Origin of the sequence: Pseudomonas sp. CFBP 13719 (assembly GCF_014842095.1) — a bacterium.
GTDB lineage: Bacteria > Pseudomonadota > Gammaproteobacteria > Pseudomonadales > Pseudomonadaceae > Aquipseudomonas.
Genome location: NZ_JACYVB010000008.1, coordinates 1 through 56,946 on the forward strand (window position 1 = coordinate 1; position 56,946 = coordinate 56,946).

A 56,946-nucleotide genomic window follows, 5' to 3' on the forward strand; every position below is an offset into this window, starting at 1 on the left:
ATTACGTCTAAGGTGGGCGTCGCGTTTTGCCTCCTCTCTCAGCTAAGGATAAGCGTATGTTCGCGGCGGCCAATGCTGCACATTTCACGTTACTGATCCCCTCTGTTCGCAACGATTTCAAAGTGCTGGCCTTCAAGGGCACCGAAACCATCAGCAGCTTGTATGTGATTCAGGTTGAACTCGTCAGTGAATCCCCAGATTTCGATCTGGAAAGCCTGCTCAGTCAGCCGGCTTTTCTCCAGTTCGGCCTGAATGGCGAAGGTATACATGGCCGCATCGAAGATGTGTTCGTCGGCGAGGCCGGTAAACGGCTGACCCGGTATCACCTGACTTTGGTGCCTGCTCTGCACTATTTGCAGTTCAGCCACAACCAGCGGATCTTTCAGCACCTGACGGTGCCGCAAATCGTCGCCCAGGTACTCAACAAACATGGCATCCAGGCCGATGCGTTTACCTTTAATGTCAGCACCAGCCCAGCGCGCGAATACTGCACTCAATACGGTGAAAACGACTTCGAGTTTATCCAGAGGGTGTGCAGTGAAGATGGAATTTCGTGGCACCACCAACACAGCCAGGATGGCCATCTGTTGGTATTCACTGATGATCAGACCTATTTCCCCAAGCTGGGTGAAACGCCGTATCAGCAAGGTTCTGGCCTGGCTGCGGATCACCCGGTCGTCAGCCAGTTCTCCATGCGCTTCAGCACCCGAACCAGCACAACCACCCGCCGGGGCTATGATTTAAAACGCCCAAGCCAGTTGCTGGAAAGCCAATTCACTGCCGAGTTCACCCCTGCTCTCGAAGACTACCGTTACCCGACGCTGATCGAAAATGAAAAGCTCGGCAAACAGATTGCCCGGCAGGCCCTGGAGCGGCACCGTACCGACTACCAGTTGGCCGAGGGTAAGAGCGACCAGCCAACCTTGCGCAGTGGCCACTTCTTCGACCTGATTGAACACCCGCGTCAGCCGTGCAACGAATTGTGGCTGCTGCTCCGTGTAACGCACGAGGGTAAGCAGCCTCAGTCACTGGAGGAAGCGATCACCAGCGACGTCAAGCCGCAAGACGGTTTCACTCAAGGTTACCGCAACAGCTTCAGCGCGATCCCCTGGGACGTGTTCTACCGCCCCCCATTGGTCACGCGTAAGTCGGTATTGGTCAGTCAGACTGCCCGAGTCACCGGTCCTGCAGGGGAAGAAATCTTCTGCGATGAGTACGGGCGGGTGAAAGTCGAGTTCCATTGGGATCGCGCCGAACTGGGTAGCGACAAGAGCAGTTGCTGGCTACGGGTGTCATCCAGTTGGGCGGGAGACAGTTTTGGTGCGGTGACCATCCCGCGCATCGGGATGGAAGTGGTGGTGACCTACCTGGAAGGTAATCCCGACAATCCGTTGATTACCGGTTGCGTGCCCAACAAAGTCACGCCTGTGCCCTACCCGTTGCCCGCGAACAAAACCAAAACAGTCCTGCGTAGCCAAAGCTCGCCCGCCAGCGGTGGCTACAACGAGTTATCAATTGAAGACCGCAGTGGCCAGGAGTTGATTTACCTACGTGCTCAGCGCGACATGGAGCAGGTGATCCTCAACGACAGCGACACCAAGATCGGTAACGACCGTAGCGAGCAAATTACTCGCAACAGTCACAGCCTGATCAGGAATGACCGCTTTGAGCAAGTGGACAACAACAGTTCCAGCTTGATCAAGGGTGACGAACTGCACACCACCCAAGGTCTGCGTAACACGGTGATCGGTGGTAACGAACTGATCAGCATCACCGGTAACAGCAGCACTACGGCAGACGGTACGCTGGTGATTCAGGCCGGTACACAGGCCCATGTCTCCGCCGCCAACGTGGTGATCAATGCCGGAATGAGCTTGACGCTGCAGGCCGGTGGCCAGCACATCCTCATCACCGCAGGAGGGATTTTCAGTAGCGTGCCCATCGTCCAGGGAGGTGCGCCCGTAGCAGGTATTCCTTCGCTTCAAGCCGCACAGGCGCTGACCGGCGCACCACAGGCGATTATCGCTAATCCACTGTCCCCCTTGATCGCCGCCAAGCAGCAAGCAGCCGACTACTGCCCGCTCTGCGAGGCCTGTCACGACGGCCTATGCAGCATTGGAGAAAGTGCATGAATACCCTTGAACAATGGCTACAGGGGCAAACCAAGCAGGGACGACACCTTTACTTGGTACTGGACTCTGATGGCCAACTCGAGGAACGCAATACGCTGGTCAGTGAACTTGGAGTTGACCGGTACCGCAACTTGTATATGGGTACACCTGCTGACTCATTGGCGAACGTTGCACCCTACCTATTTCACTTAGCCGCACCAGAACATCCGGTCCTTCGGGCCCTGCTCAATACCCCAGACCGTCACTGGGGTTGGCTTGCGAGCGCTGCAAGCTCCGACCTCGATGCGTTGACCACGCATTGGCAGAACCGTCTGGTGACGGGTGAGCGCCCGAATCAAGCGCTTTATCGCTTTCACGACAACCGCGTACTGGGGCGTGCACTGGCCTATCTGCAACCCGAGCAGCGTGCGGACTACCTCGGCCTCATGACCAGCGTGTGTTACTGGCAGGCTGAGCATTGGACGGTCACCGATAACCCTAATCCTGGTGTTCATGCCCTGCCGACAGACCCCGCCTGGAGTCATACCCCTACGCCAGAAGCCACATTCAAGAGCATTCAGTTCGACAATACGCGCCGTTACCTGGTCCGCGAACACACCGATAAGTTGCTCGATCTGGCCCAGCAGCAAGACATTGATACCTGGTTACGCGGCCAGCTCGACCTGGCGCACTCCTGGGGCTGGCAAGAACCCGACAGCATTCATTTTTTGATGACGCAAAGCTTGCAGGCGTCGGGTTACACCCCACCCAAGACCTGGCTACCCCAGCCAAACGAAACTCCAACGATGCACTTTGACCGGGTTTATCAGGAAACGCTGTATTGGCAGGGAGATGCCCCCGTATGACACGCGTCATTCACAGTTTGATTATCGGCAGTTGCCTTGCCCTAATTGTTGGCTGCTCAGCCGTCGGAAAGTCCAACACCTTTACCTTTACCGCCGACTTGCCTCCGGGCTTTGCTTATATGGCATTAGCGACCTACGTTCCCGCACCCGGGCAGTCCTGCAAACTAGACAAACGTGACAACCTGAAGTCTCAGTTCAACCGGGAGTGGTGGACTGAATACAAGCCTGATGCGCAGATTGAAATAAGCCGCACCCGTAAAGGGTGCGAGTTGGTGTTGCACAGTATCGACCTTGAAATCAACGGGGTGTACGGAAAACACTTCGGGGACTCTGGCGGTGATTCCGGGTTTATCGCAGTACGGGATTATCTCGACGCTCACGACAAGGGCACCTTCGATGCTACTGGTGAAAGTCAGTTTTCCGGGCAGTGTCAGTGGTTTTTCCGCACGATTGGCCCCAAGCGCTACATAACCAAAATCCTCTACTGCAAAAACACCGATGCTCAGGGCAACGTTACGCGAGGCAAGCCGTTTGCCGCCTACACCCCTGATCAGCTACCAGGCAAAACCATCAAACTCAAGATCAAGCTGGCTGATGAGGAAAAGCCCGCTATCGGCGACACCTGGGTCAAGGTGCCTGGAGGCTGGAAGCGTTGTATGGGCGACAACTTTGAAGATCAATATGCCTTTTGCTATGGCAATTACAAAGACTTCAGCACTTTCAAAATGGTGGATGAACGCGTCTGCACCATTTATCCCGGCTGCACCGAAAACAAAGAGGTGACTCCATGAGCCTTGCAACCTTGAAAGGCAGCGGTTTGTTGCTGATGCATAGCTTACAGGCATCGGATTACGCCTCACCAAAATCTTGGCTATCCCAGCCACAGGAAACCCCGGCGATACACTTTGATCGGGTTTATCAGGAAACGCGGTATTGGCAGGGAGATACCCCGGTATGAAACGCGTCTTTCACAGTTTGATTATTGGCAGTTGCCTTGCCCTAATTGTTGGCTGCTCAGCCGTTGGAAAGTCCAACACCTTTACCTTTACCGCCGACTTGCCTCCGGGCTTTGCTTATATGGCATTAGCGACCTACGTTCCCGCACCCGGGCAGTCCTGCAAACTAGACAAACGTGACAACCTAAAATCACAGTTCAACCGGGAGTGGAGAACTGAATACAAACCCGATGCACAGATAGAAATACACCGCACCCGTAAAGGTTGCGAGTTGATGCTGTACAGCATAGAGCTTCAGATCAACGCGTCCTACGGGAAAGACCGAGGCGACTTCAGCCGTGATTCCGGGTTTATCGCGGTGCGGGATTATCTCGACGCTCACGACAAGGGCACCTTCAATGCTACTGGTGAAAGTCAGTTTTCCGGGCAGTGTCAGTGGTTTTTCCGGACCTCGGGTAAAACTCGAATCCTAAGAAAAATCCTCTACTGCAAAAACACCGACGCCCAGGGCAACGTTACGCGAGGCAAGCCGTTTGCCGCCTACACCCTTGATCAGCTACCAGGCAAAACCATCAAACTCAAGATCAAGCTGGCTGATGAGGAAAAGCCCGCTATCGGCGACACCTGGGTCAAGGTGCCTGGAGGCTGGAAGCGTTGTATGGGCGACAACTTTGAAGATCAATATGCCTTTTGCTATGGCAATTACAAAGACTTCAGCACTTTCAAAATGGTGGATGAACGCGTCTGCACCATTTATCCCGGCTGCACCGAAAACAAGGAGGTGACTCCATGAGCCTTGCAACCTTGAAAGGCAGTGGTTTTTTGCTGATGCATAGCTTACAGGCGTCGGATTACGCCCCACCAAAATCTTGGCTATCCCAGCCACACGAAACCCCGGCGATACACTTTGATCGGGTTTATCAGGAAACGTTGTATTGGCAGGGAGATGCCCCCGTATGACACGCGTCATTCACAGTTTGATTCTTGGCAGTTGCCTGGCCCTGACCGTCGGCTGCTCAGCCGTTGGAAAGTCCAACACCTTTACCTTTACCGCCGACTTGCCTCCGGGCTTTGCTTATATGGCATTAGCGACCTACGTTCCAGCACCCGGGCAGTCCTGCAAACTAGACAAACGTGACAACCGAAAGTCTCAGTTCAACCGGGAGTGGAGAACTGAATACAAACCCGATGCACAGATAGAAATACACCGCACCCGTAAAGGTTGCGAGTTGATGCTGTACAGCATAGAGCTTCAGATCAACGCGTCCTACGGGAAAGACCGAGGCGACTTCAGCCGTGATTCCGGGTTTATCGCGGTGCGGGATTATCTCGACGCTCACGACAAGGGCACGTTCGATGCTGCTGGCGAAAGTCAGTTTTCCGGGCAGTGTCAGTGGTTTTTCCGCACGATTGGCCCCAAGCGCTACATAACCAAAATTCTCTACTGCAAAAACACCGATGCCCAGGGCAACGTTACGCGAGGCAAGCCATTTGCCGCCTACACCCTTGATCAGTTACCAGGCAAAACGGTGAAGCTGAAGATCAAGCTGGCTGATGAGGAGAAACCCTACATGGGCGATACCTGGGTAAAGGTGCCTGGAGGCTGGAAACGTTGTATGGGCGAAAGTTTTGAAGACCAGGACGCATTTTGTTTTGGTAATCACACTGATTTCAGCACCTTCAAAATGGTGGATGAACGCGTCTGCACCATCTATCCCGGCTGCACCGAAAACAAGGAGGTGAATCCATGAGCCTTGCTTCCCTAAAAGAGAGCGACAAACCGTCTTTTGATGGTCGTATCCATACCTGCCCGCTGCGCGGGCACTCGACCAGCTTTCAGTTGGTGGATGAACTGGGTGACGGCAAGTCCTATGCCGGCTTGGCGTATGTGGTCACCGACTACGAAAATATGGTCTACACCGGCAAGCTGGACGACACCGGCTCCGGCAAGGTGGACAATCATTATTGTGGCCCTGTAGTGCTAAAACTGAATCAGCCCTATGAAGGACAAGATAAGACATATGTGCGTTTAAAAGAACGAGAGCATTACCCGCTGCCGATCACTGAGCTGCAGGTGCGCGCCGAAAAAACCCGTTTTTTCAATAAGTCTGGCGCCCGTACAGATACCAATCCGGCAAAGAACGAAGCCAATACCTTTTACCAGGTCGAAGTGCGTGAACTGGTAGACCATGTGGCGCATCTGCCGCCTATAGTGGAGCGTCGGTTTCCACCTAACATCTATGTATTTTCGTTATTTCGGCCGGAGTCGCAGGCAAAAAGCTCTAAGGTCCAGCAGACCGGCTGTTTAGAGGGTGGGAAGGACACTGGCGTCCCGCCAGAAAGTTTGGCCGTGGCGGAGCTGGGGTTTGCACCGTCTGCACGCACACCACGAGGTGTCGCCCTGATGCCGAACCGGCACACCGTGCTGGAGGTACGCCCGCTGCGCGCCCTGCGCCCAATGCTCTCGCCAAGCAATGATTTCTGCGCGCTCAACCTCTACCAACTCGCGCTGATGTCGACGCTGAGCTATAGCGACTTTGCTCAGCAACCCCCCTTTCATCCGGTAGAAACCGACACAGTTAGCTTTCCCTTGCAGCCGAGCATCGGTAATTGGTTTGGTGATGCTCTGTCAAAATTTGACGAGCTTTGGCAGGTCGACGCGGCCCAGGCGGGGGGAAAGGCGTATTACCCGTTGTATGAGGAGGTGCCGTACTCCAAGCGCCTGGAAGTGGTGCCCTTCGACCCAGAGCTGTACTCGGAGGTTAATAGCCCCAGCCTGGGTGAAAAACAGGAGAATCCGGCCAGCATTCACGCTTTTGACGACAGCGCATCTGGAGAGCGTACTGATACCCAAGCCTTCATCACTCACCACGAGACGCTGATTTTGATCTCGATACGGGGCACCGCCAGTGGGGCGGATGCGCTGCGAGACATGGATGCGACTCAAGTGCCTTTTGAGCAAGGGCCTGGCAAGGTGCATAACGGATTTTATGGTGCGGCCAAGGTAGCCTATGATTTTGCAGTCAGCTATCTGGACAGATTTTACAGCGGACAAAAGCTGGTCATCACCGGGCACAGCCTGGGCGGGGCGATTGCCTTGATAATGTCTGAAATGCTACGACGTAACAAACGGTATGCAGCAGACATTCTGCTTTACACCTACGGCGCTCCACGGGCCGGTGACAAAGCCTTCGCTGAGGGCGCTGAGCCCCTGATACACCACCGCATCGTCAACCACAACGACCCTGTGCCAAGCGTTCCATCGACATGGATGAATACGTCCACCAAGCGAGAGTACATCGCACAGGGTGTCGTTACGGTACTGAACCCGGCTATCGGGGTCTCATCGTTTGTGTTGGGCATGATAAACATCTTCGGCGAGCCCTACACTCACCACGGCAAACTGCGACACTTTATGCCCGTCTACTTTGATGCAGGCGTGAAGTCCTCGATCCTCTGGAAGCCAGGTTGCAGCACCATCAACGACCACGGCTGTGCCAAAGCGCTAAAGGCAACCGCCGGCCTGCCGGACCGCGGCTCATTCTTGCGACAAGTAATTGATAATGCCAACCACAAGATGGTCGTCAGCTACATTCCAAACTGTTGGGCCAGCCTACGCCGCTGGCAGGAGGCTTTGGATTCCAATTGCTCCCTGGTGACTGATGATGAGTTTGAACAGGTGGATGAGGCATTAAAGGACGCCAAGCGGCAATTGCTCACCTTTGAGAGCCGCCTGGCAGCAAGCTCTGAAAGATTTAAAGGTACGAAAGCAGCGGAGAAGGCCGCTCTTCAAAAAGAATACGACAACATAGAAACCACGCGGACGCGACTGAGCATATTACGCAATGACCGTATTCGTGAGTCTGATGTGTATGGTTTATTCGCGGGATTACCCGAACTGATTGAAGACGATTTGTCTCGTTGGAGAGCTCATGCGGAGAACAGAAGGCAGGAGCAGCTGGCGATGGCCCCGCCAACAGCAAACGACGATGAGCGGGCGATAGCAGCCATTACGGGAGGCCATACCGTAGGAGCGCCCTACCAATTGGATATAGATTCGATTGCCTAGCTTTGCCCACAGAACACGTGGCCTTCATACTGCTGCAGTAAAAGAAGGCCCCTCATGTTTCACGCCACGCGAGACTGCTGTTTCACGCAGCGCACGCCTACATCTCCACCTGGCTAAAGGTGACCGATGTCACCTTTAGCACTCGATCTTGAGTTCGCCTGGTTTGACGACAAAAAAGAAGGCGCTCGGCGCTGTCAGTGCGCATGGGAATGGGTTGAACAGATGGGGGAACAAAAACAGCCAGACACAAAAAAGCCCCGCAAAACGGAGCTTTTCAGTAGAAAGTGGCGGTGAAGAAGGGATTCGAACCCTTGATACAGTTTCCTGTATACACACTTTCCAGGCGTGCTCCTTCAGCCACTCGGACACTTCACCGTTTCTCGGCGCACCTGTTCGGTGTGTCGAGGCGCGCTAATGTAGTCGATAGCGTTCGTGATGGCAAAGCTTTTTTGCAAGTTTTTCATGCGCTTAAGCCCAGCGCCGAATTCCCTCGGGCCTGTCAGCGTGACCGGCCAGTCAGTCACGGCGCTTTACCCGGCCGGCAAGGCTGGGTAACGTCGGCGCCACAACACGACAAGGAATACCGGTATGAGTGAGCTGATCGATTACCAACTCGAGGGCGGCATCGTCACCCTGACCCTGAACAACGGCAAGGTGAACGCCATCTCGCCTGCCGTCATCGCGGCGTTCAACGAGGCTCTGGATCAGGCCGTAGAGGCGCGCGCCGTGGTGGTCATCACCGGTCAACCCGGCATTCTTTCCGCAGGTTACGACCTCAAGGTCATGACCTCGAGCCCGGAGAATGCGATCAGTCTGGTTACCCAAGGCTCTACCCTCGCCCGCCGGCTGTTGAGCCATCCGTTCCCGGTCATCGTGGCCTGCCCGGGACACGCCGTGGCCAAGGGTGCGTTCCTGCTGCTGTCGGCCGATTACCGGATCGGCGTGGAAGGCCCGTTCCATATCGGTTTGAACGAGGTGCAGATCGGCATGACCATGCACCACGCCGGCATCGAGCTGGCCAGGGATCGCCTGCGCCGTTCAGCCTTCCAGCGCTCGGTGATCGGTGCGGAAATGTTCGATCCTGCCGGGGCGTTGCAGGCCGGTTTTCTCGATGAGGTGGTGCCGCCCGAGCAGTTGCAGGCCGCTGCCCTCGCTGCGGCGCAACGCCTGCAGAAGCTCAACATGAAGGCCCATGCCAGGACCAAGCTGAAGGCACGCAAAGCGTTCCTGGAGACCTTGGACGAAGCCATCCGGACTGACCAAGAGCAAGGCTTCTAAGAAGCGTCAGTACAAGCGGTAGGGAACATTGCCCACACGTTGGGTCTTCGTGGCGGGCGTGAGCAGCCCGCTGTGCAGTGCAATGCGCGATCGATGAACTGAACCGCGAACTGCGCCGCGCCGGAACACTCCTATCCACAGCAGGCCCATACCGGGTCGCCCTGCCAATCGAAGAAGTGAGCATCATGGGCCGAGTGGTCGCCGCCGCGGTATACAGCGCGGGCAAGAAGATTACCGACATCAGCCTCGACGACGGCGCGCAATGGGCGCGGCGTCCGGGGCATTTCGTATGGATCGGCCTGGAACAGCCCGACGCCGAACAGATGAGCCAACTGCAGAAACAGTTCGACCTGCATGAGCTGGCCATCGAAGACGCCCTCGAGGTGCACAGTCGACCCAAACTCGAAACCTTCGGCGATGCACTGTTCATCGTGACCTATTCGCCGATCCGTCGAGACGGCAAAGTCGAGTTCGTCGAGACCCATATCTTCGCCGGACGCGGCTACATCATCACTTGCCGTAACGGTCACTCGGCCTCCTACGCCTCGGTGCGCAAGCGTTGCGAAGCGCGACCATTGCTGCTCGATCACGGCGAAGATTTCGTGCTCTACGCTCTGCTCGATTTCGTCACCGAGAATTACCAACCGGTCAGTGAGACCATTCACTGCGAAATCGAATCGCTGGAGCGCCGCGTGCTCGGTGGCTCACTCAACGAAGCCGATATCCAGCACCTGCACGGGCTGCGCCGCGAACTGCTGCGCATGCGCCGCTACGTGGCGCCCATGGTCGAGATCAGCGAAGAGCTGCAGCGGCTGGATTTCCCCTTCATCGACAAGAACATGCGCCCCTATTTCCGCGACGTGCAGATTCATGTGAACCGGCAGATGGAGGACCTGGCAACCATGAGCGACATCGCCACGCAGACCATCGAGATCGGCCTGCTGCTGGAGTCGTCGCGGCAAAGCCTGACCCAGCGCAAGTTTGCCGCCTGGGCGGCGATCCTGGCGTTTCCCACGGCCGTCGCCGGTATCTACGGGATGAACTTCGAAAACATGCCGGAGCTGACCTGGCACTACGGCTACTACATCGTGCTGGGGGTCATCGCGTCCGGCTGCAGCGGCCTGTTCGCCGGCTTCAAGCGCGCTGGCTGGCTGTAGCCGCGCGCTGTCCGACCCTGCCCCACGGCACGGCCGTCACGCCGCGGGCGGGGTGCCTTGCGCGACGAAACGCATCATCCACTCAGCCACGGTGATGCCGTGGTGATCACGGTCCAGGCTGGCAATGGCTTTCTGATACACCGGCTCGCCCAGGTGCTGCTGACGAATGTCGAGCAGCGCTCTGGAATAGTCGTGGATGAATTCCGGATGCCCCTGGAAACACAGGACCTGATCACCGATCTGATAGGCCGCGAACGGGCAGAATTCGCTCGACGCCACGACCGATGCGTTCTGCGGCAGCGACGTCACCTGGTCTTGATGGCTGATCAGCAGGGTCAACGTTTCGACTTCCGGACTCATCCAGGACGCACGGCTGGCCAGGCTGTATTCATGGGTGCCCACGCCCCAGCCTTGCGTCGCGCGCTCTGCCCTGCCGCCCAGCAGCAGCGCCAGCAACTGATGGCCAAAGCAGATGCCGAGCAGCTTGTCGCCGCGCTGGTAGCGCTCCAGCAGAAACGTCTTGAGCGTTTCGATCCACGGGTCGGTGGCAAAGGAGTCAGCCTTGCTACCGGTGACCAGATACGCGTCGTAGTGGGCATCGGCCGGTGGGTATTCACCGTTCATTACGTTGAACACGGTGAACTTGGCAGGAATGGGCTGGCTGGCGAACAGCGTTTCGAACATGCGGCCGTAGCCATGGTATTGCTCGACCAGTTCGGGCCGCAGGACGTCGGTTTCCAGGATGCAGATGTTGAGGGTCATAGGTCACTCGATGGAGAGGGATCGCAGGTAGCAAGCCTGCCCGTTATCGGCGCTGGCTGGCAAGTGAAGCTGCGCCGGATTTGCCCGATGAACGGTAATTCACACCGCCGAGCTTGCATTTGCCTTCTTGGGCGTCTAGCACGGCATGTTCAAAATCGGCAAAAGAGTTCCTTAGTCGAGTTTGATCGAGACGACCCCGTTTACCGTGGCAAAGCGTTCTAAGCCCCGTCAATCAAGGGTTCTAAGGTAAAAGCATGACTATTGATGCGGCCGTATGGGCACATCGAGTCGTGGGGGGGTGCACCTTTTCGCCAAGCTCAACCAAGGTTGCAGCATGGGTTGGCGCCAGGAAGAACATAACTCATAGGCAGTCTGCCATGTTCAAACATCCAAAGATCCGCCAGGCCGGACTCATCGTGTTCACCATGACGCTGGTGCTGATCCTGCCCAATCTGGGCAGGCTGTTCAGTTGAGGCTTTGCGGCCAGCCTGCAGACCGCTCTCGGATCTAGCCCTGGGTCTGGCTCTGGGACTGCGGCGAAGTAGCCACGCTGACCACAGGTGCGCTCGGTGCGACCAGTACCTTGGCGTGCATCTGCTCGAAACCGCCACCGCGACGCATGCCGCGCACCGGGCAGGCATCCAGGTAGTCCAGGCCTATCGCCAGTTTCAAGTGGCGTTCCGGACGCGCCAACTGGTTGGTCACATCGAAGCTGTACCAGGCATCGTCGAGCCAGGCTTCAGCCCAGGCGTGGCTGGCCATGTGCTCGGTGTCCTCGGTAAACAGGTAGCCGGACGCATAGCGCGCTGGCACGCCCAGGCTGCGGGCACAGGCAAGAAAGGCATGGGTGTGGTCCTGACAGACCCCGGCGCCGCTGGCGAAGGCTTGCGCGGCACAGGTGTCCACGGCCGTCGCACCGCTGGTGTAGGTGATGTGCTGGTGCAGGCCCTGCATCAGGTCGATCAGGCCATTGCGGTCGCGCCGCGTGTGGCACTGCTCGGCGGCAAAGGCACGCAAGGCGTCGTCGGCCTCGGTCAGCCGGGTAAAACGCAGGAACGGCAACGGAGACTGTGTCTCGTGTTCGGCCTCGCGGGTCTCGTCGATCTCGACCTGACCGCGCGCGCCGATGATGATCGCGTCGTGCGGGTCGTCCAGGGTCAGCACATGCAGGATGTTGCCGAACGGATCGAGCTGAGCGCGCACCGGGCGCGGCAGGTCGAGCTGCCAGCTGAGAATGCGCTGGCGTTCGCTGTCATGCGGCGTAAGGCGCAGGTACTGGATGCTGGCGCGCACCTCGTCATCGTAGTGATAGGCGGTTTCGTGACTGATGTTAAGCCTCATACAGCCTCCAGATAGGCGCTGTGGATCGCATTGCCCAACTGGCGCACCAGCGGGATCTGTTCGTTCAACCACTCGTGCAGGCCCTCGTCGAGGATCTCGTCGATGCCGGTATAGCGCAGGCGCGCATCCAGTTCGGCAGCCAGGCGCTGGGCCGGGCGACCGTTGGCGCCGGGCAGGTCGGCGAGAATCTGGTTGATCTCCTCGGTACATGCGCGCAGCGAGCGCGGCACGTCGGCGCGCAGCAGCAACAGTTCGGCCACCGGCTTGGCGGCCGGGGCATCGCGATAGATTTCGGTGTAGGCCTCGAAGCTCGACAGCGCGCGCAGCAGCGCACTCCACTGGTAGTAACCACGGGCCGAGCTGTCGTCGACCGAATAGGCATCGTCGCCGAGCATCTCATAACGCGCGTCGAGCAGGCGCAGGGTGTTGTCGGCGCGCTCGATGAAGGTGCCCAGGCGAATGAAGCGGAACGCATCGTTGCGCATCAGGGTGCCGTAGGTAGCCCCGCGGAACAGGTGGGCGCGCTCCTTGACCCAATCACAGAAGCGGCTCATGCCGTAGCGGCCCACACCCTGCTCGGCTATCCCGCGGATCTCCAGCCAGGTGGAGTTGATGTTCTCCCACATGTCGGCGGTGATGCGGCCGCGCACCGCATGGGCGCTGGCCCGTGCCGCACCCAGGCAGCTGTAGATGCTGGCCGGATTGGCCGGATCCAGGGCGAAGAAATGCAGCAGGCGCTCGGCATGCAGCTGGCCGTGACGTTCCAGGTAGTCTTCCAGGGTGCCGGTGATCAACAGCGGCATGGCGATTTCGTCCAGGCCGTCACCGCGGCCATCCTGTGGCATCAACGACAGTGAATAGCTGACATCGAGCATGCGCGCCAGGTTTTCGACGCGCTCCAGATAGCGCGACATCCAATACAGATCAGAGGCAGTTCTACTTAGCATTGGCAGGCATCCTTAATCCTCGACCACCCAGGTGTCTTTGGTCCCGCCGCCCTGCGACGAATTCACCACCAGCGAGCCTTCACGCAATGCCACGCGGGTCAGGCCGCCAGGCACGACGCGGGTTTCACGGCCAGCCAGGACGAAGGGGCGAAGGTCGATATGACGCGGTGCGATGCCGTTCTCGACGAAGGTCGGGCAGGTCGACAACGACAATGTGGGTTGGGCGATGTAGGCATGGGGTCGGGCCTTGAGGCGCGCCCGGAAGTTTTCGATCTCGGCGGCACTCGCGCAAGGGCCTACCAACATGCCGTAACCACCCGAGCCTTGGGTTTCCTTGACCACCAGATCAGGCAGGTTGGCCAGCACGTGGGACAGCTCCGAAGGCTTGCGGCATTGCCAGGTCGGCACGTTCTTGAGGATGGGTTCTTCATCCAGGTAGAAGCGGATCATGTCGGTAACGAAGGGGTAGACCGACTTGTCGTCGGCCACACCGGTGCCGATGGCGTTGGCCAGTACCACGTTTCCGGAGCGATACGCGGCCAGCAGGCCCGGTACGCCGAGCATGGAATCGGGGTTGAAAGCCAATGGATCGAGGAAGGCGTCGTCCAGGCGGCGATAGATCACGTCCACCGGCTTGGGTCCGTCGGTGGTGCGCATGAACACTTTATCGTCACGCACGAACAGGTCCGCCCCTTCCACCAGCTCTACGCCCATTTCGCGCGCCAGGAAGGCGTGTTCGAAGAACGCACTGTTGAACCGGCCCGGGGTCAGCACCACCACGCTGGGGTTGTCGATCGCGCTGGAGCTTTTCAGGGTATCGAGCAGCAGATTGGGGTAGTGATCCACGGGAGCGATGCGCTGCGCGGCGAACAGCTCGGGAAACAGCCGCATCATCATCTTGCGGTCTTCGAGCATGTAGCTCACGCCACTGGGCGTGCGCAGGTTGTCTTCCAGCACGTAGTAGGAACCGTCACCGTCGCGCACCAGGTCGACCCCGGAGATGTGCGAATAGATGTCGCGGTGCAAGTCCAGACCCTGCATTGCCAACTGATACTGCTCGTTCGCCAGCACCTGCTCGGCAGGGATGATCCCGGCCTTGATGATGCGCTGGTCGTGATACAGGTCGGCGAGGAACATGTTCAACGCCTTGACGCGCTGGATACAGCCACGCTCCACGATGCGCCATTCGCTGGCAGGAATACTGCGTGGAATGGTGTCGAAGGGAATCAGCCGTTCGGTGCCCTGCTCGTCGCCGTACAAGGTGAAGGTGATGCCGGCTCGATGAAACAACAAATCGGCCTCGCGTCGACGCTGGGCAAGCAATTCCTGCGGCGTATCGGCCAACCAACGGGCGAACTCCCGGTAATGCGGGCGAACTTGGCCATCGGCATCGTACATCTCATCATAATAGGTGCGGCTCATGCCGTACTCCTTGTCACCCGGACCCAAGAGCCTTCGCAAGGCCCGTGCCATCGGCATATTTGCCATTAAATCAAGCGCTTGGAATTCCCAGTTGGGAACCGTGCACCGTTATTGTGCGGCAACGTCCGAACGCCGCTGATATACGCTTCATTGCGAAGCGGATATTTCAAGCGGCTTGAGGCTATGACCAGCATAGACAGAGTTGAATTCAATAGCTTGCAGCGTTAGTGCATATTTAATTCATCGGCACCGGCAAAAGCTTGGCGCCCCATTACGAGTCACCGAATTCCCTTTCGCCGCCACCTTGTGAGCGGCTTTTTTTTGCCTGCCATTCGGTGAGCAGGTGAACCACGGCGCCGCCGTGGCTCACCTGGTTTCAGGCCTGCGGGCGCCGGACCTCGTGCTTCACGCCCCAGCCCTCGATTTCACCTCCCAGAGGTTCGACCACGGCTTCGAAATCCTGCTCGAATTCACCGATACCACCGTAGGTCGCGTACATCAGCTTGCTCAACTCCAGGTGCCAGGCACCGTCGTCGCGCTCGCTTATCTGAGCATTGAGCGACTCGCCGCGAAACTTGCCGGCAGCCGTCCGCGCCCGGTCTTCATCGGGAAAGACCGCATAGAACTCGATAGGGTGAATGCGTGCGAAATCGAAACCGCCCTCTTTCATGCGGCGCAATACATTGCTGCTGATGTCTTCTTGATAGGTTGTGCTCATGAATCGTCTCCCTCAGCAATAACGACGGATAGACTTTCAGTACTTCCAGAACCTCCTCGGAACAAGGAATGGGTGCGGTGCAGCGTCGAGGACGCGGCGCCTGGAATCGAGCCTGTTGCAAGAAGCATGTACGAAAACGAGCAGCAGGATCCGTGGGGACCCTACCCGCAGAGTAGCGCGAAGGCCGGGCCCGTGCCAATGGCCCGGATCAGGTGAAATTCAAGCGACTTCGGTGATGGCCGTGATTTCCACGCTGTGCTGCGACTTGAGGGTCTTGGCAACCGGCGAGGCAACGTTGTCGGGAAGGTTGACTTCATCCAGTCCGGCTGCAACGGGGTACAGCTTGGAGCGAACGAGCGTTGCCGCCTCTTCGATCGACGGGCAGGTGTCAGCACGGATGGCCATGCTGTCCAGCACGCCATCCTTGTTGACGAAGCTGATTTTCCACTCTTTCATCGGTGTACATCTCCTCGACGGAATTCAGGCAGGAATCTGCTTGATACCTCACTCAACGTTGACTCGCAGCGGCGGGGATTCGTTCCAGACGGTGGATTGCCGGAGGTGTGCCAACCCAGCGTCGACACGGCCATGAAAAAAGGCCCCGAAGGGCCTTTTACAATACACCAGGTACTTACTCCTGCTTGCTCTCCACCGCACCTGCGGTGTTGTCCAGCAGGCTCTTGGTCGCGGTCTGGATGAACGAGTCCAGCTTGGCCCGCAATTGCGGCACATCGTCGGCATCGGGGATCAACTGGGCGTCGAATTCACGGCCCAACTGATAACGATACAGCCGCGTGTCCATGTCACGGGGCTCGACCAGAATGCGGTCGCCCTTGATGATCGCCACGGTCTGCTCGCTGCCCGAAGGCTTGATCACGGCGAAGCCGGGGTCTCCGGCAGGCAGGTTGAGCAGGTCGCGCCCCCAGCACTGGTGCTGACTGGCGCCGCCCAGGCGACCCATGATGGTCGGCACCACATCGGGCTGCGAGCCGACGGTGTGGTTGACCTTGCCGAATTTCTCCTGGATGCCCGGCCCGACCAGCAGCAACGGTACGTTGAAGCGGCCCAGGTCCATCTCGGTGATCTGCTTCTGGTTACCGAAGCCATGGTCGCCCAGCACGATGAACAGGGTTTCCTTGAAGTACGGCTCCTTGCGGGCCTTCTCGAAGAACTGGCCCAGGGCCCAGTCCGAGTAGCGCATGGCGGTCAGATGCAGGTCCAGGCTGCCGCGCCCGGTGACCTTGTCGACTGGCAGATCGGCCGGCAAGGCGTAGGGCACGTGGTTGGACAGGGTCTGCAGCAGTGCGTAGAACGGCTTGCCAGCAGCGCCGCGCTTGGCCAGTTCTTCGTTGCCGCGGTCGAACATGTCCTGGTCGGACACACCCCAGGTCGGATCGGAGAACACTGGATTGACGAAGTCGTTGCGACCGATGAACGTGGTCATGCCCTGGTTGCTGAAGAACCCGGACTGGTTGTCCCAGGCAAAGTCACCGTTGTAGACATACACGTCGTCGTAACCGCGAGCGGCGCTGAGCATCTCCGGCAGGCCGGAGAGCTTGTGGCTGCCCTCTGGGGTCTGCATCAGGTATTCGAAGCCCGGCAGGTTGGGGAAGCAACCCATGGTGGCGAACATGCCCTGATGGGTGTGAGTACCGCTGGAGAAGAAGTGATCGAACAGCAGCCCTTCCTGGGCCAGCTTGTCGAAGTACGGCGTGATGCCGCCCTCGGCGCCCAGCGCGCCCACCGAATGACCGGCAAAGCTCTCCATCAGGATCACCACCACGTTCTTGATCGGCAGGGTGTTGGCCTGAGGCGGCTGGAAGTTGCGGCGCACCGCGGCGGTGTCGCTGTCCACCAGCGTGTCGTGGGGGGTCAGCAGCATTTCACGGACGGCGCTTTGCGCTTCGTCCTGCGGCAGAGTCGCCTTCCAGATATTGTCGCGGTCTTCGGACATGCGGCTTTTCGCGGCGGCGATCAGCGTCAGCGAGCCGTTGAGGCCCAGCTGGTTGGCAAAGTTCGAGTCGGTGGTGTAGGCGTCGCCCCAGCGCAGCGGCGGGCCTTGGCGCAGGGTGCCGCGCGCGGCCACCACGGCAATCAGCAGAATAACCACGAATACACCTGCGCGCGCATACCAAGGCGCCACCGGCTTGCTGACGCTGGCCGCCGTGGCAACGCGCGGACGGGTCAGGCCGTCGAAGCCCTTGAACACCAGGCTCAGCAGCCAGGTCACGAAGACCCAGGCCAGCAGATAGCGCACCACTGGATAGCCATACCAGATCATGCTCAGGACGGTCTTGGGATCTTCCTTCACGTACTGGAACACCAGGCCGTTGAGGCGCTGGTGAAACTCGCGGTAGAAGTCCATCTCCATCAGGCCGCACAGCAGCACCACGCTGGACACTATCGTCAGCCAGGCCCGGAACAGCCCGCGCCAGCGCATGGCGCGAGCGCTGAGCACCGCCAGCAGCAATGGAATCAGCAGGTACACCACCAGGCGCAGGTCGAAGCGCAAGCCATTGAAGAAAGCTTCGACGAAGGTGCTGGCAGGCGTATCACCGATCATCTCGCGGTTGTACATCAGCAAGGCCAGGCGCAATCCGCTGAGCATCAGCATGATTGCCAGGCCGCTGAGCAGGGTATAAGCCAGGTGCGATTTGACGGTCGGTTGCAGTGTGCCGCGCGCGGCCTGCTTTTGACTCAAGGCGTCCGGAGTAGCCATGTGTGGGAAAGGTCCGTTGAGGTCTGTCGGTTAGGGTCTAGGGGTGACGCGAAGGTGAAATCTGGGCGCGGATTGTCCGTGAAGACAGGTGAAAATTCCGTTCAGATTCTTTGCTGCGGCCGCGAAACGGCGGTCGGGCCGAGGATGATACGTCGGTAGGGCTGGCAGGTCGAACCCGTTGCAGGTTCGACCTGTTGCATTCAGACCCGTACGTTGCCGCGTGGACCGGCGATGGCCCAGATGATCAGGCCCAATACCGGCAGCAAGATGATCAGCAGTACCCACAGGACCTTGGCCCCGGTCGAGGCACCACTCTTGATGACGTTGATGACCGCCCAGATGTCCAGCGCGAGGATGATCAGGCCGATCAGGCTATTGAAAGTGGAACCCATGTGATACTCCTTGTGGATGGCATGCATCAACTAGGATAGCGGCGTGTCGCAGGGGTTCCGTGGCAACCGAGCGAAAGCTGGAACAAGCGTTCAGACGTGCACTGCGACGCGCAATGCCTCCAGGGCTGGTACCGCCACGATGTGCAATTCTGCGCCCAGCGCCGTCACCCGATCCACGTCCTTGCCGTACACCAGCACCATCTGCAGTTCGTCGTCCAGTGGCTGGCTGAAGTTGAACAGCACGTAGCCGCCCTCTTCCTTGCTCATGGCTCCCAGTTGCACCTGGATACGATTGAGCGCGGTCAGCGCCTCGACCTTGTTCAGCTGTTTGGGCTTGATATTGAAGGTCACATCGGGCCCGAACGAGTCGATGATCTGCTGCAGCAACTCGGGGTAGGTGTCGGCCTGGAAAATGACCGTGTCGGGCAGACTGCCCACCACCACCCATTCGCCCAGTGGGATGGCAAAGCTGTCGTCGTAGTTGATGTCGGGGTTGGCGGCCAGGAAGGCCTGGGGATCGGCGTAGGCCTGGGCGGCTTCATCGGCAATGCGTTCGATGTCTTCATCGCGCATGCAGCCCGAACCGATTTTACCGATGAGTTCGACAAGTGACTGTTTCATGAGGCAACCCCTGCGGCGCTGGAAAAAGGCCGCAAGGATAGCCGCAATTCAGCCAAGCGGGTATCAGGCCGCCAGCTTCTGCAACTGTTCGATGGTCAGCGTGGCCCCCATGGCACGCGCGGCGCCCAGGGCAGTGATGCCTTGTGCGTCCACTGCGTTCGGGTTGGCGCCCTGCGCCAGCAGGTACTCGACCATCTCCGTGCGATTGAACATCGCGGCCATCATCAGCGCGGTCCGGCCATCGGCCGATGCACCATCGACCGGGGCACCCTGCTCGATCAGCAACTGCACCATGGGCAGGTTGCCTTTGAAAGCGGCGCCAGCCATGGGCAGTTGATTCTTGTCGTTGGCAATCAACGGATCGGCCTTGTACTGCAGCAGCGCGCGTGCCGCATCGAGGTGGCCGTGATAGGTCGCCAACATCAACAAGGTGTCGCCGTTGTGGTTGCGCAGATTGGGCGGCAGGCCCTTTTCGAGCAGGCGCTCGAGCATCTGCGCATCGCCGTTGCGAGCGACGTCGAACACTTGTTCAGCGAACTCGGCGGCTTCTTCGTCGTTCATCTGGCGAGCTTCGGGTTGGGTCATGGCAAAACCTCCTGGCAAATGGTTCACGGTAGGCAGTGTTCCCGCTGGGCGTCGAGCCTGCAACAGAGCCTGGCTATCGCCCCTGGAAGCGGGAATTTATTGGCGATTTGTGGTCATAGACAGTAATGGCGAAGGAAAAAATCCGTCCTGCGCCTGTCATTCCCTCCGGGCGACTTACCGTCAGACCCACCACGCCGCGCAAAATGCAGCATGCCCGACGACCATTCATGCAAATTGCACGGAGCCCGAATTTTGCCTTATTCCCAAGCTGTTGATTTACAAGGTTTTTATATTTAACGAAACTTGGCACACTCGCTGCAACTACCTAGACATGCCTGCCAACTTGCTAGGAGCTGCACATGAACTTCCTCCACGAAAAATTCGTTTCCGTTTTCTCCGAGTACGAAGTGACCACCCAGCCGCGTCCGGATGGTGCTGTTCTGCTGACCCTGCGTGATACTGATGGCAAACAGATCAAACGCTCTATTTCCTATGCCCAGCTGCACACCCCTGAGCAGCTGACCTGGGTCATCAGCGCGATCCGTCGCGACTTGGCCGGCGAAGCCAGCCAGCTGCCAGCAATCAACATGCTGCAAAGCCAGAACCGCTTCGCGCTGCCGACCTACCATTCGGCCTGATCAGCGTAGGCTGATCTGCCCGGCAAGTGTTGCTCGGCACGTATTCGCTGGACCGCTGTTGCTTGACCTCTGTTTCTTCTAAAGCCCGATACCTGGCGCATCCTGGTATCGGGTTTTTTTTCGGCTCGATAGAGGCCGGATCATTCGTCCAGCCCTGGAAACAGATCGTTCATAGGCTGCACCACGTACTCCGGGCACCAGCCACGTGAGTCGGTGAGCACGCGCAACGCAATCAGTCGCCCCCGCTCGCCCATGTCCAGCCAATGGGCCATGCCCGCCGGAACCACGACGCGATCATCGCGCTCGCACAGCAGCGCGTACACGTAACCCCCAACGTGCAGGTTCAACAGCGCGCGGCCCGCCAGCACGCACAGTACCCATTCTCCGACAAGACGATGCTCGCGCAGCAGTTCGGCCTGCGTCGGGGTGTGCTGCACGTTGTTCTCGTCCAGGCTGAGCACGTCCACGCTCATGTAGCCACCTTGGGCCATCCAGGCGTCGACCTCGGCCCGACAGCTTGCGACGACCTCCTCGGGGCTTGCCTCGAACGAGACGGGCAGCGTCGATCCGGCGCGTTCGAAGCGCACACCGAGCTCTGCCAGCGTAGCCGCAATGTCTTCGGTGTGGCTCAGCACCTTGTTGGGGATGTCTGCAGTGCTGTGGTGATAGACGCTCAGGCGACTCATGCAAATTCCTCGAATGGGTTTCAGTGACTGGCCACAGGTGGCAGATCATGGGGCGTGCGCCTGAGCATGATCAACGCGGCAGCGAACGCGGCGAGGCTGGCCAGGGCAAACGTGCCGGCAGCGCCCAGGGATTGCCACAGGTAGCCTGAGTAGAGCGCCCCCAGGGCGCCGCCGACACCGGCCAGTGCGGCATACAGGGCCTGCCCCTGACCCTGCTGATGGGCGCCGAAACTGCGCTGCACGAAATGGATCGCCGCCGCATGGAAGCTGCCGAAGGTGGCGGCGTGCATCAGCTGCGCCAGCACCAGCAGCCACAGGTGTTCGGCGAAACTGCCCAACAGCAACCAGCGTATGGCCGCCAGGAGGAAACTGGCGATGAGCACATGGCGCAAGGAAAAGCGCGCCAGAATCCGGCTCATGGCCAGGAACATCAGGACCTCGGCCACCACCCCGACTGCCCACAGCATGCCGATCACCGCACGGCTGTAGCCCAGCTGCTCCAGGTGCAGGGTCAGAAACGTGTAGTACGGGCCGTGGCTCAGCTGCATCAGGCCCACACACCCATAGAACGCCAATACGCCGGGGCGAATCAGCTGTTTCATGAAGCCCTCCCCCGTCGTGCGCCGAATGCCCTCGCCGGCAGGTACATCCGGTACCCACGCACTCGCCACGACGATACCGGCCATGATCAACAGCAGCGCGTACGGATAGGCATCCAGGCTCAGGCTCTCGAATACCCGGCCCAGGCCCACCACGGCCAGAATGAAGCCGATCGAGCCCCATAGGCGGACCTGGCTGTAACGTGCGGTTTGCCCCTGCAGGTGTGCCAGCGTCAAGGTTTCGAATTGTGGCAGTACCGCGTGCCAGAAGAACGCGTGCAGGGCCATCACCATTGCCAGCCAGGCGTAGCCGGTGTCCACCAGGATCAGGGAAAAACTGGCCAGGGTGCAGACCGCGCCAATGCGCACGATGGCCAGGCGTCGACCGGTGTGGTCGCCCAGCCAACCCCACAGGTTGGGCGCCACGCAGCGCATGAGCATGGGAATCGCCACCAGCTCGCCGATGCGCGCGCTGTCGAAGCCCAGATAGTGGAAGTACAGCGCCAGGAACGGCGCCGTCGACCCGAGCAAGGCAAAATAGAACAGGTAGAAGGTGGAGAGCCGCCAATACGGGACCGAATGCCCCGCCGGCGGCGGCACCGCGCTCAAAGCTGGCCCAGCACCGGGGTGTCGACCTTGACGTCGGCATTCTGCGCGCGATGGCGCAGCAGGTGGTCCATCAACACGATGGCCATCATGGCTTCGGCGATGGGCGTGGCACGGATGCCCACGCACGGATCATGGCGGCCCTTGGTGATGACGTCCGCCGGCTGGCCGTGAACGTCGATCGAGCGACCCGGCGTGGTGATGCTGGACGTTGGCTTGAGGGCCAGGTGAGCGATGATCGGCTGGCCCGAGGAAATGCCACCCAACACACCCCCCGCGTGGTTGCTGAGGAACCCTTCGGGCGTCATCTCGTCGCGGTGCTCGGTGCCGCGCTGGGCAACGCAGGCGAAACCGGCGCCGATTTCCACGCCCTTGACCGCGTTGATGCTCATCAGGGCATGGGCCAGCTCGGCGTCCAGGCGATCGAAGATCGGCTCGCCCAGGCCCGGCATGACGCCTTCGGCCACCACGGTGATCTTGGCGCCGACCGAATCCTGGTCGCGGCGCAGCTGGTCCATGTAGGCCTCCAGCTCCGGAACCTTGTCCGGATCGGGGCTGAAGAAGGCGTTGTCTTCGACGCCATCCCAGCTCTTGAAGGCAATCGGGATCGGGCCCAGCTGGCTCATGTAGCCGCGGATCTGGATACCCTGGGTGGCCAGGTACTTCTTGGCGATCGCGCCTGCGGCCACGCGCATGGCCGTTTCACGCGCCGAACTGCGACCACCGCCACGGTAGTCGCGCTCGCCGTACTTGTGATGGTAGGTGTAGTCCGCGTGGGCCGGGCGAAACAGATCCTTGATCGCCGAGTAGTCCTTGGATTTCTGATCGGTATTGCGAATCAGCAGGCCGATCGAGGTACCGGTGGTACGCCCTTCGAACACCCCGGAGAGAATCTCGACCTCATCGGGTTCCTGACGCTGGGTGGTGTGCCGGCTGGTACCCGGCTTGCGTCGATCGAGGTCGCGCTGCAGGTCGTCCACGGAAATTGCCAGCCCTGGCGGACAGCCGTCGACGATGGCGACCAGCGCCGGGCCATGGCTTTCGCCAGCGGTGGTGACAGTGAACAGCTTGCCGAAGGTATTGCCGGACATGCAGGGCGCTCCGCGAAATCAACCGAATCAGACAGAGCGCCAGTATACGCAGGGTCGACGGCCAGTTCATCCCTGAACCTTAGCCAGACGCCCCAGTCCAAAGCGCACTTCCCTTGATAGTGGCTCGATGATGTTGCAGATGACGTTCCGGTTGGTTGCCTTGTTTCTGTTCATCAGCAGCACCGCTGCACTGGCCGCCACCCCTGATATTGCCAGGCGCCCGATTGAGCTGCAGACCGCTCAGGGCACGCTGTACGGCTCGCAGTTGGTGCCCCGTGCGGATCGGCCGGTGCCGGTGGTGCTGATGATTTCCGGCTCTGGTCCGACCGACCGGGACGGCAACAATCCCGAGGCGGGTCGCAACGACAGCCTGAAGAAGCTCGCCTTGCTGCTGGCGCAGAACAACATTGCCAGCGTGCGCTACGACAAGCGCGGCGTGGCCACCGGCCGCAAGGCCACCCCCGACGAGCGCGACCTGAGCGTGGCAGGCTACGTCGACGATGCCGTGGCGTGGAGCGCGCAGCTCAAGCGCGACCCGCGCTTCGGCCCGCTGATCATCCTGGGCCACAGCGAAGGTGCGCTGATCGCCACTCTGGCAGCGCAGCGCGCCCAGGCCGATGCGGTCATTTCGCTGTCGGGCAGCGGTCGCCCGCTGGGCGAAGTGTTGCGCGAGCAGATCGGCGAGCGCTTGCCAGCCGAGCTGCAACCGCGCAGCTATCAGTTGATCGAGCGCCTGGAAGCTGGGCAGTACGACCCGGACGTGCCCCAGCCCCTGCAGGTGCTGTTTCGCCCCAGCGTGCAGCCTTACCTGATTTCGCTGTTGCGCCAGGACCCTGCGCAGGCCTTCGCCGCCTTGAAGATCCCCGCCCTCATCGTCCAGGGCAGCAACGACATCCAGGTCGGGATTGGCGATGCGCAGGCACTGCAACGCGCCAAGCCCGATGCGCAGCTGGCGCTGATTCCCGGCATGAACCACGTGCTGCGTATCGTGCCGATGGACCTGCCCTCGCAACTCAAGTCGTATCGTGACCACAAACGTCCGCTGGCGGCGGAACTGGGTCAGGCAGTGGTGAAATTCATCGACGGGCTTTGAAGCAACGCGCCAGGGGACCCATGGCAGCGTTCAAGAGTGGGCAGGCGTGGCCGATACAAGGTGCGTGAAGAGGATCGCACCATGACCGAACAAGCCCCGCCAGAAGCCGTCGTCGAAGAACCTGCAGCGCCGCCGCGGCCGTGGGCCGAGGTGACCCCCGAGCAGTTCAGGATGCTGCGCCTGTCGCCCCTGCCCGCCGACCGTGCCAGCGGCCCGCGCCCCTTGCGTTTCGTGCAGTTCGGCATGGCCGAGCGCCACGACCCTGCCCTGAGCCTGTTGCGCCTCGACATCCAGCTGCCTGCCCAGCGCGTGCGCAGCGAGCAGAACCGGCTGGATGTCTGGGTCGATCATCAGCTGCGACAGGTCAGCCTGGGCAGTGACGCAGGCCTGCAACTGGAACCGGTCAACCGTGGCCTGGGGCGCTTCGTCATGGCCCACGCCGCTGCATGGCTGCAGCGTCATTGGCCGCACTACACGCTGCAAGGCGCGGCGTTGTCGAGCAAGGAAGCGCTCCAGCCTGCCGGCCTGGATCGTCGTGACCACGCGCTGCGCACCCAAGGCTTGAACGTTGAATACGCAGACGTGCAACGCCTCAAGGGCCAGTACCACCCGATTGCCGTCAGTCAGTTGCTGAGCACCTGGAACGCGGAGAAAGTTCAGATGGTCGAGGTGCTGGCGGCCAGCGAGATGCTGCAGATGGCCGAGCAGCAGTTGCAGGAGATGGAGTTGAGGCTGCACGGGCAGCAGGAACGTATCGGTAAATTCTCGCGCGAGGAAAGTGGCCTACGTTTCACCATCGCCTGCCTCATTGCATTCGCTGTGTTCCAGGCCGCGCTGCTGATCTGGATCGCCACCCACCGCTGACAGCGGCACTCGCAAAAACTGTGTGGAAGCGGGCTCTGCACGCGAAGGCGTTACTGCGGTATCGAGCCAAACCGCTGCAGACGTTCGCGAGCGCAACCCGCTCTACAGTTCATGCGCCCTCAGATACGCGAAGCGAACAACGCCTGATGCTCACGGCACTGTGCCGCGCTGAGCATGAACACGCCGTGCCCGCCGCGCTGGAACTCCAGCCAGTGGAAATCCACCTCCGGATAGAGCGCCTCGACGTGCACCTGGCTGTTGCCGACCTCGATGATCAACAGGCCTTTGTCGTTGAGGTGATCCGCCGCCTCGGCCAGCATGCGCCGCACCAGGTTCAGGCCGTCGTCGCCACAGGCCAGGCCCAGCTCGGGTTCGTGCTGATACTCGGCGGGCATGTCGGCGAAATCCTCGGCATCGACATAAGGCGGGTTGGACACGATCAAGTCGAAACGCTGCCCCGGCAACCCTTCGAAACCATCGCCCTGCACCGTATAGACCCGCTCTTCCTGGCCATGCCGCTCGATGTTCTGATTGGCCACCTCGAGCGCCTCGAACGACAGGTCGGCCAGCACTACTTCAGCGTCCTGAAAAACGTCGGCGCAAGCGATGCCGATGCAGCCCGAACCGGTGCACAGGTCGAGAATCCGCGTCGGCGGCTGGCTCAGCCAGGGCTCGAAGCGGTTCTCGATCAGTTCGCCGATCGGTGAACGTGGCACCAGCACCCGTGCATCGACGATGAACGACATGCCGCAGAACCATGCCTCGCCGATCAGGTAGGCGGCCGGCACGCGCTCTTCCATGCGCCGCTTGAGCAGGTGCTGCACACGCACGATCTCATCGTCTTCCAGGCGGCAATCCAGGTAGCTGTCGGCAATTTCATAAGGCAGGTTCAACGCCCCCAGCACCAACAGACGGGCTTCGTCCCAGGCGTTGTCGGTACCGTGGCCGAAGAACAGCTCTTCGCCATGAAAACGGCTGACGGCCCAACGGATGTGGTCGCGCACGGTGCGCAAGCGGGAAGTGATCACAAAAGCTCCTCGGTCGAATCAAGCCGGAATATTAACAGAGGCCCGCGGGTGATTTTCGCGATGTTCGCTCAATCCGATTCACAGAACGGCTCGAGCAGAGGACAATGCGGCAAAAGCCCTAGCCAAAGGAGCCCCAGATGTCCGTTCCAAAGACGATGTTCCAACTCAGTGGCCGCGGTTTCCCGCCCACCCGGATCGCCAACGCCAGCCTGATCATCATCGATGCGCAGAAGGAATACCTCAGTGGCGACCTGGCCCTGTCGGGCATGGACGAAGCGCTGGCCAACATCGCCAGCCTGGTTGCCGCGGCGCGTGCGGCCAAGCGTCCGGTGGTGCACATCCGCCACCTGGGCACCGTTGGCGGGCTGTTCGACCCCCAGGGCCGACGCGGCGAGTTCATCGAGGGTTTCGAACCGCAGGGCGACGAAGCCGTGGTCGAGAAGCGCATGCCCAATGCCTTCAACAATACCGGGCTGCACGAGCTGCTGCAGAGCTACGGCCATCTGGACCTGATCGTCTGCGGCTTCATGAGTCACTCCAGCGTCAGCACCACCGTGCGCGCTTCCAAAGACTACGGCTATCGCTGCACGTTGGTGGCCGACGCCTGCGCGACCCGTGACCTGCCCCAGGGCGACGGCGTGCTTGCCGCAGCCAAGGTGCAGGAAGCAGAAATGGCCATCATGCGTGACAACTTCGCCGCAGTTGCCATGACCGGCGACTTGCTCTGACCCCCAGCCGGCCCGATCGCCACCGAGGAATCAATGAAGTCATCCCATGGTTTCAATGCGCGCAGACTCAGGAAACGTGCTCCCGGTGGCTGGCGCTATCGTCTGGGCGCGGGGCTGGGCGCCGTGCTGCTGACCTTCGGCCTGCTGCTGGCGATGGCCGGCATCGCTACCCTGCTGGGGCATCCGCCTCAGGTCGCCGGGCTGGACACCACCACCAGCGGCGCAGCCATACTCGCTGGCATGGGGCTGCTGGTGCTTTATCTGGGCCTGTGGCTCTGGCGCCGCAGTCGCCGTGGAATGCGCCGCAGCCGTGAACTCGGCCTGGCCCCGCACCTGATGAAAAAGCACGATTGAGTCGCGTAGACTAGCGCTCCCGTGGTGGAGACCTTCATGCAAGACGACGAATTTTCCCTGTTCAAGGACCAGATGCGCGGCGTGCGGCGTATCCAGCACGATCGCGCCGACACCGGCAGGCCGAAAGCCGACAAGCTCAAGCTGCAGGCACTGCGCCAGGCAGCCACGGTGGGCACCCAGGGCACGACGGTCGACGGGCTGTCCGATCAGTTCGTCATCGACGTCGGCCCCGAGGACGACCTGCACTGGGCGCGCGACGGCGTCCAGGAAAGCCAGATGCGCAAGCTCAAGGTCGGCCAGATCCCCTTCGAAGGCAGCCTCGACCTGCACGGCATGACGGTGGAGAAAGCCCGCGAAACGCTCTGGGCATTCCTCGCCGAAGCCACTCGCTTCGAGATCCGCTGCGTGCGCGTGACCCATGGCAAGGCGGTGCGCCTGGACGGCAAGCGGCCGATGATCAAGAGCCATGTCAACACCTGGCTGCGCCAGCACACGCAGGTGCTGGGCTTCACCTCCTGCCAGCCACGCCACGGCGGCGCCGGCGCGGTGTACGTGATGCTCAAGCGCACCATGCTCGAAGGCCGCGACGAATAACGCTTCGCTTGCACCCGTGCGAGCGGAGCCGTACCCTTCGCGTCTGCGAAATATTTCCCCACAGGTTTGATCATGTCCCTGGAACAGAACTACACCGAGATCCTTGGCCAGCTCGGCGAGGACGTTAACCGCGAAGGCCTGCTCGATACGCCCAAACGCGCCGCCAAAGCCATGAAGTACTTGTGCCGCGGCTACGAGCAGACTCTCGATGAAGTCACCAACGGTGCGCTGTTCAGCTCCGATGCGAGCGAAATGGTCTTGGTCAGGGATATCGAACTCTATTCGTTGTGCGAGCATCATCTGCTGCCGTTCATTGGGCGTGCTCACGTCGCCTACATTCCCAGCGGCAAGGTGCTCGGGCTGTCCAAGGTGGCGCGTATCGTCGACATGTACGCTCGCCGCCTGCAGATCCAGGAAAACCTGGGTCGGCAGATCGCCGATGCGGTGCAGCAGGTCACCGGCGCACTGGGTGTCGCCGTGGTCATCGAAGCCAAGCACATGTGCATGATGATGCGTGGCGTCGAGAAGCAGAATTCCTCGATGATCACCTCGGTGATGCTGGGCGAGTTCCGCGACAACGCGGCGACCCGCAGCGAATTTCTCAGCCTGATCAAGTAAGCCGTACCCCAACCTCGAGGGCTGCCACATGTTGATGAAAGCGTTGCGTATCGGACTGGGCCAGGTGATCGTGGCGGGCGACCTGCTCACCCGCCCACCGCGGCGCAAGCGCAGCCCCGAAGCGCAGGCCGAGGTCGACCGCGCCGCCAGCGGGCTGACGCTCTATCAGTTCCACGCCTGCCCGTTCTGCGTGAAGACCCGGCGCACCCTGCACAAGCTCAATGTGCCGGTGCCCCTGCGCGACGCCAAGAACGACCCCGTGGCGCGCGATACCCTGCTGGCCGAGGGAGGCAAGATCAAGGTGCCCTGCCTGCGTATCGAGGAGGCCGGCAAGGTTACCTGGATGTACGATTCCAAAGTGATCATCGATTACCTCAACACCCGCTTCGCGGCAGCCTGAGCGCTGTCGCCCAGCTGTATCGTCGATTGATCGCGCCGCTGTACCGCATGCGCCCGTACACCTTGGCTTACCCTTGAGCGACGCTGCTCAGGACAAGGATCGGACCGCCATGCCCAACCCCACCACCGTCGCCCCGCTGCGCCCGTTGGCCGATACCGCGCCATCTGCCGTGGTGGCCGGTTTCATCGCCATGATGACCGGCTATACCAGCTCGCTGGTCCTGATGTTCCAGGCCGGCCAGGCCGCCGGCCTGACCACCGCGCAGATATCCTCGTGGATCTGGGCACTGTCGATCGGCATGGCGGTGTGCAGCATCGGTCTCTCGCTGCGCTACCGCACCCCCATAACAGTCGCCTGGTCGACACCGGGCGCAGCCTTGCTGATCACCAGCCTGGGCGGCGTGAGTTACCCGGAAGCCATCGGCGCGTTCATCACCTGCGCGGTACTGGTCACGATCTGCGGCCTGACCGGCAGTTTCGAGCGCCTGCTCAAGCGCCTGCCTGCTTCGCTGGCCGCAGCGCTGCTGGCCGGTATCCTGTTCAAGATCGGCAGCGAGATATTCGTCGCCGCGCAACATCGCACAGCCCTGGTGCTGTGCATGTTCTTCACCTACCTGATGGTGAAACGGCTGTCGCCGCGCTATGCGGTGCTGGCAGCGCTGGTCATCGGCACGCTGGTGTCCGGCGCGCTCGGCTTGCTCGATTTCAGCCATTTCAGCCTGCAGGTCGCCGAGCCGCAGTGGACCACGCCGTCCTTTTCCCTGGCCGCGACCATCAGCATCGGCATTCCCCTGTTCGTGGTGGCGATGACCTCGCAGAACATGCCGGGTATCGCCGTGCTGCGCGCCGATGGTTATCAGGTAGCGGCCTCGCCATTGATCTCGGTGACGGGTATCGCCTCGTTGCTGATGGCGCCGTTCGGTTCCCATGGAGTCAACCTGGCGGCCATCAGCGCGGCCATCTGCACGGGGCCGCATGCCCATGAAGACCCCACCAAACGCTATACCGCGGCGGTCTGGTGCGGCGTGTTCTACGCCATTGCCGGCACGTTCGGCGCCACCCTGGCAGCGCTGTTCGCCGCCCTGCCCAAAGAACTGGTGCTGTCGATCGCCGCACTGGCGTTGTTCGGCTCCATCATCAATGGCCTGACTCAGGCCATGAGCGAGCCGAAGGAGCGCGAGGCCGCCCTGGTGACGTTCATGGTCACCGCCTCGGGCCTGACGCTGTTTTCGGTAGGCTCGGCGTTCTGGGGGATCATCGCCGGCGTACTGACGTTGCTGATTCTCAACGCGGGCAAGCTCAGCCGTTGATCTGCGCAACCACATCGGCCAATGCCTGGGCTGGATCGGCAGCCTGGCTGATCGGACGCCCGATCACCAGGTAATCGGAACCCGCATCCAGCGCCTGGCGGGGTGTGAGGATGCGCCGCTGGTCATCCTGTGCGCTGCCGGCCGGGCGAATGCCTGGCGTGACCAGCTGCAGGGTCGGATGGGCTGCCTTCAAGGCCTGGGCTTCGAGCGCCGAACAGACCAGACCATCCATGCCGGCTTTTTGCGCCAGCGCCGCCAGGCGCAGCACCTGCTCCTGCGGCTCGATGTCCAGGCCGATGGCGGCAAGGTCTTCGCGCTCCATGCTGGTCAACACGGTGACGCCGATCAGCAACGGCTTGGCGCCAGAGCGCTGTTCCAGCACCTCGCGGCAAGCCGCCATCATGCGCAGGCCGCCGGAACAGTGGACGTTGACCATCCACACGCCCATTTCGGCAGCAGCCTTGACGGCCATGGCGGTGGTGTTCGGGATATCGTGGAATTTCAAGTCCAGGAACACCTCGAAGCCCTTGGCGTTCAAAGTTTCGACGATGCCCGAGGCGCTGCTGGTGAACAGCTCCTTGCCCACCTTGACCCGGCACAGCTTGGGATCCAGTCGATCGGCCAGCTTCAGGGCCGCTTCGCGGGTCGGGTAATCCAGGGCGACGATGATGGGAGTCTGGCAGACGGACATGGCGGGTTCTCTGGGGCAGGTCGAAATCGGCGCGCATTGTAGCGGATTTTGCCAAGGCGCGGGCGTCACCCACAGCCACTCGCCCTGGCATGCAGCGCCAGGCCGGCTCGATCGTGGAGGGCTATGATGGAACCACTGCGACACCCTGTCGCTCCAATCTTCACAAGCGCCGTGCATTCTCGGCGCACCTTTCAAGGAGTGTCCCATGCCCTGGTATGCCTGGTTGATATTGTTGGTGGCCATCGGCTCGATCGTCGGTGGCTTGATGGTGCTCAAGCAAAGTGCCCAGAAGCTGCCATTGACCGATGAGCAGCTGAAGAAGGTGCACGAACGCAATGCCGAAATGGATGCGAAGGACGCCCGCAACCGCTGACAGACGCGCGAAGTCCCGAGTGCGCCTGCACTTGGGACGCTTTGGATGCAGGCCGATGCTTATCCCCTGAAAACAGGCATGAGCCAGTGCATAACCTGGGTGCAATGCCCTGCAGGCCACGGCCCGCAAGCGTCTTCATGGCCTGCTCAAAAAACGAGCTATTTCAAGGGTTTATACACATTCGGCGTGCACCTGCCTGTGGATAAGCTTGGGAGAACAGGCCGCAGGCCACGCAGCGCAAGGCTTTGCCGGCCTTGATCAATTTATGATCAGTGACTATCGCCACCCCAGCCGGTGCGCGCCGCACGTCTGATGGCCTCGAGCAACATGGCGAATGCCGGATTGTCGTTGTTCTCGCGCCAGATCAGGTGCAATTCGCTCTGCACGCCCTCGCCCAGATCGATATCGCGAAATACCACATTCTTGAATACCACGCTGGTGGCGCAACGCGGCACCAGGGCAACGCCCATGCCGGCATTGACCAGCGCCAGGATGGTCAGCGACGAGCCCAGCCATTGCACGTATTGCGGGGTCACCTGAGCCGAACGCAACATTCCTGTGAGCAATTCATTGAACGGCGGATAGGCCGAGTGCGAGTACATCAGGAACGGCTGGTCGTCCAGATCTTGCACGCGCACCACGCCGGCGTCGGCCAGCGGGTGCCCGGCTGGGGTGGCCAGGACGAAGGGTTCACGCACCAGGCATTCGGTCAGGTAGCCGCTGTCGAGCAACGGTGCGCGCGCGATGCCCAGGTCGATACGCCGGGCACGCAAGGCCTCGTGTTGCTGGTAGGTATTCATTTCCGAGAGGTCGATCTTCACCTGCGGCTGCTTGAGCCGCGCCTCGGCGATGACCTTGGGCAGGAACTCGTACACCGCGCTGCCGACGAAGGCGATGTTCACCGAGCCGATATCGCCTTCGGCAAAACGCCGGGCCGACACCGCCGCTTGCTGCGCGCGCTCCAGCAGATTCTGCGCCTCGACGAAAAACGCCCGCCCGGCTGCGGTAAGCGCCACGCTGCGGGTGCTGCGGGTGAACAGCTCCACGCCCAGGTGATGTTCCAGCAATTGGATCTGCCGACTCAAGGGCGGCTGGGTCATATTGAGACGTTCGGCGGCGCGGCGAAAATTGAGTTCCGTGGCCACCGTGGTAAAGCAGCGGAGCTGACTGAGCTCGAACATTGATTCAACCTCGGTATCAATCAAGTGCCAACTTGAATTGGACTGAAACAATACCCCAAGTTCATGATCGAGCCCTCCAAAAAAAATAACCATCGGAGTCGCCCTTGAACGTTCAATCCGGTGCCATCGACCCCAGCGTGCTCGCCAGCGCGGTGGCCAAGGTCAAACGGCATGTGCTGCCACTGTTCGTCGTGATGTTCATCGTCAATTACATCGACCGGGTGAACATCGGTTTCGTCCGCACTCACATGGAAACCGACCTGGGTATCGGCGCCGCTGCCTACGGCCTGGGTGCGGGGCTGTTCTTCGTTGGCTACGCGCTGTTCGAAGTGCCCTCCAACATGCTCCTGCAACGCTTCGGTGCCCGCGCCTGGCTCACGCGGATCATGTTCACCTGGGGCCTGGTGGCCATGGGCATGGCATTCGTCAAGGGTGAAACCAGCTTCTACGTCATGCGCTTTCTGCTCGGCGTCACCGAAGCGGGCTTCTATCCCGGCGTGCTCTACTACTTCACCCAGTGGCTGCCTGCCAGCGAGCGCGGCAAAGCCATGGCAATCTTCCTCAGTGGTTCGGCCATCGCCTCGATCATCTCCGGACCCATCACCGGCGCACTGTTGAGCGTGACCGGGCTGGGCCTGCATGGCTGGCAGTGGATGTTTCTGATCGAGGGCGGCGCTTCGGTGGCGCTGTGCGGGTTCGTCTACTACTGGTTGCAGTCGCACATCCACGAAGCCAAGTGGCTCACCGCCACCGAGCAGACGACCCTGAGCCGCGTCATCGCCGACGAGCAGCGGGCGCGGGAAGCAGAGCACGTGGTCAAGCCGTCGATCTTCAAGTTGCTCGCCGACACGCAGATCCTGGTGTTCTGCTTCATCTTCTTTTCGGTGGCCCTGACCATCTACGGCGCCACGTTCTGGCTGCCCAGCATGATCAAGAAGATGGGCAACGTGTCCGACTTCGAAGTGGGCCTGTTCAACTCCATTCCCTGGATCATTTCGATTGCCGCCATGTACGGCTTCGCCGCCCTGGCTGCGCGCTTCAAGCATCAGCAGGCGTGGGTGGCAACGACCTTGCTGATCGCAGCCGCAGGCATGTTCATGTCGACCTACGGCGGTCCGGTATTCGCCTTCGTTGCCATCTGTTTTGCCGCCGTAGGTTTCAAGGCCGCCTCGGCGTTGTTCTGGCCGATCCCGCAAGCCTATCTGGACGCACGCATCGCTGCCGCCGTGCTGGCCCTGATCAACTCGGTGGGCAACCTGGGCGGCTTCGTCGCCCCGACCGTGTTCGGTTTTCTGGAAGAGAAGACCGGGTCGATCCAGGGCGGCCTGTATGGCCTGGCCGCCACCTCCGTGCTGGCCGCGATCGTGGTGTTTTTCGCCCGCACCCGACCCCGCGGGCAGAAGCCCGATGACAAGCCGCTGCAACCTGCCGCTGCGCACTGACAAGGAACGCCCCGCCAGGCGGGGCCTGCATCCCGAGGAGAATGCCTGTGAAGATCAAACGCGTAACCGTTACCCCGATCGCTTTCCGCGACCCGCCACTGCTCAATGCCAGCGGCATCCACGAACCCTATGCCTTGCGCTCGATCATCGAGGTGGAGAGCGACAACGGCTATGTCGGGCTGGGCGAAAGCTACGGCGACGCACCGGCGCTGGCCATTCAGATGGCCATCAAGGACCAACTGCCGGGCCTGGACCCGTTCAACCTCAACGGTCTGCGCCAGATCGTCGCCAGCACTGTCGCCAGGCACAAGCCGGCCAGCGTAAGCGGCGCCGAGTTGGCACCGGGCTCTCATGCCAGCAAGGCGGTGACCAACGCCTATTCGGCATTCGAGGTGGCGTTGCTCGACCTGCAGGCGCGTTCGCTGAACCGCCCGCTTGTGGATCTGCTCGGTGGCGCGGTGCGTGACGAAGTGCCATTCAGTGCCTACCTGTTTTTCAAGTACGCCGAGCACGTCGACTCGCCCTACCCTGCGGACAACTGGGGCGAGGCCTTGAACGAGGAGCAGATCGTCGCCCAGGCCAGGCGCATGATCGAGCAATACGGTTTCAAGAGCATCAAGCTCAAGGCCGGCACCCTCGAACCCGAGCGCGAGGTGGCGTGCATTCTGGCCCTGAAAAAAGCCTTTCCCGACCACCCGCTGCGCATCGACCCCAACGGCAACTGGTCGCTGGAAACGTCGATCCGCATGGCCGAGCTGCTTGGCGACAGCCTGCAATACTATGAGGACCCCTGCCCCGGGCTGGACGACATGGCCGAGTTGCACAAGCGTACCGGGCTGCCCTTGGCGACCAACATGGTGGTGACCGACTTCGCCGAGTTTCGCCGCAGCGTCGAGCGCAACAGTGTGCAGATCGTGCTCGCCGACCATCACTACTGGGGTGGCCTGCGCGATACCCAAGTGCTGGCGAGCATGTGTCACACCTGGGGCCTGGGTGTGTCCATGCATTCGAACTCGCACCTGGGCATCAGCTTGATGGCCATGGCCCATGTGGCGGCGTCGGTGCCGAACCTGGATTACGCCTGTGACACTCACTATCCGTGGCAGGAGCCGGACGAAGAAGTGATCAAGGGCGGCAAGCTGCCCATCGTCGACGGCTGCGTGAAGATCAACAAGACACCGGGACTGGGGCTGGAACTGGATCGCGACCAGCTGGGCATGCTGCATGAACAGTTCCTGCGCTGCGGGATTCGTTCTCGCGACGACGTGCGGCAGATGACCAGGTACAAGCCGGACTGGAAAGCGGTGAAGCCACGGTTTTGAAACCAACCCTGAAGCGGTCATCGGCCGCGAACGCACCGCCATAACCCTGACACACCGCGCCGTCTACTTCGCGGCCACTGACCGCTCCCACGGTTTGTCCCGACCCCTGTGGGAGCGGTCATCGGCCGCGAACGGCACACGCCGAAGGAAGAGACAGCCGGAAATCCGTTTTCCCAGCCCGCCCGTATTCGGTTTTCCGAACGACCTGCTACTCATCCGCCCTACGCAAACACCAGAATTTCTATGCCCACCAATGACTTGCTCGCAAACCCCGCCCTTGGCACGACTCATGCTCTACACTCTTCAACGAAGCCGGCACCTACCCAGCCGCCGGATTTCGCTGTACCCCGAGGGCCTGCGGGCTCGATAAAAAAAACAAAGTCGAGGATTCATTGATGCGTATCGTTCCAAAACTCCTGAGCGCCGCCATTGCCGCCGCGCTGATCAGTACTCCAGCATTGGCTGCCGAACTCACCGGCACTCTGAAGAAAATCAAGGATTCGGGCACCATCACCCTCGGTCACCGCGACGCATCCATCCCCTTCTCGTACATCGCCGATGCGTCCGGCAAGCCGGTCGGCTACTCGCACGACATCCAGCTCAAGGTCGTCGAGGCCCTGAAGAAGGACCTCGACATGCCCGACCTGAAGGTCAAGTACAACCTGGTCACCTCGCAGACCCGGATTCCTCTGGTGCAGAACGGCACCATCGACCTGGAATGCGGTTCCACCACCAACAACGCCGAACGCGCCCAGCAAGTCGATTTCTCCGTGGGCATCTTCGAGATCGGCACCCGTCTGCTGAGCAAGAAAGATTCGTCCTACAAGGACTTCGACGACCTTAAAGGCAAGAACGTCGTCACCACCGCCGGCACCACCTCCGAGCGCATCCTCAAGTCCATGAACGCCGACAAGCAGATGGGCATGAACATCGTCTCGGCAAAAGACCACGGCGAGTCCTTCCAGATGCTCGAATCGGGACGCGCCGTCGCCTTCATGATGGACGACGCCCTGCTCGCCGGCGAAATGGCCAAGGCCAAGAAGCCTACCGACTGGGAAGTGACCGGCACGCCGCAGTCCTATGAAATCTACGGCTGCATGGTGCGCAAGGGTGACGAGCCGTTCAAGAAAGCGGTCGACGATGCGATCAAGGCCACCTTCGCTTCCGGCGACATCAACGGCATCTACGACAAGTGGTTCAGCCAGCCGATCCCGCCAAAGGGCCTGAACCTTGGCTTCCCGATGAGCGACGAGCTCAAGGCGCTGATCGCCAACCCCAACGACAAGCCGGCTCCCGACAAGAAGTCGTAAGCACCACCCTGCCTTCACTCGAGCGCCGCCCGGCGTTCGAGTGAAAGCCTGTGCCCGTGAATCAATTTCCGAGGGGTATTCCCCATGAATTACAACTGGGACTGGAGCGTCTTCTTCAAGTCCACTGGCGTCGGCAGCGAGATCTACCTGGATTGGTACATCTCCGGCCTGGGCTGGACCATCGCCATTGCCGTGGTCGCCTGGATCATCGCCCTGCTGCTGGGCTCCGTGCTGGGCGTCATGCGCACCGTACCGAGCCGCTGGGTCTCGGGCATCGCGACCTGCTACGTCGAACTGTTCCGCAACGTGCCGTTGCTGGTGCAGCTGTTCATCTGGTATTTCCTGGTCCCCGACCTGCTGCCCGAAGGCATGCAGGAGTGGTACAAGCAGGACCTCAACCCGACTACCTCGGCATTCCTCAGCGTAGTGGTGTGCCTGGGCCTGTTCACCGCGGCGCGGGTGTGCGAGCAAGTGCGTACCGGCATTCAGGCGCTGCCCCACGGTCAGGAATCGGCCGCCAGGGCAATGGGCTTCCGCCTGCCGCAGATCTACTGGAACGTGCTGTTGCCGCAGGCCTACCGCATCATCATTCCACCGCTTACCTCCGAATTCCTCAACGTGTTCAAGAACTCGTCGGTGGCATCGTTGATCGGCCTGATGGAATTGCTGGCGCAAACCAAGCAGACCGCGGAGTTTTCGGCCAACCTGTTCGAGGCCTTCACCCTGGCCACGCTGATCTACTTCACCCTGAACATGAGCCTGATGCTGTTGATGCGCGTGTTCGAACGCAGACTCGCCGTGCCTGGGTTGATCTCCCTGGGAGGTAAATGATGGACTTCAGTGGAATCATCCCGGCGCTGCCGGGCATGTGGAACGGCATGGTCATGACCTTGCAGCTGATGGTGCTGGGCGTCATCGGCGGCATTGCCCTGGGCACGATACTGGCCTTGATGCGCCTGTCATCGAACAAGCTGCTGTCGCGCTTCGCCGGTGCCTACGTCAACTACTTCCGTTCCATTCCGTTGCTGCTGGTCATCACCTGGTTCTACCTGGCGGTGCCCTTCGTGCTGCGCTGGATCACCGGCGAAGACACCCCGGTCGGTGCCTTCACCTCGTGCCTCGTGGCGTTCATGATGTTCGAGGCGGCGTACTTCTGTGAAATCGTGCGGGCCGGCGTGCAGTCCATCTCCAAGGGCCAGATGGGTGCCGCGCAAGCGCTGGGCATGAACTACGGTCAGACCATGCGCCTGATCATCCTGCCCCAGGCGTTCCGCAAGATGACCCCGCTGCTGCTGCAGCAGAGCATCATCCTGTTTCAGGACACTTCGCTGGTCTACACCGTCGGCCTGGTGGACTTTCTCAACTCGGCGCGCGCCAGCGGCGACATCATTGGCCGGGCCAACGAATTCCTGATCTTCGCCGGCGTGGTGTATTTCCTCATCAGCTTCAGCGCCTCCCTTCTGGTCAAGCGTCTGCAAAAAAGGTTAGCCGTATGATCTCCATCAAGAATATCAACAAGTGGTATGGCGACTTCCAGGTGCTCACCGATTGCAGCACCGACGTCAAGAAAGGTGAAGTGGTCGTGGTGTGCGGGCCCTCGGGTTCGGGCAAGTCGACCCTGATCAAGTGCGTGAATGCATTGGAGCCTTTCCAGAAAGGCGACATCGTGGTCGACGGCACGTCCATCGCCGATCCCAAGACCAACCTGCCCAAGCTGCGTTCGCGCGTGGGCATGGTGTTCCAGCATTTCGAGCTGTTTCCGCACCTGACCATCACCGAAAACCTGACCATCGCGCAGATCAAGGTGCTGGGCCGCAGCAAGGAAGAAGCCACCAAAAAAGGCCTGCAGTTGCTCGAACGCGTCGGCCTCTCCGCCCACGCCCACAAGCATCCCGGCCAGCTGTCCGGCGGCCAGCAGCAGCGCGTGGCAATCGCCCGCGCCCTGGCCATGGACCCGGTGGTCATGCTGTTCGACGAACCGACTTCGGCGCTCGACCCGGAAATGGTCAACGAAGTACTCGACGTGATGGTGCAACTGGCCCACGAAGGCATGACCATGATGTGCGTGACACATGAAATGGGCTTTGCCCGCAAGGTGGCCAACCGGGTGATCTTCATGGACCAGGGACAGATCGTTGAAGACTGCCCCAAGGAAGAATTCTTCGGCGATGTCAGCGCGCGGTCCGATCGCGCCCAGCAGTTCCTCGCCAAGATCTTGCAGCACTGATGACCGGCCGTCCTGCGCCCGCCCTGCGGGGTGCAGGACGCTGGCTGCTTGAAGGCGACTGTGATGAAATGCCTGCCCGCCACAAAGCCTGACCTGATCGTGAAGCCCCGCCTGATTCGCCAACTGTTCCTGCCGCCGCTGATCCTGCTGTTGACGCTGGGCCTGGGCTACGTGGGTTTTCTGGTCAGCGAGCACAACAGCATTCGCGCCTTGAGCGAAAACGGCGAACGGCAGCTTGAACTGCACGCGCGCGCCGTCGAAAGCGAAATCACCAAGTACACCTACCTGCCCAGCCTGCTGGAACTCGAGGACAGCGTCTCGACCCTGCTCAACGAACCCGACGGCGAGCACCGCCAGGCCGTCAACGATTACCTGGAAGGTCTCAATCGTCGCAGCCGCAGCCGCGCCATCTACGTGCTCGACACCACCGGCCGTGTGCAGGCCACCAGCAACTGGCGCGATGCCGACAGTTTTCTCGGCGAGGACCTGTCGTTCCGCGGTTATTTCCAAGCGGCCATTCGCGGCCAGCCCGGGCGGTTCTACGGCATCGGCAGCACCACCGGCGAGCCCGGCTATTTCCTCGCCCACGGCCTGGAGGAACACGGCAAGTTGATCGGCGTGGCCGTGATCAAGGTGCGCCTGGAAGCACTGGAAGAGCGCTGGCAGAAGGCTCGCCTGGAGGCCTTCGTCAGCGACGAGAACGGCATCATCATTCTTTCCAGCGATCCGGCGCGACGCTTGAAGTCGGTGCGCCCGCTGACCCCGGAAATCAAGGAGCGCCTGGCGCGCAGCCTGCAATACTACTGGTGGCCGCTCAACGAGCTCGAGCCGCTCGCCCGCCAGCGCCTGGCCGATGGGGTGGAGTTGCTCACCTTCACCACCCACACCGACAAGCCAGGCAAGGACATCGACGTCACCTACCTGTCGCAGTCACGGCGCCTGGCCGACACGCCCTGGCGCTTCACCCTGCTGACCTCCATGCAGGATCTGCGGCACGAAGCCATCGTGCAGGGCGTGCTGGTGGCCGTGGCCTTCGCCTTGCTGGCCTTCCTGCTGATTGCCTGGAACGAGCGACGCAAGGTACTGGCCACCCGCCTTGCCGCCCGTGAAGCGCTGGAACAGGCCAACAGCCATCTGGAGCGGCGCATCGCCGAGCGCACTCAGGACCTGCGCGCCAGCAACGAACGCCTCAAGGGCCAGATCCGCGAACGCCGCCAGGCCGAGGAAACGTTGCGCAAGGCCCAGGACGAGTTGGTGCAGGCAGGCAAGCTGGCCGCCATCGGCCAGATGTCGACCAGTATCGCCCACGAACTCAATCAACCGCTGGCGGCCTTGCGCACCTTGTCGGGCAATACCGTGCGTTTTCTGGAACGCGGCGCGCTGGACACGGCGAGCACCAACCTGAGCACCATGAATGAACTCATCGACCGCATGGGGCGCATCACTGCCAGCCTGCGCTCTTTCGCCCGGCGCGGCGACGACAAGGGCCAGGCCAGCCTGGGCAAGGCGCTGGACGGTGCGCTGCAGGTGCTGGCCAGCCGCATCGAGGCCAGTGGCCTGAGCGTGCAGCGCAACTGCAGCGAAATGCAGCTGGCGATCGACCAGACCCGCCTGGAACAGATTCTGGTCAACCTGATCGGCAACGCCCTGGATGCCACCGCCGGCGAACCGCAGCCGACACTCTGGCTGGAGGGGCGCATGGAGGGTGAGCGCTACGCCGTGCAGGTGCGCGACAACGGCCACGGCATCGACGTCGAGACACGCAAGCATCTGTTCGAGCCCTTTTTCACCACCAAACCCGGCGACCACGGCCTGGGCCTGGGCCTGACCCTGTCGGCCAGTCTGGCGGCGGCTGCCGGTGGCAACCTGGCCGTCGAGCACCCCGCCGACGGTGGCACCACTTTCATTCTCAGCCTGCCGCTTGCGGCAGCGTCGCCCAGCGAGTCGCCATGAACGCCTTGACCGTCCTGATCGTCGAAGACGACCCCCACGTACTGCTCGGCTGCCAGCAGGCCCTGGCGCTGGAAGACATTCCCAGCCAGGGCGTGGCCAGCGCCGAGGCCGCGCTGGCCTGCATCGGCGACGACTTTGCCGGTATCGTGGTCAGCGACATCCGCCTGCCCGGCATGGATGGCCTGGAACTGCTGAGCCAGCTGAAAGCGCGTGACCCCAGCCTGCCCGTGGTGCTGATCACTGGCCACGGCGACATTTCCATGGCCGTGGGGGCCATGCGCAGCGGCGCCTATGACTTCATGGAGAAGCCCTTCTCGCCTGAGCGCCTGGTGGACGTGGTGCGCCGCGCGCTGGAGCGACGCGGCCTGGCGCGCGAGGTCAGTTCGCTGCGCCGTCAATTGGCCGAACGCAGTTCGCTGGAAGGCCGCATCATTGGCCGTTCGCCCGCCATGCACAACCTGCGCGAGCTGATCGCCAACGTCGCCGACACCTCGGCCAACGTGTTGATCGAGGGTGAAACCGGGACCGGCAAGGAACTGGTCGCCCGCTGCCTGCACGATTTCAGCCGGCGCCAACCGCAGCCATTCGTGGCACTCAATTGCGGCGGCCTGCCGGAGCAGCTGTTCGAAAGCGAAATATTCGGCCATGAAGCCAATGCCTTCACCGGCGCCGGCAAGCGCCGCATCGGCAAGATCGAACATGCCGATCAGGGCACGCTGTTTCTCGACGAAGTGGAAAGCATGCCGATACCGCTGCAGATCAAGCTGCTGCGGGTATTGCAGGAGCGCACCCTGGAACGCCTGGGGTCGAACCAGAGCATTGCCGTCGACTGTCGCCTGATCGCCGCCACCAAAGCCGACCTTGACGCGTTGAGCCGACAGAACCAGTTCCGCAGTGACCTGTATTACCGCCTCAATGTGGTGACGCTGGAACTGCCGCCGCTGCGCGAGCGCCGTGAAGACATTCTCGAGCTGTTTCAACATTTCCTGCAGATGGCCGCCCTGCGCTTCGACCGCGAGCCGCCCGAGCTCGATGCACAAACCTTGTCGCGCCTGATGAGCCATGACTGGCCCGGCAACGTCCGTGAACTGCGCAACGTGGCCGAGCGCTACGCGCTGGGTTTGCCGGCGTTCAAGAAAAACGATGCAGCGGCCGTGGTCAGCCTGGGCTTTTCCGAAGCGGTGGAAGCGTTCGAGCGCAACCTGCTGACCGAGGCCCTGCAGCGCACGGCGGGCAATCTGAGCCAGGCCAGCCTGGAGCTGGGCATGGCCAAGACCACCCTGTTCGACAAGGTCAAAAAGTACGGGTTGAACTGAGATAAGTGATTGGCTTGCGGGCCTCTTCGCGGGCGCTGCACTATCCCACAAGAGTTTGGGCTAAACGGAGCCCCTGTGGGAGCGGCCTCTGCCCGCGAAGAGGCCCTCCCTGACACCCAGTCAGCTACAACCCCGCCAACACCCCCTCGCGCTGGCGCTGCTGCGCCAGGTACGGCAGCACCGCACCCAGCAGCGGCGCCTTGAACGCTTCCTGGAAACGATGCGCCAACCCCGGTATCAGCCGCAACTGACTGCCCTGGATGTGCGCCGCCAGATGCACCCCATGCATCACCGGCAACAGCGGATCGGCCGTGCCATGCACCACTAGAGTCGGCACCCGCAGGCGATTGAGCAACGCCACGCGGCTGGGCTCGGCAAGAATCGCCAGGATCTGCCGCTGCGCCCCTTGCGGATTGAACGCCCGGTCGTATGACATCTGCGCCTGATGCAGCAGTTCGGCACGGTCATCGGCGACCTGCGGGCTGCCCAACGCCGCCAGCAGATCGGCTTGCTGCTCCAGCGCCATTTCACGGTTCGGTGCGCTGCGCTTGGCCAGCAACTGCAGCAACGCCGGGCGTGGCTCGGGCAGGCCCGGCGCACCCGAACTCGACATGATCAGGGTCAGGCTCTGTACCCGCTGCGGGGCACGATCGGCCAAGTGCTGCGCGATCATTCCGCCCATGCTGGCACCCAGCACATGGAAACGCTGCACCTGCAGGGTGTCCATCAGCCGCAGTGCGTCGTCGGCCATGTCGGTCAGGCTGTACGGGGCCGACACCGCCAAGCCCAGCTTGTAGCGCAGCACCTCGAATGTCAGGTTGGCCGACGGCGGTGCCTGTGACCAGGTGGACAGGCCCACGTCGCGATTGTCGAAGCGAATCACTCGAAAGCCCTGCTCACAGAGAGCGCCGACCACCTCGTCGGGCCAATCGATCAACTGTCCACCCAGCCCCATCACCAGCAACAGCGCCGGGTCCTGCGGACGTCCGATACTTTGATAGGCCAGGCTGACCTGAGCCAGTGGAGCGTGTTGAAGCGGAACATCGACATCGCAGCGCGCAGCTGCAAAAACCCACTGCCCGCACAGCAGCGCGGCCAGGAACACCCATAGACGCATGACTTACACCAGAACGCAGAACCCCATTGAGGCGCAAGTCTGATGACTTTTCGTACAGCGCGCTGCCACACTTCCATGACCGTTTGATGAACTCCGCCATACGGTATGTCGTTCGATCTCAGGCCAGCCGCTGACGGGCCTGGCGCGCCGCCGCCACCATGTTGACCAATGCCGCTTCGGTTTCAGGCCAGGCACGGGTCTTGAGCCCGCAATCGGGGTTGACCCACAGCCGTTCGGCCGGGATCCGCGCCGCGGCCAGGGTCAACAGGCGCAGCATCTGCTCGGTGTCAGGCACTTGCGGTGAATGGATGTCGTATACCCCCGGACCGATGTCGTTGGGGTAGTCGAAGGCCTCGAACGCCTCCAGCAGTTCCATGTCCGAGCGCGAGGTTTCGATGGTGATCACATCGGCATCCATGGCGGCGATGGCTTGGATCACGTCGTTGAACTCGCTGTAGCACATGTGCGTGTGAATCTGCGTGGTATCGGCGACGCCACTGGAGCACAGGCGGAACGCCTGCACGGCCCACTCCAGGTAGGCTGGCCATTGCGCTCGGCGCAGCGGCAGCCCCTCGCGAAATGCAGCTTCGTCGATCTGGATGATGCGCACCCCTGCGCGCTCCAGATCCTGCACTTCGTCGCGAACCGCCAGAGCCAACTGCCGGGCCTGGACTTCGCGAGGCAGGTCTTCGCGCGCGAACGACCACGCCAGCAGGGTCACCGGGCCGGTCAGCATGCCCTTGACCCACTTGGCCGTCTGCCGCTGGGCGTAGGCGATCCAATCCACGGTCATGGCCTGGTCGCGGCTGATGTCGCCGTAGATGACCGCAGGCTTGACGCAGCGCGAGCCATAGCTCTGCACCCAGCCGAACCGCGTCAGCAGATAGCCGTCCAGTTGCTCGGCGAAGTATTCCACCATGTCGTTGCGCTCGGCCTCGCCGTGCACCAGCACATCCAGGCCCAGGCGCTCCTGAACCTGGATCGCATGACGAATCTCGCAGTGCATGGCATCGGTGTAGTCGTTGGCCGAGAGCTTGCCGGCCTTGTAGGCCTGGCGGGCCAGACGAATCGATGCGGTTTGCGGGAAGGAACCGATGGTGGTGGTGGGAAACGCCGGCAAGCGCAATTGCGCGCGCTGGACTTCGATGCGCGCGGCGAAGGCCGACGGCCGCCGACTGTCGACGGCCGTGACCGCAGCCAGACGCGCTTGCACGGTAGGCTTGTGAATGCGCGGCGACTGCAAACGGCTGGCCTGCACTGCCTCGCTCTGCGCCAGGGCCTGGCGTACCTGCGCAGCGTCGGGCGTATTCAGCGCCTGGCCAAGTACGGCGATCTCCTCGCACTTCTGCACGGCGAAGGCCAGCCAGCCCTTGAGTTCGGCATCGAGCCGGTCCTCGCGGCGCACATCGACCGGGCTGTGCAGCAGCGAGCACGAGCTTGCGACCCACAGGTTGGCACCGAAGCGCTCGCGGGCCTGGTGCAGCGACACCAGTGCCTGCGCCAGATCGCAGCGCCAGACGTTGCGACCGTTGACCACTCCGACCGACAACACCTTGTAGGTCGGCAGGCGGTCGAGCACGGCAGGCAGCTGTTCGGGTGCGCGCACCAGGTCGACGTGCAGGCCGTCCACCGGCAAGCCCACGGCCAGGCCAAGGTTGTCGTCGAGGCCGCCAAAGTAGGTCGCCAGCAGCTTCTTGAGCGGCGAATACTGAAGGATGTGATAAGCCCGCTCGAAGGCGTTCTTCCATTCCTGGGGCAGATCCAGACACAGGATCGGTTCGTCGATCTGTACCCACTCGACGCCTTGCCTGGCCAGGCGCGAGAGGATTTCACCGTACACCGGCAGCAGTCGTTCGAGCAGATCGAGCTTGTCGAAGGGCTGCCCCTTGGTCTTGCCCAGCCACAGGTAGGTGAGCGGCCCGATCAGCACCGGCTTGACCTTGTGCCCCAGGGCAATGGCTTCGTCGACTTCCTCGAACAGTTGTTCCCAGCTGAGCAGGAAGCGCTGGTCGACGCTGAACTCGGGCACCAGATAGTGATAGTTGGTATCGAACCACTTGGTCAGTTCCAGTGCGTGCTGCGTCTGACCTGCTTCAGCGTTGCAACAGGTGTTGGCACCGCGGGCCATGGCGAACAGCGTATCGAGCGTGGGCCGGCCGTCGCTGCCCAGGGCTTTGGCGAATCGACCGGGCACCGCGCCGAAGGCCAGCGAATGGGCGAGCATCTGGTCATACCAGGCAAAGTCGCCTACCGGCAGCAGCTCGAGACCGGCCTGCGCCTGCAACTGCCAGTGACGGGCACGCAGCTCGCGCCCTGCAAGGCGCAGCCCCGCTTGGTCGAGGTCGCCTTTCCAATACGCTTCAAGCGCCTTCTTGAGTTCGCGGTCGGCGCCGATGCGAGGAAAGCCGAGGGTGTGGGCCAGTGCCATGGGTGCAGCTCCTTGTAAATGATGGCGCCATTGTCGACAACCCGGGCAACATGAGACAAACTCAATCTTTTCGTGTTGATCACAAGTTCTTCTCATGGAGACCCCGGTGCTCGAAATCCGTCACCTGAAAACCCTGCACGCCCTGCGCGAAGCCGATAGCCTGGTGGAAGCCGCCGAGCGCCTGCACCTGACCCAATCGGCGCTTTCTCATCAGTTCAAGGAACTGGAAGAGCGCCTGGGCCTGCAGCTGTTCGTGCGCAAGACCAAGCCGATCCGCTTCACCAGCGCCGGACTGCGCCTTCTGCAATTGGCGGATGCCACCCTCCCCCTGCTGCGCGGTGCCGAGCGTGACATCGCCCGGCTGGCCGGTGGCACGGCGGGTCGGCTGCACATGGCCATCGAATGCCACAGCTGCTTCCAATGGCTGATGCCGACCATCGACCAGTTCCGCGATGCCTGGCCAGAAGTGGAACTGGACCTGGCTTCCGGCTTTGCATTCGCACCACTGCCAGCCTTGGCGCGTGGCGATCTGGACCTGGTGGTTACCTCGGACCCGCTGGAGCTGCCCGGCATTACCTATGTGCCGCTGTTCACCTACGAAGCCATGCTGGCGGTGGCCAACCAGCACGCGCTGGCGGGCAAGCCCTTCATCGTGCCGGAAGACCTGGCCAGTGAAACACTCATCACCTACCCGGTGGAGCGCGATCGGCTGGATATCTTCACGCGCTTCCTGGAGCCGGCCGATATCGAGCCGGCGCAGGTGCGCACCTCGGAACTGACGGTGATGATGATGCAGTTGGTGGCCAGTGGCCGGGGCGTCTGCGGCATGCCCCACTGGGCGTTGCACGAATACAGTTCACGGGGCTATGTGAAGGCCAAGCGCCTGGGCGACAAAGGCCTGTTCGCAACGCTGTACGCCGCGGTACGCACCGACATGCTCGACGCTCCGTACATGCGCGACTTTCTGCTGACCGCCAAGGACACCTCGTTCTCGACGCTGGACGGTGTCAGCGCGGTCCGCTGAGCGACTTTTGCAAAAAACGCTGCGCAGGACTATTCAGTCCGGCCTATCTAAGTAGCGCCCTGTCCTCCTGTGCAAGGTTCGTAATGTCGAGCGCGATGACTCTACCGGTCATCACCTTGACATCAGGAAACCCGGTCCATGAGCGATGCCAGCAACGCCTTCACCACCCGCCCCCTTGCGCAACGCCTGTACGCGCTGCGCCACGATCATCTGCTTCAGGAAGGCTCCCAGCTCTGGGAGCGCGCCCGCATGTGCCTGCAGGCGTTGCTGCAACACGCCCCACGCGCGACCGATGTCCTTCAGGCTGCAGAGGTCACGGCGCAGACGCGGGAGCAGGCGCTCAAGCAGCGCTGGCTCGACTACTGGAACGGACGGGCAGCGCACACCGCCCTTTCCCGCCGCGCCGTGGCCGAGCAGGCGTTCCTCGACCACATGCAAGCGGCCGCGCGCCTGGCCTACTACCATGCACAACTGACCCATGCGCAACTGTTGCCGCTGCTGACCCTGCTCGAAGGTGGCAGCGAAAGCGGATCGTCGCCGATCTATCTGGAAACCATTGCGCTGCGCACCCGAGAAGGGGTCAAGCACAAAGCAGCAGGTGCACTGGTAGTGACCCCGGACAGCGATGCGCCAGTGATGCAGTTGCTCTACCTGCCATCCGGCAATCCGGCGTTGAAGGCTTTTGCCGATCGCCAGGCATTACAGACCTACCTGCTGCAGAACCGCACTCAGGTGTGGCCGCACGCGACGCTGCAAGCCGATGCTGCGGTCAAACTCAGCTATCAGCCGGCGCAACTGGTCAGCGCCTGCAAGGAATGGTTGAGCCATTGCCGCACTCGCTACATGGAAGCATCGCTTGCCTTTCTGGCTTGCAGTGGCGAAAACGACACCGCCGCCCAGGGCGAAGCTGCAATCGCGCCGGCAAGCGAACCACCGTTCGCCCGCCTGCCCGCCTTCGACGCGCCCGATCCAACGCCTTCGGCGGACAACTTCGCAGCCTTCGGCAGCCTGGCTGCGGACATTCCCCAAAGTCAGCGTTGGGCCGAGGTCAAGCGCCAGCATCTGGCACTGCTGCAGCTGCTCGGCGATGACCTTCGAGCGAGCAGCGCCAGCCCTGCCTGGGCGCGCTTGAAAACCTTGCTCGCCACTCTCACCGCCACCCAGGAGCGCGCAGCCCAGGCCGCAGCGGGGTTGCTGAACGCGGCCAGGCTGGAAGATCTCTACCGCCTGCGCTACCTGCCCAACACCCATTACGCGGCCCTCTATCAGGCTCGTCTGGACGGTCTGCGCGCCGAAGTGGCCGTGCAACAGGCGCTGGGCCTGTTGACCACGGCTCAGGTACAACTGATGCACGCCGTGTTATCGCACCCGCAGGCCAGCAAGCGTGATGCCCAGGCCGGTATCGCCTGCGCGATGTCCGTGTCCATGTCGAGCGTGAACGGCACTGGCACCACGACTCATGTACAGGAACTGCATGGGGTGGTGGCGTTCATGCACACTCAGGCCCTGGCAGGCACTGGCTTCGTGCTGGTCTACTGGCCTGGCCTGGGTGGCGGGCTGGAGGCATTCGACTCGCTGGCGCAGCTCAAGCAGTCGCTGTTGCGCCTGAACGATCCTGCAGACACTGTCCGCTTGAATCTGTCGCCGGTTGCCGGCGACATCTTCGACTACGGCCTGCAAGGTCAATTGCACGCGTGCGAGCAGGAGGCCGGCGAGCTCATCGAAAAGCTGCCAGCGGCGACCCATCAGCGGCAACGCCTGGAAACCTTGCAGCGACTCACCCGCAACACCTGGGAGCGATTGCTGGTTCCCGCTCACGCAGCACGCGACCAAGCCTACGCGCAATTGGTCCAGGAAGGGTTCAGTGAAAGCCTGGAAAATGGCCTGCCCGACTGGCTTAAAACGCTGACGACGAATGATCGCCTGCGCCTCAAATCGCTGATCAGCGACTATGTACGTGCAGCGCGCGCTTCGAATGCACAACTGGAGCGTGACCTGCCAGACCTGGACCATTACGCCAGCACGCTGCTGCAGCAGCGGCTGCGTGCCGACTTCAACCTGACCGAAGACGTGGAGGTGGTGGTCGACATCCCCGACCACCTGGTTCATCGCAAAGTCCCGGTGGCCGGCTCCGGCGCTCCCGGGACCCCCCAGCAGACCGTGGCCACGCCAGGCCCGAAGCGCACGCCATGGCCGCTCGCCAGGCTGGCACAGCACAACATCGATGCCGACATGCTGCAGCGCCTGGGTTTCATGCGCGTGCAAGTGGCCAGTGCCGATACCGAAAAAGATCGCGAGGAATGCGCCCGCGTGTCGGCAGGTATCGACCTGAACTATCTGCGGCGAACGATCCGCGATCTGAATCTGGCGCAGGCATGTGAAGACAAGATTCGCCAGGCGTTCCTCGGCCACGCGGAGCACTCCGCGCATGCCCTCGCCCACCAGCGTGAATGCCTGCTCGAACCCATGCGGCTGATGCTGCACATGCACAGCGAGTACGCTCGCCACCAAGGCAGTATCAGCCTTTCCGGCCATGCCCTGGCACTGCTCGCGACCGATGCCAGCGACGCCGTGGCGTTCCGCGCCAGCGGGCGTGACGTGCAGCTGCTACCGGCGCGGCTGACGGTCGGCGGCAGCGACACGCACGACTTGCCCACCACATTGTCCGGAGTGACCTTCATTCATGATCGCAATGGCGGCCAGACCCTGCTGTATTTGCCCGATGCCCCCGACCATCGCTGCCTGCGCGAATACCCGAGCCTGGAAGAAGCACGCCTGCGGCTGTTCACCCTGACGTTCGACAGCAAGATGGCCGACTATCTCGCCGACCGGGCAATCACGGGCAGCGTTGCCAGCCACAGGGCGCGGATCGAACAGGCCGGCCTGCGCCGGTTCGACAAGTTGATCGGTGTCGGCCGCTCTTGGCCGGCGACGACCTCGCTCGCCAGCCATCTGCTCGACGCCCACATGGGCCGGCTGGTCGAAGCCCAGCGCCGACGAGGTCGCAGCAACGACGCCCTGTATCTGGAACAAGCGGCGCTGGCCCATGGCAACGTGTTCAACTACATCAAGATGGCCATCGGCGTGTTGCCGTTCGTGGGTACCGCAGTGGCCCTGTTCGATGCCTGGACAGCGGCCAATGCGGCGGTCGATGCGCTACGTACCGGTGAAATCGGCGAGTCGCTCAACCAACTCGAAGCGTTGCTCGGTGCGCTGATTGATGCGGCCATCGATATCCTGCCGGGCGCCGTTTCCGCGCCCTCCAGCGGCCGTTTGCTCGCCCGCAGCCGCCAATGGTCGATGCTGGCGCGGCGTGCAGGCGCACCCGGTCCGACGAGGCATGCCCCGACCGGCCTGACCGACCCGTTCGCCGGCTACCATTACCGCCTACCCCTGGACCTCAGTGGCTTGCAGCCCGGCAGCCAGGGCCTGTACCGGGGCATCTATCGCCACGCCAAAGGCGATTTCATCCTGCGCGACGGCCTGCCCTACCAGGTCACACTGCATGCCAGCCCGCAGACCTGGCGGCTGCATGGCACCACCAGCAAGACCTACCGACAGCCCATTGCACTGGACCCTAACGGGCACTGGCAAACCCACGGCGCGCTCTATGGCACGCTGATCAACGACGGCCTCGCGGGCGGCGGTAACGTGCTCGGCTACCTCGGCCATCGCGCCGCCGATGGCCTGCAACCGCTCTGGCCCGCAGCGATCCGTGAGCGGCTGCCGCGCTGGCTGGTGGATCGCCAGTATCGCCGCCATTTCGAACTCGCCAGCAGCATCGATCACAAGAGCGCGGCCCTGCGCGAGCAGATGAGTCAGCATGAGGCCCTGATCAGACAGCTTGCCGCCGACCCACGGCAACGAACCCGCGCCGAAGCCGCCTGTGCCAGTGACATCGCAGGGGCCGAGGCACTGTACCGGCTGTTGCAGGAGCACGAGGGCTACGTGTCCCGCGACTTCCTCAAGCGCAATCGCCAGTTCCAGAGCGAAGTGGCCTACATCGTTGCAGGCCGCAGAATCAACCATGCCAATCTGGCCAAGCGTTCGATCACCGAACTCACCGAGACACTCAACCAAACCCGGCCCGCTGGCGAATTGTTCGATCTTCCCATCAGGCAGATGCTCGAACAGCGGCGCACTCGCCTGGCTCTGGATCAACAGTTCAACCTCATGGAGCAGCGCCTGCAGCAGGCGCAGGCCTGGGCAGAAAAAGTCACCCTGCGCAGCGACCGTGCGCACTTGCGCGAGGCTTTGGAAGGCATGGCAGAGGTCGACCTGGAGATTGCTCGCGCGTCCAACCTCACTCAACTGGCCCACAAGACCGCAGACACCTCCAACGTGGCGGACATGTTTCACCTGCTCGACACCCAGGCCATGAGAAACCGTTTCCACCATGGCCTGGAAAGTCATTTTCAGTTGATGGAAACCACATCCGGGCTGCGCGAACGACAGAATGTGCTGCGCAGCTCGCGCCAGATCTACGTCGATTACCGTAATCAGATGAACACATGGGTGCGCAACCGTCCCGATCGCTTCGAGCCCGATCAGTTCGAACGGATGATCCAGTCGCTGAATCGCTTGATCGAACATGCCGACCGGACCATTCCGCAACTGAGCAACCTGGCTCCGCGCGCAAAACCCGCAGGGCCTGCCACGCGTCGGGTGTTCGAGACCCATGAGCATGATTTCTTCATCGGTGACATAGGCCGGGCAGCGGACGGCGAGCAGATCTTTACCTTGACCGGTTCCGGCGGCAGGCTTGAAACCTATCGCCGTGTCGCGGGCCAGTGGCGCTTGCAGGATGCGCCTGCGGTAAGTTCGCTGCACACACCGTCGCGGCCCTTGGCCGAATTGATCACCGAGGGCCAAACCTGGCTGGATGCCACCCCCGCCCATGAGCGGCGCGTGCAGGGCTACGCCATACCCGGCGAGGCGCCTGCCAACCTGGAAGACCTGATGGTCAATCAAGGCCGGCAACTGGAACTGCGCGCCCAACTGATCGAACAACAGGCGCCGACGCACGAACTGGCCCACCGCCTGCGCGCGCGTGCCAGAGAACTGTGGGCCAAGGGCCGGACGCTGCGGATCAAGCAGGCGATGGGTAGCCAGACCCCGACCGAGGGCTATCTGGACTACCTGGTCGAGCAGCGCCAGGTCGACATCGTCAAAGTAGGGACGCGTACCAACATCGCCACCGCACAGGGTGAGGCTGATTTTCTGCAGGAGTACGTCATCCGCGACATCAGTGTCCAGCCACCCGTAACCCTGTGGTACGCGCACTTTCACTATCGGCGAGAGAGGGCTGCCTTCGAACAGTTCGACAAGGCGCACATCAAGCGCGCCGAGCAACGCACGCTCGGCCTGCGCTGGCAACAGGCCCACGGCAGCGATGCACAGCGCATCTGGCGCGGGCCCATCGGCAAGCCGCTGGCGGTAAAGCTCTTCGGGGGACTGCAGGCTTGAAACGCTCGACATGAACCACGGCGCGACGCCCTCGCCGGCGAATGCAAAATCCGCTGTCGAGGCGCGTCGCTGCAGCTCGCTACATCAGGAACAGCGTGGCCAGACCAAGGAAGATGAAGAACCCGCCGCTGTCGGTGACAGCAGTGATCATCACGCTGGCGCCCATCGCCGGATCGCGCCCGAACCTGGCCAGGGCCATCGGAATCGACACACCCATGAGCGCCGCGAGCAGCAGGTTCAGGGTCATCGCCGCGGTCATCACCACGCCCAGCGACCAGCTGCCATACAGCAGATACGCCACCACCCCGATCACACCGCCCCAGACCAGGCCGTTGACCAGTGCGACGCCCAGCTCCTTGCGCATCAGCCGCTTGGTATTGCCGTTGCCATGGCTGACCTGGTCGAGGGCCATGGCCCGCACGATCATGGTAATGGTCTGGTTGCCGGAGTTGCCGCCGATACCGGCCACGATCGGCATCAACGCCGCCAGGGCCACCAGCTTCTCGATCGAGCCTTCGAACAGGCCGATCACCCGCGACGCCATGAATGCGGTGATCAGGTTGATCGCCAGCCACGACCAGCGGTTGCGCAGCGAACGCCATACCGAGGCGAAAATGTCCTCTTCCTCACGCAGACCGGCGGTGCGCAGCGCTTCGCTTTCGCTTTCCTCACGAATCAGGTCGACCATCACGTCGATGGTCAGGCGGCCGATGAGCTTGCCGTGCTTGTCGACCACCGGCGCGGAAATCAGGTCGTAACGTTCGAATGCCTGCGCCGCTTCGTAGCCGTCTTCATCGGGATGGAAGCTCACGGTGTCGCTGGCCATGATATCGGCCACCTGTTTATCCGGGTCGTTGACCAGCAGGCGCTTGATCGGCAGTACGCCCTTGAGAATACCGTCGGAGTCGACCACGAACAGTTTGTCGGTGTGGCCCGGCAGCTCCTTGAGACGGCGCAGGTAGCGCAGCACCACTTCCAGGCTGACGTCTTCGCGGATGGTGACCATCTCGAAGTCCATCAGCGCACCGACCTGCTCGTCCTCGTAGCTGAGAGCCGAACGCACGCGCTCGCGCTGCTGGGCGTCGAGGGTTTCCATGAGCTCGTGAACCACGTCGCGCGGCAGCTCGGAAGCCAGGTCGGCGAGCTCGTCGGCGTCCATTTCCTTGGCCGCAGCGAGGATTTCATGGTCATCCATGTCCGCGAGCAGCGTCTCGCGCACCGAGTCGGACACTTCCAGAAGGATATCGCCATCACGCTCGGCCTTGACCAACTGCCAGACCGTCAGACGTTCTTCCAGGGGCAAGGCTTCGAGTATGTAGGCGACGTCGGCGGAGTGAAGATCATCGAGCTTGCGTTGCAACTCGACCAGGTTCTGCCGGTGAACCAGATTTTCGACCAGCTCGTTGTGCTGGCCTTCCTGGCGGTGAGCCAGACTTTCGACGATACGCTGGCGCTGCAACAGGTCGACGACCTGGGCCAGACGGTCCTGCAGGCTTTCCTGCGTTTTCTTTGCTTCTACTTCAGACATAGGCGAACTCCACTCCCAGCAGTGGGCACGCCGGGAGAATCAATCAGTCGATTCTTGATTGGTATACAGCTTCAGTGAGTAACTACTGGGTAAGTCCATGGAAATTTTCCAAAGCCCCGGCGGGGCTGACGGGCGCAATCATACACAACTTGTACGGATTCATAGCGAAAAAAACTGGGTGAAACAACTGCTTGCGTGCGGCGCTGGGCATTTGCGCAGTACGGGGGGTGGGACGACGCATTCGGTAAACAAAGCACAATGCGTGAGAGGACGGTCGTGGCTAGGCTGCTGGTGGACATGAACCGCAACCAAGGACGAACACCGGTGCGCATACCCTCCCCCATGTTTCTGCTGCTGGCTTTGGCAGCCCATCATTCAGCCACTGCGGCGGTGGTACAACGCTGCCAGGGCCCCCAAGGCCACATCACGTTCACCCACTCGAACTGCCCCGAAACCCAACCGTGGGTCTATCAGCGGGCGCTGAACCCCTCATCCGGAAGAAAACCAATGGCGCGCAAGGCTGCGCCCCGCCCGCTGCCGGTGACCATTGTCGAAGATGGAACGCGCGAGCCCCTGGCAGCGCCATCGAAGCCGCAGCGTTCGGCCACGAAGAAAGCCAGCCGTTCGAAGAGCAAGCGAAAACCCAGGTATCTGGCCGGGGAGCAGACGCCCCCGTCGAAAAAACTCAAAACGCGGAAAGCAAAAAGCCCGCAATAAATGCGGGCTTTTCACTTGTATGGTGCACTCGACAGGATTCGAACCTGTGACCGCTCGGTTCGTAGCCGAGTACTCTATCCAGCTGAGCTACGAGTGCAGGTGGTATTTTGTTGGACCAGGCTACCACTGGTTGAAACAGAAGCTGCAGACATCGCTGAAAACAACTTCTTGATTGGTGCACTCGACAGGATTCGAACCTGTGACCGCTCGGTTCGTAGCCGAGTACTCTATCCAGCTGAGCTACGAGTGCATTTGTTGCCGCGCATTATAGGCCGTCGAATTCTTTTGTAAAGCACTTTTTTCAGTAATTTCAACAACTTACGAAAAAAGCCAGACTCAACGTACTACGCAAATAATGGCGGAGAACGGGGGATTCGAACCCCCGACACCCTTTTGAGGTGTACTCCCTTAGCAGGGGAGCGCCTTCGGCCACTCGGCCAGCTCTCCGCAACACGGGGCGTATATTAACCAGCTTCTTCCCCGTTTGCAAACATAAAAAACGATAAAAATTAATGGCTTGGTTCGTCGTCCTTCTCTTTCTTGATCCGCAGGTAGATTTCCTCGCGGTGCACGGCCACTTCCTTGGGTGCATTCACCCCGATTCGCACCTGGCCACCTTTCACTCCGAGCACCGTGATGGTGATTTCGCCGTCGCCAATGATCAGGCTTTCCGCGCACCGGCGAGTCAGAATCAGCATACCTTTCTCCTTACGCTTTCATTTCAGGGACAACACAGTCTGCAACAAAGGGCACGAACCCATGGTGGGAAGCCATGGACATAGCCCGAAAACAAAGAAGGGCGCGATTAGCCGCGCCCTTCTCTCACCGCCTGTCAATCACCCTGTCGGGCAGCATCGAGCTCGAACGCCGTATGAAGGGCGCGCACGGCAAGCTCCAGGTACTTCTCTTCGATGACCACCGAGACCTTGATCTCGGAGGTGGAGATCATCTGGATATTGATGCTTTCCTTGGCCAGGGCTTCGAACATGCGGCTGGCGACGCCCGCGTGCGAGCGCATGCCGACACCGACGATCGACACCTTGGCGATCTTGGCATCGCCGACCACCTGCCGCGCACCGATCTCGCTGGCGGTCTGTTCCAGCACGGCCAGGGCCGCCTGATAGTCGTTGCGGTGCACGGTGAAGGTGAAGTCGGTGGTGTTATCGTGAGAAACATTCTGCACGATCATGTCGACTTCGATGTTGGCCGCGCTGATCGGGCCAAGGATCTTGAAGGCCACGCCGGGGGTGTCAGGCACGCCACGGATGGTCAGCTTGGCCTCATCGCGGTTGAAGGCGATGCCGGAAATGATCGGCTGTTCCATGGATTCCTCTTCATCAATGGTAATGAGGGTGCCCGGACCCTCCTGGAAGCTGTGCAGAACGCGCAGCGGGACGTTGTACTTACCGGCGAATTCCACTGCGCGGATCTGCAGCACCTTGGAACCGAGACTGGCCATTTCGAGCATTTCCTCGAAGGTGATCTTGTCCAGGCGTCGGGCCTGGGCAACCACGCGAGGGTCGGTGGTGTAGACACCATCGACGTCGGTGTAGATCTGGCACTCGTCGGCCTTCAGCGCAGCCGCCAGGGCGACGCCGGTGGTGTCCGAGCCACCGCGACCCAGGGTGGTGATGTTGCCGCTTTCGTCGACCCCCTGAAAGCCTGCCACCACCACCACCCGCCCGGCCTTGAGGTCGGCGCGGATCTTCTGGTCGTCGATCTGCAGGATGCGCGCCTTGTTGTGCGCGCTGTCGGTCAGAATGCGCACCTGGTTGCCGGTGTACGACACCGCATCCACGCCGCGCTTGATCAGCGCCATGGCCAACAGCGCGATGGTCACCTGCTCGCCGGTCGAGACGATCACGTCCAGTTCGCGCGGTACCGGCTGGTCGCTGATCTGCTTGGCCAGTGAAATCAGGCGATTGGTCTCGCCACTCATGGCCGAAAGCACGACCACCAGGTCATCGCCGGCATCGTGGAATTTCTTCACCTTGTCGGCAACCTGTTCGATACGTTCGACAGTGCCAACCGAGGTGCCGCCAAATTTCTGTACGATCAAAGCCATTTCAAAGCCGCCTCAGCCCGTGAAGGGCGCCCATTAAATACAACACCGGACTCGCCGTGCGCAGCACGAGCCCTGCGAGGGTTGAATCAGATCGCGTGTTCGACGAAAGGCACGGCCAGGGCCAGCGCAGCATCCAGGGCGCTGGCATCGACGCCGCCACCCTGGGCCATGTCCGGGCGACCACCGCCCTTGCCACCGACGGCCGTGGCGGCCTGTTTCATCAGGTCGCCGGCC

General features: G+C 61.5%; 53 protein-coding genes and 4 tRNA genes (1 of these 57 only partly in view). 31 read left to right on the forward strand and 26 right to left on the reverse strand.

The window, feature by feature from the left end:
• Window positions 1–56 precede the first annotated feature (56 nt).
• Genes IFT57_RS21265 through IFT57_RS21300 form a run of 8 tightly spaced genes read left to right on the forward strand, consistent with a single transcriptional unit; the run spans window position 57 to window position 8,002 of the window.
• Window positions 57–2,132 (forward strand): type VI secretion system Vgr family protein, encoded by a 2,076-nt coding sequence (locus IFT57_RS21265; protein ID WP_192152591.1) that lies wholly within the window; start codon window positions 57–59, stop codon window positions 2,130–2,132.
• On the forward strand, window positions 2,129–2,977 hold the full coding sequence (locus IFT57_RS21270; protein ID WP_192152592.1) for a DUF4123 domain-containing protein: 849 nt from the start codon (window positions 2,129–2,131) through the stop codon (window positions 2,975–2,977). The genes IFT57_RS21265 and IFT57_RS21270 overlap by 4 nt, the downstream gene beginning before the upstream one ends.
• Window positions 2,974–3,768, forward strand: a complete 795-nt coding sequence (locus IFT57_RS21275; RefSeq protein WP_192152593.1) for a hypothetical protein — start codon at window positions 2,974–2,976, stop codon at window positions 3,766–3,768. The genes IFT57_RS21270 and IFT57_RS21275 overlap by 4 nt, the downstream gene beginning before the upstream one ends.
• Window positions 3,765–3,935: a hypothetical protein gene (locus IFT57_RS21280; protein ID WP_192152594.1), complete on the forward strand. Its 171-nt coding sequence runs from the start codon at window positions 3,765–3,767 to the stop codon at window positions 3,933–3,935. The genes IFT57_RS21275 and IFT57_RS21280 overlap by 4 nt, the downstream gene beginning before the upstream one ends.
• A complete protein-coding gene (locus tag IFT57_RS21285; protein WP_192152595.1) occupies window positions 3,932–4,726 on the forward strand; it encodes a hypothetical protein in 795 nt (264 codons plus the stop codon). The genes IFT57_RS21280 and IFT57_RS21285 overlap by 4 nt, the downstream gene beginning before the upstream one ends.
• Window positions 4,723–4,893 carry a hypothetical protein gene (locus IFT57_RS21290; protein WP_192152596.1) on the forward strand — a complete coding sequence of 57 codons (171 nt, stop codon included), beginning with the start codon at window positions 4,723–4,725 and terminating at the stop codon, window positions 4,891–4,893. Before IFT57_RS21285 ends, IFT57_RS21290 begins: the two co-directional genes overlap by 4 nt.
• Window positions 4,890–5,684: a hypothetical protein gene (locus tag IFT57_RS21295; RefSeq protein WP_192152597.1), complete on the forward strand. Its 795-nt coding sequence runs from the start codon at window positions 4,890–4,892 to the stop codon at window positions 5,682–5,684. Before IFT57_RS21290 ends, IFT57_RS21295 begins: the two co-directional genes overlap by 4 nt.
• Complete coding sequence (locus tag IFT57_RS21300; protein ID WP_192152598.1) at window positions 5,681–8,002, forward strand: lipase family protein; 2,322 nt, start codon at window positions 5,681–5,683, stop codon at window positions 8,000–8,002. The genes IFT57_RS21295 and IFT57_RS21300 overlap by 4 nt, the downstream gene beginning before the upstream one ends.
• 285 nt (window positions 8,003–8,287) lie before the next feature.
• Here IFT57_RS21300 and IFT57_RS21305 read toward each other — a convergent pair.
• Window positions 8,288–8,377: transfer RNA gene (locus IFT57_RS21305), tRNA-Ser, on the reverse strand.
• 213 nt (window positions 8,378–8,590) lie between these two features.
• On the opposite strand from IFT57_RS21305, the gene IFT57_RS21310 reads away from it, so the two are divergent.
• On the forward strand, window positions 8,591–9,280 hold the full coding sequence (locus IFT57_RS21310; protein ID WP_192152599.1) for a crotonase/enoyl-CoA hydratase family protein: 690 nt from the start codon (window positions 8,591–8,593) through the stop codon (window positions 9,278–9,280).
• A 185-nt stretch (window positions 9,281–9,465) separates the two neighbouring features.
• Window positions 9,466–10,437, forward strand: a complete 972-nt coding sequence (locus tag IFT57_RS21315) for a magnesium and cobalt transport protein CorA (protein ID WP_122714118.1) — start codon at window positions 9,466–9,468, stop codon at window positions 10,435–10,437.
• Window positions 10,438–10,473: 36 nt separating this feature from the next.
• On the opposite strand, the gene IFT57_RS21320 is transcribed toward IFT57_RS21315, so the two are convergent.
• From IFT57_RS21320 to IFT57_RS21365, 10 genes are all read right to left on the reverse strand, one after another.
• Window positions 10,474–11,199 carry an amidotransferase gene (locus IFT57_RS21320; RefSeq protein WP_192152600.1) on the reverse strand — a complete coding sequence of 242 codons (726 nt, stop codon included), beginning with the start codon at window positions 11,197–11,199 and terminating at the stop codon, window positions 10,474–10,476.
• Window positions 11,200–11,706: 507 nt separating this feature from the next.
• Window positions 11,707–12,540, reverse strand: a complete 834-nt coding sequence (locus IFT57_RS21325) for a transglutaminase family protein (RefSeq protein ID WP_192152601.1) — start codon at window positions 12,538–12,540, stop codon at window positions 11,707–11,709.
• A complete protein-coding gene (locus IFT57_RS21330; RefSeq protein ID WP_122476296.1) occupies window positions 12,537–13,487 on the reverse strand; it encodes an alpha-E domain-containing protein in 951 nt (316 codons plus the stop codon). The genes IFT57_RS21325 and IFT57_RS21330 overlap by 4 nt, the downstream gene beginning before the upstream one ends.
• Window positions 13,488–13,499: 12 nt before the next feature.
• Window positions 13,500–14,909 (reverse strand): circularly permuted type 2 ATP-grasp protein, encoded by a 1,410-nt coding sequence (locus IFT57_RS21335; protein WP_122476298.1) that lies wholly within the window; start codon window positions 14,907–14,909, stop codon window positions 13,500–13,502.
• Window positions 14,910–15,285: 376 nt separating this feature from the next.
• Window positions 15,286–15,627: a ribonuclease E inhibitor RraB gene (locus tag IFT57_RS21340; RefSeq protein ID WP_122713903.1), complete on the reverse strand. Its 342-nt coding sequence runs from the start codon at window positions 15,625–15,627 to the stop codon at window positions 15,286–15,288.
• A gap of 219 nt (window positions 15,628–15,846) precedes the next feature.
• Entirely contained in the window at window positions 15,847–16,083 is a 237-nt protein-coding gene (locus IFT57_RS21345) for a hypothetical protein (protein ID WP_122476302.1), read from the reverse strand.
• Between the two features lie 175 nt (window positions 16,084–16,258).
• The gene (locus IFT57_RS21350) at window positions 16,259–18,346 is read right to left on the reverse strand and encodes an LTA synthase family protein (protein WP_192152602.1); all 2,088 of its coding nucleotides are present in this window, start codon (window positions 18,344–18,346) and stop codon (window positions 16,259–16,261) included.
• A 200-nt stretch (window positions 18,347–18,546) separates the two neighbouring features.
• Window positions 18,547–18,738, reverse strand: a complete 192-nt coding sequence (locus IFT57_RS21355) for a PLDc N-terminal domain-containing protein (RefSeq protein ID WP_043185491.1) — start codon at window positions 18,736–18,738, stop codon at window positions 18,547–18,549.
• A gap of 90 nt (window positions 18,739–18,828) precedes the next feature.
• On the reverse strand, window positions 18,829–19,359 hold the full coding sequence (locus IFT57_RS21360) for a hypothetical protein (RefSeq protein WP_192152603.1): 531 nt from the start codon (window positions 19,357–19,359) through the stop codon (window positions 18,829–18,831).
• 63 nt (window positions 19,360–19,422) lie between these two features.
• Complete coding sequence (locus IFT57_RS21365; RefSeq protein WP_192152604.1) at window positions 19,423–19,944, reverse strand: ankyrin repeat domain-containing protein; 522 nt, start codon at window positions 19,942–19,944, stop codon at window positions 19,423–19,425.
• A 359-nt stretch (window positions 19,945–20,303) separates the two neighbouring features.
• Here IFT57_RS21365 and IFT57_RS21370 point away from each other — a divergent pair, with 359 nt between their 5' ends.
• Window positions 20,304–20,582, forward strand: coding sequence for a DUF3509 domain-containing protein (locus IFT57_RS21370; RefSeq protein ID WP_043185483.1), 279 nt, complete (start codon window positions 20,304–20,306; stop codon window positions 20,580–20,582).
• 140 nt (window positions 20,583–20,722) lie between these two features.
• On the opposite strand, the gene IFT57_RS21375 is transcribed toward IFT57_RS21370, so the two are convergent.
• From IFT57_RS21375 to aroC, 3 genes are read right to left on the reverse strand one after another with little or no spacing between them, the layout of a single operon-like run.
• Entirely contained in the window at window positions 20,723–21,268 is a 546-nt protein-coding gene (locus IFT57_RS21375; RefSeq protein WP_192152605.1) for an acireductone dioxygenase, read from the reverse strand.
• 20 nt (window positions 21,269–21,288) lie between these two features.
• Window positions 21,289–22,467 carry an MFS transporter gene (locus IFT57_RS21380; RefSeq protein ID WP_192152713.1) on the reverse strand — a complete coding sequence of 393 codons (1,179 nt, stop codon included), beginning with the start codon at window positions 22,465–22,467 and terminating at the stop codon, window positions 21,289–21,291.
• Window positions 22,468–22,472: 5 nt separating this feature from the next.
• The gene (gene aroC / locus IFT57_RS21385) at window positions 22,473–23,564 is read right to left on the reverse strand and encodes a chorismate synthase (protein WP_192152606.1); all 1,092 of its coding nucleotides are present in this window, start codon (window positions 23,562–23,564) and stop codon (window positions 22,473–22,475) included.
• 139 nt (window positions 23,565–23,703) lie between these two features.
• On the opposite strand from aroC, the gene IFT57_RS21390 reads away from it, so the two are divergent.
• Window positions 23,704–24,657, forward strand: a complete 954-nt coding sequence (locus IFT57_RS21390) for an alpha/beta hydrolase (RefSeq protein WP_122795188.1) — start codon at window positions 23,704–23,706, stop codon at window positions 24,655–24,657.
• 81 nt (window positions 24,658–24,738) lie between these two features.
• On the forward strand, window positions 24,739–25,521 hold the full coding sequence (locus IFT57_RS21395) for a hypothetical protein (RefSeq protein WP_192152607.1): 783 nt from the start codon (window positions 24,739–24,741) through the stop codon (window positions 25,519–25,521).
• A gap of 119 nt (window positions 25,522–25,640) precedes the next feature.
• Here the strand turns inward: IFT57_RS21395 and prmB are convergent, their stop codons facing one another.
• Window positions 25,641–26,549, reverse strand: coding sequence for a 50S ribosomal protein L3 N(5)-glutamine methyltransferase (gene prmB / locus IFT57_RS21400; RefSeq protein WP_192152608.1), 909 nt, complete (start codon window positions 26,547–26,549; stop codon window positions 25,641–25,643).
• A gap of 137 nt (window positions 26,550–26,686) precedes the next feature.
• Here prmB and IFT57_RS21405 point away from each other — a divergent pair, with 137 nt between their 5' ends.
• From IFT57_RS21405 to IFT57_RS21430, 6 genes are all read left to right on the forward strand, one after another.
• Entirely contained in the window at window positions 26,687–27,277 is a 591-nt protein-coding gene (locus IFT57_RS21405) for a cysteine hydrolase family protein (protein ID WP_122713912.1), read from the forward strand.
• Between the two features lie 33 nt (window positions 27,278–27,310).
• On the forward strand, window positions 27,311–27,631 hold the full coding sequence (locus IFT57_RS21410; protein WP_192152609.1) for a hypothetical protein: 321 nt from the start codon (window positions 27,311–27,313) through the stop codon (window positions 27,629–27,631).
• A gap of 36 nt (window positions 27,632–27,667) precedes the next feature.
• Window positions 27,668–28,225, forward strand: a complete 558-nt coding sequence (locus tag IFT57_RS21415) for a Smr/MutS family protein (RefSeq protein WP_122476326.1) — start codon at window positions 27,668–27,670, stop codon at window positions 28,223–28,225.
• 72 nt (window positions 28,226–28,297) lie between these two features.
• The gene (folE, locus tag IFT57_RS21420; RefSeq protein WP_122476328.1) at window positions 28,298–28,843 is read left to right on the forward strand and encodes a GTP cyclohydrolase I FolE; all 546 of its coding nucleotides are present in this window, start codon (window positions 28,298–28,300) and stop codon (window positions 28,841–28,843) included.
• 28 nt (window positions 28,844–28,871) lie between these two features.
• Window positions 28,872–29,243, forward strand: a complete 372-nt coding sequence (locus tag IFT57_RS21425; protein ID WP_122476330.1) for a glutaredoxin family protein — start codon at window positions 28,872–28,874, stop codon at window positions 29,241–29,243.
• A 109-nt stretch (window positions 29,244–29,352) separates the two neighbouring features.
• On the forward strand, window positions 29,353–30,552 hold the full coding sequence (locus IFT57_RS21430; RefSeq protein WP_122795006.1) for a benzoate/H(+) symporter BenE family transporter: 1,200 nt from the start codon (window positions 29,353–29,355) through the stop codon (window positions 30,550–30,552).
• On the opposite strand, the gene pyrF is transcribed toward IFT57_RS21430, so the two are convergent.
• Window positions 30,542–31,243, reverse strand: coding sequence for an orotidine-5'-phosphate decarboxylase (pyrF, locus tag IFT57_RS21435; protein ID WP_122795007.1), 702 nt, complete (start codon window positions 31,241–31,243; stop codon window positions 30,542–30,544). The two genes, IFT57_RS21430 and pyrF, sit on opposite strands and share 11 nt — an antisense overlap.
• Before the next feature lie 205 nt (window positions 31,244–31,448).
• On the opposite strand from pyrF, the gene IFT57_RS21440 reads away from it, so the two are divergent.
• Window positions 31,449–31,616 (forward strand): DUF2897 family protein, encoded by a 168-nt coding sequence (locus tag IFT57_RS21440; RefSeq protein WP_084139696.1) that lies wholly within the window; start codon window positions 31,449–31,451, stop codon window positions 31,614–31,616.
• A gap of 269 nt (window positions 31,617–31,885) precedes the next feature.
• Here the strand turns inward: IFT57_RS21440 and IFT57_RS21445 are convergent, their stop codons facing one another.
• Window positions 31,886–32,797 (reverse strand): LysR substrate-binding domain-containing protein, encoded by a 912-nt coding sequence (locus IFT57_RS21445; protein ID WP_192152610.1) that lies wholly within the window; start codon window positions 32,795–32,797, stop codon window positions 31,886–31,888.
• 137 nt (window positions 32,798–32,934) lie between these two features.
• On the opposite strand from IFT57_RS21445, the gene IFT57_RS21450 reads away from it, so the two are divergent.
• The 8 genes from IFT57_RS21450 to IFT57_RS21485 all read left to right on the forward strand — a co-directional run bounded on the left by IFT57_RS21450 (window position 32,935) and on the right by IFT57_RS21485 (window position 42,367).
• Window positions 32,935–34,239 (forward strand): MFS transporter, encoded by a 1,305-nt coding sequence (locus IFT57_RS21450; protein WP_192152714.1) that lies wholly within the window; start codon window positions 32,935–32,937, stop codon window positions 34,237–34,239.
• Window positions 34,240–34,286: 47 nt separating this feature from the next.
• Window positions 34,287–35,561 (forward strand): glucarate dehydratase, encoded by a 1,275-nt coding sequence (locus IFT57_RS21455; protein WP_192047690.1) that lies wholly within the window; start codon window positions 34,287–34,289, stop codon window positions 35,559–35,561.
• A gap of 395 nt (window positions 35,562–35,956) precedes the next feature.
• Window positions 35,957–36,871, forward strand: a complete 915-nt coding sequence (locus IFT57_RS21460) for a glutamate/aspartate ABC transporter substrate-binding protein (protein WP_122476338.1) — start codon at window positions 35,957–35,959, stop codon at window positions 36,869–36,871.
• An 84-nt stretch (window positions 36,872–36,955) separates the two neighbouring features.
• Complete coding sequence (locus IFT57_RS21465; protein WP_122476340.1) at window positions 36,956–37,702, forward strand: amino acid ABC transporter permease; 747 nt, start codon at window positions 36,956–36,958, stop codon at window positions 37,700–37,702.
• Entirely contained in the window at window positions 37,699–38,367 is a 669-nt protein-coding gene (locus IFT57_RS21470; protein WP_192138061.1) for an amino acid ABC transporter permease, read from the forward strand. The genes IFT57_RS21465 and IFT57_RS21470 overlap by 4 nt, the downstream gene beginning before the upstream one ends.
• The gene (locus IFT57_RS21475; RefSeq protein WP_122476344.1) at window positions 38,364–39,098 is read left to right on the forward strand and encodes an amino acid ABC transporter ATP-binding protein; all 735 of its coding nucleotides are present in this window, start codon (window positions 38,364–38,366) and stop codon (window positions 39,096–39,098) included. Before IFT57_RS21470 ends, IFT57_RS21475 begins: the two co-directional genes overlap by 4 nt.
• A 63-nt stretch (window positions 39,099–39,161) precedes the next feature.
• The gene (locus IFT57_RS21480; protein ID WP_192152611.1) at window positions 39,162–41,051 is read left to right on the forward strand and encodes a sensor histidine kinase; all 1,890 of its coding nucleotides are present in this window, start codon (window positions 39,162–39,164) and stop codon (window positions 41,049–41,051) included.
• Window positions 41,048–42,367 (forward strand): sigma-54-dependent transcriptional regulator, encoded by a 1,320-nt coding sequence (locus IFT57_RS21485; RefSeq protein ID WP_192152612.1) that lies wholly within the window; start codon window positions 41,048–41,050, stop codon window positions 42,365–42,367. Before IFT57_RS21480 ends, IFT57_RS21485 begins: the two co-directional genes overlap by 4 nt.
• A 124-nt stretch (window positions 42,368–42,491) precedes the next feature.
• On the opposite strand, the gene IFT57_RS21490 is transcribed toward IFT57_RS21485, so the two are convergent.
• A complete protein-coding gene (locus IFT57_RS21490; RefSeq protein WP_192152613.1) occupies window positions 42,492–43,484 on the reverse strand; it encodes an alpha/beta fold hydrolase in 993 nt (330 codons plus the stop codon).
• Window positions 43,485–43,602: 118 nt separating this feature from the next.
• Window positions 43,603–45,912, reverse strand: a complete 2,310-nt coding sequence (metE, locus tag IFT57_RS21495; protein ID WP_192152614.1) for a 5-methyltetrahydropteroyltriglutamate--homocysteine S-methyltransferase — start codon at window positions 45,910–45,912, stop codon at window positions 43,603–43,605.
• Between the two features lie 106 nt (window positions 45,913–46,018).
• On the opposite strand from metE, the gene metR reads away from it, so the two are divergent.
• Window positions 46,019–46,936: a transcriptional regulator MetR gene (metR, locus tag IFT57_RS21500; RefSeq protein WP_043193202.1), complete on the forward strand. Its 918-nt coding sequence runs from the start codon at window positions 46,019–46,021 to the stop codon at window positions 46,934–46,936.
• Between the two features lie 138 nt (window positions 46,937–47,074).
• Window positions 47,075–52,402 carry a dermonecrotic toxin domain-containing protein gene (locus IFT57_RS21505; protein ID WP_192152615.1) on the forward strand — a complete coding sequence of 1,776 codons (5,328 nt, stop codon included), beginning with the start codon at window positions 47,075–47,077 and terminating at the stop codon, window positions 52,400–52,402.
• A 79-nt stretch (window positions 52,403–52,481) separates the two neighbouring features.
• Here IFT57_RS21505 and mgtE read toward each other — a convergent pair whose 3' ends face one another.
• Window positions 52,482–53,930, reverse strand: coding sequence for a magnesium transporter (mgtE, locus tag IFT57_RS21510; protein WP_122795013.1), 1,449 nt, complete (start codon window positions 53,928–53,930; stop codon window positions 52,482–52,484).
• A gap of 297 nt (window positions 53,931–54,227) precedes the next feature.
• Here mgtE and IFT57_RS21515 point away from each other — a divergent pair, with 297 nt between their 5' ends.
• Window positions 54,228–54,647 carry a hypothetical protein gene (locus IFT57_RS21515; RefSeq protein ID WP_192152616.1) on the forward strand — a complete coding sequence of 140 codons (420 nt, stop codon included), beginning with the start codon at window positions 54,228–54,230 and terminating at the stop codon, window positions 54,645–54,647.
• Window positions 54,648–54,667: 20 nt separating this feature from the next.
• Here IFT57_RS21515 and IFT57_RS21520 read toward each other — a convergent pair.
• The 6 genes from IFT57_RS21520 to alaS form a co-directional block, all read right to left on the reverse strand.
• Window positions 54,668–54,744 (reverse strand) — tRNA-Arg (locus tag IFT57_RS21520).
• 76 nt (window positions 54,745–54,820) lie between these two features.
• A tRNA-Arg gene (locus tag IFT57_RS21525) sits at window positions 54,821–54,897 on the reverse strand.
• A 106-nt stretch (window positions 54,898–55,003) separates the two neighbouring features.
• Window positions 55,004–55,094: transfer RNA gene (locus IFT57_RS21530), tRNA-Ser, on the reverse strand.
• A 62-nt stretch (window positions 55,095–55,156) separates the two neighbouring features.
• Entirely contained in the window at window positions 55,157–55,345 is a 189-nt protein-coding gene (gene csrA / locus IFT57_RS21535) for a carbon storage regulator CsrA (protein ID WP_122476357.1), read from the reverse strand.
• Window positions 55,346–55,479: 134 nt separating this feature from the next.
• Complete coding sequence (locus IFT57_RS21540; RefSeq protein WP_122713929.1) at window positions 55,480–56,712, reverse strand: aspartate kinase; 1,233 nt, start codon at window positions 56,710–56,712, stop codon at window positions 55,480–55,482.
• Window positions 56,713–56,798: 86 nt separating this feature from the next.
• A protein-coding gene (gene alaS, locus IFT57_RS21545; protein WP_192152617.1) for an alanine--tRNA ligase crosses the window boundary here: on the reverse strand, window positions 56,799–56,946 show its 3' end. Its footprint extends 2,477 nt past the window's final position; the window shows 148 of its 2,625 coding nt (coding positions 2,478–2,625); its start codon lies beyond the right edge, outside the window; the stop codon is at window positions 56,799–56,801.

Coding starts and splice junctions, on each gene's coding strand:
- IFT57_RS21265 (WP_192152591.1), top strand. CDS start 57: ATGTTCGCGGCGGCCAATGCTGCACATTTCACGTTACTGATCCCCTCT.
- IFT57_RS21270 (WP_192152592.1), top strand. CDS start 2,129: ATGAATACCCTTGAACAATGGCTACAGGGGCAAACCAAGCAGGGACGA.
- IFT57_RS21275 (WP_192152593.1), top strand. CDS start 2,974: ATGACACGCGTCATTCACAGTTTGATTATCGGCAGTTGCCTTGCCCTA.
- IFT57_RS21280 (WP_192152594.1), top strand. CDS start 3,765: ATGAGCCTTGCAACCTTGAAAGGCAGCGGTTTGTTGCTGATGCATAGC.
- IFT57_RS21285 (WP_192152595.1), top strand. CDS start 3,932: ATGAAACGCGTCTTTCACAGTTTGATTATTGGCAGTTGCCTTGCCCTA.
- IFT57_RS21290 (WP_192152596.1), top strand. CDS start 4,723: ATGAGCCTTGCAACCTTGAAAGGCAGTGGTTTTTTGCTGATGCATAGC.
- IFT57_RS21295 (WP_192152597.1), top strand. CDS start 4,890: ATGACACGCGTCATTCACAGTTTGATTCTTGGCAGTTGCCTGGCCCTG.
- IFT57_RS21300 (WP_192152598.1), top strand. CDS start 5,681: ATGAGCCTTGCTTCCCTAAAAGAGAGCGACAAACCGTCTTTTGATGGT.
- IFT57_RS21310 (WP_192152599.1), top strand. CDS start 8,591: ATGAGTGAGCTGATCGATTACCAACTCGAGGGCGGCATCGTCACCCTG.
- IFT57_RS21315 (WP_122714118.1), top strand. CDS start 9,466: ATGGGCCGAGTGGTCGCCGCCGCGGTATACAGCGCGGGCAAGAAGATT.
- IFT57_RS21320 (WP_192152600.1), bottom strand. CDS start 11,199: ATGACCCTCAACATCTGCATCCTGGAAACCGACGTCCTGCGGCCCGAA.
- IFT57_RS21325 (WP_192152601.1), bottom strand. CDS start 12,540: ATGAGGCTTAACATCAGTCACGAAACCGCCTATCACTACGATGACGAG.
- IFT57_RS21330 (WP_122476296.1), bottom strand. CDS start 13,487: ATGCTAAGTAGAACTGCCTCTGATCTGTATTGGATGTCGCGCTATCTG.
- IFT57_RS21335 (WP_122476298.1), bottom strand. CDS start 14,909: ATGAGCCGCACCTATTATGATGAGATGTACGATGCCGATGGCCAAGTT.
- IFT57_RS21340 (WP_122713903.1), bottom strand. CDS start 15,627: ATGAGCACAACCTATCAAGAAGACATCAGCAGCAATGTATTGCGCCGC.
- IFT57_RS21345 (WP_122476302.1), bottom strand. CDS start 16,083: ATGAAAGAGTGGAAAATCAGCTTCGTCAACAAGGATGGCGTGCTGGAC.
- IFT57_RS21350 (WP_192152602.1), bottom strand. CDS start 18,346: ATGGCTACTCCGGACGCCTTGAGTCAAAAGCAGGCCGCGCGCGGCACA.
- IFT57_RS21355 (WP_043185491.1), bottom strand. CDS start 18,738: ATGGGTTCCACTTTCAATAGCCTGATCGGCCTGATCATCCTCGCGCTG.
- IFT57_RS21360 (WP_192152603.1), bottom strand. CDS start 19,359: ATGAAACAGTCACTTGTCGAACTCATCGGTAAAATCGGTTCGGGCTGC.
- IFT57_RS21365 (WP_192152604.1), bottom strand. CDS start 19,944: ATGACCCAACCCGAAGCTCGCCAGATGAACGACGAAGAAGCCGCCGAG.
- IFT57_RS21370 (WP_043185483.1), top strand. CDS start 20,304: ATGAACTTCCTCCACGAAAAATTCGTTTCCGTTTTCTCCGAGTACGAA.
- IFT57_RS21375 (WP_192152605.1), bottom strand. CDS start 21,268: ATGAGTCGCCTGAGCGTCTATCACCACAGCACTGCAGACATCCCCAAC.
- aroC (WP_192152606.1), bottom strand. CDS start 23,564: ATGTCCGGCAATACCTTCGGCAAGCTGTTCACTGTCACCACCGCTGGC.
- IFT57_RS21390 (WP_122795188.1), top strand. CDS start 23,704: ATGACGTTCCGGTTGGTTGCCTTGTTTCTGTTCATCAGCAGCACCGCT.
- IFT57_RS21395 (WP_192152607.1), top strand. CDS start 24,739: ATGACCGAACAAGCCCCGCCAGAAGCCGTCGTCGAAGAACCTGCAGCG.
- IFT57_RS21405 (WP_122713912.1), top strand. CDS start 26,687: ATGTCCGTTCCAAAGACGATGTTCCAACTCAGTGGCCGCGGTTTCCCG.
- IFT57_RS21410 (WP_192152609.1), top strand. CDS start 27,311: ATGAAGTCATCCCATGGTTTCAATGCGCGCAGACTCAGGAAACGTGCT.
- IFT57_RS21415 (WP_122476326.1), top strand. CDS start 27,668: ATGCAAGACGACGAATTTTCCCTGTTCAAGGACCAGATGCGCGGCGTG.
- folE (WP_122476328.1), top strand. CDS start 28,298: ATGTCCCTGGAACAGAACTACACCGAGATCCTTGGCCAGCTCGGCGAG.
- IFT57_RS21425 (WP_122476330.1), top strand. CDS start 28,872: ATGTTGATGAAAGCGTTGCGTATCGGACTGGGCCAGGTGATCGTGGCG.
- IFT57_RS21430 (WP_122795006.1), top strand. CDS start 29,353: ATGCCCAACCCCACCACCGTCGCCCCGCTGCGCCCGTTGGCCGATACC.
- pyrF (WP_122795007.1), bottom strand. CDS start 31,243: ATGTCCGTCTGCCAGACTCCCATCATCGTCGCCCTGGATTACCCGACC.
- IFT57_RS21440 (WP_084139696.1), top strand. CDS start 31,449: ATGCCCTGGTATGCCTGGTTGATATTGTTGGTGGCCATCGGCTCGATC.
- IFT57_RS21445 (WP_192152610.1), bottom strand. CDS start 32,797: ATGTTCGAGCTCAGTCAGCTCCGCTGCTTTACCACGGTGGCCACGGAA.
- IFT57_RS21460 (WP_122476338.1), top strand. CDS start 35,957: ATGCGTATCGTTCCAAAACTCCTGAGCGCCGCCATTGCCGCCGCGCTG.
- IFT57_RS21465 (WP_122476340.1), top strand. CDS start 36,956: ATGAATTACAACTGGGACTGGAGCGTCTTCTTCAAGTCCACTGGCGTC.
- IFT57_RS21470 (WP_192138061.1), top strand. CDS start 37,699: ATGATGGACTTCAGTGGAATCATCCCGGCGCTGCCGGGCATGTGGAAC.
- IFT57_RS21475 (WP_122476344.1), top strand. CDS start 38,364: ATGATCTCCATCAAGAATATCAACAAGTGGTATGGCGACTTCCAGGTG.
- IFT57_RS21480 (WP_192152611.1), top strand. CDS start 39,162: ATGAAATGCCTGCCCGCCACAAAGCCTGACCTGATCGTGAAGCCCCGC.
- IFT57_RS21485 (WP_192152612.1), top strand. CDS start 41,048: ATGAACGCCTTGACCGTCCTGATCGTCGAAGACGACCCCCACGTACTG.
- IFT57_RS21490 (WP_192152613.1), bottom strand. CDS start 43,484: ATGCGTCTATGGGTGTTCCTGGCCGCGCTGCTGTGCGGGCAGTGGGTT.
- metE (WP_192152614.1), bottom strand. CDS start 45,912: ATGGCACTGGCCCACACCCTCGGCTTTCCTCGCATCGGCGCCGACCGC.
- IFT57_RS21505 (WP_192152615.1), top strand. CDS start 47,075: ATGAGCGATGCCAGCAACGCCTTCACCACCCGCCCCCTTGCGCAACGC.
- mgtE (WP_122795013.1), bottom strand. CDS start 53,930: ATGTCTGAAGTAGAAGCAAAGAAAACGCAGGAAAGCCTGCAGGACCGT.
- IFT57_RS21515 (WP_192152616.1), top strand. CDS start 54,228: ATGAACCGCAACCAAGGACGAACACCGGTGCGCATACCCTCCCCCATG.
- csrA (WP_122476357.1), bottom strand. CDS start 55,345: ATGCTGATTCTGACTCGCCGGTGCGCGGAAAGCCTGATCATTGGCGAC.
- IFT57_RS21540 (WP_122713929.1), bottom strand. CDS start 56,712: ATGGCTTTGATCGTACAGAAATTTGGCGGCACCTCGGTTGGCACTGTC.